The organism is Porphyromonas sp. COT-108 OH2963, assembly GCF_000768895.1.
In the GTDB taxonomy this organism is placed as follows: domain Bacteria; phylum Bacteroidota; class Bacteroidia; order Bacteroidales; family Porphyromonadaceae; genus Porphyromonas_A; species Porphyromonas_A canoris.
Map to the genome: position 1 here is coordinate 1 of NZ_JRAP01000009.1, position 57,671 is coordinate 57,671.

General features: G+C 42.2%; 35 protein-coding genes, 6 tRNA genes, 1 rRNA gene and 1 CRISPR repeat array (1 of these 43 running past the window's edge). Of the genes, 23 read left to right on the forward strand and 19 right to left on the reverse strand.

The window, feature by feature from the left end; translation table 11 throughout:
• Nucleotides 1-879 precede the first annotated feature (879 nt).
• Both HQ39_RS05815 and HQ39_RS05825 read right to left on the reverse strand, forming a co-directional pair.
• Nucleotides 880-1,302, reverse strand: a complete 423-nt coding sequence (locus tag HQ39_RS05815) for a DNA/RNA non-specific endonuclease (RefSeq protein ID WP_081965399.1) — start codon at nucleotides 1,300-1,302, stop codon at nucleotides 880-882.
• 583 nt (nucleotides 1,303-1,885) lie between these two features.
• On the reverse strand, nucleotides 1,886-2,251 hold the full coding sequence (locus tag HQ39_RS05825; RefSeq protein WP_036864635.1) for an MmcQ/YjbR family DNA-binding protein: 366 nt from the start codon (nucleotides 2,249-2,251) through the stop codon (nucleotides 1,886-1,888).
• Between the two features lie 359 nt (nucleotides 2,252-2,610).
• Here HQ39_RS05825 and pflB point away from each other — a divergent pair, with 359 nt between their 5' ends.
• Both pflB and pflA read left to right on the forward strand, forming a co-directional pair.
• Nucleotides 2,611-4,830 carry a formate C-acetyltransferase gene (pflB, locus tag HQ39_RS05830; RefSeq protein ID WP_036847465.1) on the forward strand — a complete coding sequence of 740 codons (2,220 nt, stop codon included), beginning with the start codon at nucleotides 2,611-2,613 and terminating at the stop codon, nucleotides 4,828-4,830.
• 17 nt (nucleotides 4,831-4,847) lie between these two features.
• Nucleotides 4,848-5,573, forward strand: a complete 726-nt coding sequence (gene pflA, locus HQ39_RS05835; protein ID WP_036864637.1) for a pyruvate formate-lyase-activating protein — start codon at nucleotides 4,848-4,850, stop codon at nucleotides 5,571-5,573.
• A gap of 489 nt (nucleotides 5,574-6,062) precedes the next feature.
• Here pflA and HQ39_RS05840 read toward each other — a convergent pair whose 3' ends face one another.
• From HQ39_RS05840 to HQ39_RS05870, 7 genes are read right to left on the reverse strand one after another with little or no spacing between them, the layout of a single operon-like run.
• Complete coding sequence (locus HQ39_RS05840; protein WP_036864638.1) at nucleotides 6,063-6,635, reverse strand: electron transport complex protein RnfA; 573 nt, start codon at nucleotides 6,633-6,635, stop codon at nucleotides 6,063-6,065.
• A 34-nt stretch (nucleotides 6,636-6,669) separates the two neighbouring features.
• Nucleotides 6,670-7,269, reverse strand: coding sequence for an RnfABCDGE type electron transport complex subunit E (locus HQ39_RS05845; protein WP_036789178.1), 600 nt, complete (start codon nucleotides 7,267-7,269; stop codon nucleotides 6,670-6,672).
• Nucleotides 7,270-7,275: 6 nt separating this feature from the next.
• Complete coding sequence (locus tag HQ39_RS05850) at nucleotides 7,276-7,902, reverse strand: RnfABCDGE type electron transport complex subunit G (RefSeq protein ID WP_036864639.1); 627 nt, start codon at nucleotides 7,900-7,902, stop codon at nucleotides 7,276-7,278.
• Nucleotides 7,899-8,891 (reverse strand): RnfABCDGE type electron transport complex subunit D, encoded by a 993-nt coding sequence (locus HQ39_RS05855; protein WP_036864642.1) that lies wholly within the window; start codon nucleotides 8,889-8,891, stop codon nucleotides 7,899-7,901. Before HQ39_RS05855 ends, HQ39_RS05850 begins: the two co-directional genes overlap by 4 nt.
• A gap of 21 nt (nucleotides 8,892-8,912) precedes the next feature.
• A complete protein-coding gene (rsxC, locus tag HQ39_RS05860) occupies nucleotides 8,913-10,247 on the reverse strand; it encodes an electron transport complex subunit RsxC (RefSeq protein WP_036789172.1) in 1,335 nt (444 codons plus the stop codon).
• Nucleotides 10,248-10,271: 24 nt separating this feature from the next.
• Nucleotides 10,272-11,135 carry a Fe-S cluster domain-containing protein gene (locus HQ39_RS05865; RefSeq protein WP_036789170.1) on the reverse strand — a complete coding sequence of 288 codons (864 nt, stop codon included), beginning with the start codon at nucleotides 11,133-11,135 and terminating at the stop codon, nucleotides 10,272-10,274.
• A 3-nt stretch (nucleotides 11,136-11,138) separates the two neighbouring features.
• On the reverse strand, nucleotides 11,139-11,561 hold the full coding sequence (locus HQ39_RS05870) for a SoxR reducing system RseC family protein (protein ID WP_052079492.1): 423 nt from the start codon (nucleotides 11,559-11,561) through the stop codon (nucleotides 11,139-11,141).
• 802 nt (nucleotides 11,562-12,363) lie between these two features.
• On the opposite strand from HQ39_RS05870, the gene HQ39_RS05880 reads away from it, so the two are divergent.
• Nucleotides 12,364-13,002, forward strand: a complete 639-nt coding sequence (locus tag HQ39_RS05880; RefSeq protein ID WP_036864649.1) for a porin family protein — start codon at nucleotides 12,364-12,366, stop codon at nucleotides 13,000-13,002.
• A gap of 219 nt (nucleotides 13,003-13,221) precedes the next feature.
• Nucleotides 13,222-13,965: a hypothetical protein gene (locus tag HQ39_RS05885; RefSeq protein ID WP_036864652.1), complete on the forward strand. Its 744-nt coding sequence runs from the start codon at nucleotides 13,222-13,224 to the stop codon at nucleotides 13,963-13,965.
• Nucleotides 13,966-14,156: 191 nt separating this feature from the next.
• Here HQ39_RS05885 and HQ39_RS05890 read toward each other — a convergent pair whose 3' ends face one another.
• Nucleotides 14,157-15,764, reverse strand: a complete 1,608-nt coding sequence (locus HQ39_RS05890) for a ribonuclease E/G (RefSeq protein WP_036789163.1) — start codon at nucleotides 15,762-15,764, stop codon at nucleotides 14,157-14,159.
• 364 nt (nucleotides 15,765-16,128) lie between these two features.
• Nucleotides 16,129-16,434 carry an HU family DNA-binding protein gene (locus HQ39_RS05895; protein ID WP_255359386.1) on the reverse strand — a complete coding sequence of 102 codons (306 nt, stop codon included), beginning with the start codon at nucleotides 16,432-16,434 and terminating at the stop codon, nucleotides 16,129-16,131.
• Between the two features lie 450 nt (nucleotides 16,435-16,884).
• On the opposite strand from HQ39_RS05895, the gene HQ39_RS05900 reads away from it, so the two are divergent.
• The 3 genes from HQ39_RS05900 (at nucleotide 16,885) to HQ39_RS05910 (ending at nucleotide 20,646) form a co-directional block, all read left to right on the forward strand.
• Nucleotides 16,885-19,515: a TonB-dependent receptor gene (locus tag HQ39_RS05900; RefSeq protein WP_036864654.1), complete on the forward strand. Its 2,631-nt coding sequence runs from the start codon at nucleotides 16,885-16,887 to the stop codon at nucleotides 19,513-19,515.
• 296 nt (nucleotides 19,516-19,811) lie between these two features.
• Nucleotides 19,812-20,534, forward strand: coding sequence for a DNA alkylation repair protein (locus tag HQ39_RS05905; RefSeq protein WP_036864655.1), 723 nt, complete (start codon nucleotides 19,812-19,814; stop codon nucleotides 20,532-20,534).
• A 37-nt stretch (nucleotides 20,535-20,571) separates the two neighbouring features.
• Nucleotides 20,572-20,646 (forward strand) — tRNA-Val (locus tag HQ39_RS05910).
• Nucleotides 20,647-20,838: 192 nt separating this feature from the next.
• Here the strand turns inward: HQ39_RS05910 and HQ39_RS05915 are convergent.
• The 3 genes from HQ39_RS05915 to HQ39_RS05925 all read right to left on the reverse strand — a co-directional run bounded on the left by HQ39_RS05915 (nucleotide 20,839) and on the right by HQ39_RS05925 (nucleotide 24,621).
• A tRNA-Asp gene (locus HQ39_RS05915) sits at nucleotides 20,839-20,912 on the reverse strand.
• Nucleotides 20,913-21,105: 193 nt separating this feature from the next.
• Nucleotides 21,106-22,974: a membrane protein insertase YidC gene (gene yidC, locus HQ39_RS05920; RefSeq protein WP_036864658.1), complete on the reverse strand. Its 1,869-nt coding sequence runs from the start codon at nucleotides 22,972-22,974 to the stop codon at nucleotides 21,106-21,108.
• A 36-nt stretch (nucleotides 22,975-23,010) separates the two neighbouring features.
• Nucleotides 23,011-24,621, reverse strand: a complete 1,611-nt coding sequence (locus HQ39_RS05925) for a CTP synthase (RefSeq protein WP_036847444.1) — start codon at nucleotides 24,619-24,621, stop codon at nucleotides 23,011-23,013.
• Between the two features lie 259 nt (nucleotides 24,622-24,880).
• Between HQ39_RS05925 and HQ39_RS05930 the strand changes: the two genes are divergently transcribed.
• The 6 genes from HQ39_RS05930 to HQ39_RS05955 all read left to right on the forward strand — a co-directional run bounded on the left by HQ39_RS05930 (nucleotide 24,881) and on the right by HQ39_RS05955 (nucleotide 40,778).
• A tRNA-Arg gene (locus tag HQ39_RS05930) sits at nucleotides 24,881-24,954 on the forward strand.
• Between the two features lie 87 nt (nucleotides 24,955-25,041).
• Nucleotides 25,042-25,114: transfer RNA gene (locus HQ39_RS05935), tRNA-Lys, on the forward strand.
• Nucleotides 25,115-25,370: 256 nt separating this feature from the next.
• Nucleotides 25,371-26,902, forward strand: a 16S ribosomal RNA gene (locus HQ39_RS05940).
• A gap of 183 nt (nucleotides 26,903-27,085) precedes the next feature.
• Nucleotides 27,086-27,159: transfer RNA gene (locus tag HQ39_RS05945), tRNA-Ile, on the forward strand.
• Nucleotides 27,160-27,216: 57 nt separating this feature from the next.
• A tRNA-Ala gene (locus tag HQ39_RS05950) sits at nucleotides 27,217-27,290 on the forward strand.
• A gap of 419 nt (nucleotides 27,291-27,709) precedes the next feature.
• Nucleotides 27,710-39,931: a CRISPR direct-repeat array (repeat unit 30 nt; unit sequence CTATCAATCGTACCTTAGTGGAATTAAAAC).
• A 568-nt stretch (nucleotides 39,932-40,499) separates the two neighbouring features.
• Nucleotides 40,500-40,778: a helix-turn-helix domain-containing protein gene (locus tag HQ39_RS05955; RefSeq protein ID WP_052079494.1), complete on the forward strand. Its 279-nt coding sequence runs from the start codon at nucleotides 40,500-40,502 to the stop codon at nucleotides 40,776-40,778.
• A 170-nt stretch (nucleotides 40,779-40,948) separates the two neighbouring features.
• Here the strand turns inward: HQ39_RS05955 and HQ39_RS05960 are convergent, their stop codons facing one another.
• From HQ39_RS05960 to HQ39_RS05975, 4 genes are read right to left on the reverse strand one after another with little or no spacing between them, the layout of a single operon-like run.
• Complete coding sequence (locus tag HQ39_RS05960) at nucleotides 40,949-41,494, reverse strand: hypothetical protein (protein ID WP_052079495.1); 546 nt, start codon at nucleotides 41,492-41,494, stop codon at nucleotides 40,949-40,951.
• 5 nt (nucleotides 41,495-41,499) lie between these two features.
• Nucleotides 41,500-41,985, reverse strand: coding sequence for a hypothetical protein (locus HQ39_RS05965; RefSeq protein WP_036864660.1), 486 nt, complete (start codon nucleotides 41,983-41,985; stop codon nucleotides 41,500-41,502).
• Between the two features lie 12 nt (nucleotides 41,986-41,997).
• Nucleotides 41,998-42,465, reverse strand: coding sequence for a hypothetical protein (locus tag HQ39_RS05970; RefSeq protein WP_036864662.1), 468 nt, complete (start codon nucleotides 42,463-42,465; stop codon nucleotides 41,998-42,000).
• Nucleotides 42,466-42,471: 6 nt separating this feature from the next.
• Nucleotides 42,472-42,774, reverse strand: a complete 303-nt coding sequence (locus tag HQ39_RS05975; protein ID WP_036790464.1) for a hypothetical protein — start codon at nucleotides 42,772-42,774, stop codon at nucleotides 42,472-42,474.
• 105 nt (nucleotides 42,775-42,879) lie between these two features.
• Here HQ39_RS05975 and HQ39_RS05980 point away from each other — a divergent pair, with 105 nt between their 5' ends.
• The 3 genes from HQ39_RS05980 to HQ39_RS05990 are packed head-to-tail and all read left to right on the forward strand — an operon-like array spanning nucleotide 42,880 to nucleotide 52,162.
• The gene (locus tag HQ39_RS05980) at nucleotides 42,880-43,395 is read left to right on the forward strand and encodes a hypothetical protein (RefSeq protein ID WP_052079496.1); all 516 of its coding nucleotides are present in this window, start codon (nucleotides 42,880-42,882) and stop codon (nucleotides 43,393-43,395) included.
• Complete coding sequence (locus tag HQ39_RS05985; protein WP_036847371.1) at nucleotides 43,392-44,438, forward strand: hypothetical protein; 1,047 nt, start codon at nucleotides 43,392-43,394, stop codon at nucleotides 44,436-44,438. The genes HQ39_RS05980 and HQ39_RS05985 overlap by 4 nt, the downstream gene beginning before the upstream one ends.
• Nucleotides 44,426-52,162 carry a hypothetical protein gene (locus tag HQ39_RS05990; protein ID WP_036864664.1) on the forward strand — a complete coding sequence of 2,579 codons (7,737 nt, stop codon included), beginning with the start codon at nucleotides 44,426-44,428 and terminating at the stop codon, nucleotides 52,160-52,162. The genes HQ39_RS05985 and HQ39_RS05990 overlap by 13 nt, the downstream gene beginning before the upstream one ends.
• 24 nt (nucleotides 52,163-52,186) lie before the next feature.
• Here the strand turns inward: HQ39_RS05990 and HQ39_RS05995 are convergent, their stop codons facing one another.
• Nucleotides 52,187-52,612 (reverse strand): phage integrase SAM-like domain-containing protein, encoded by a 426-nt coding sequence (locus HQ39_RS05995; protein WP_316931420.1) that lies wholly within the window; start codon nucleotides 52,610-52,612, stop codon nucleotides 52,187-52,189.
• Nucleotides 52,613-52,713: 101 nt separating this feature from the next.
• On the opposite strand from HQ39_RS05995, the gene HQ39_RS09420 reads away from it, so the two are divergent.
• From HQ39_RS09420 to HQ39_RS06025, 7 genes are all read left to right on the forward strand, one after another.
• Nucleotides 52,714-52,869 carry a ThiF family adenylyltransferase gene (locus HQ39_RS09420; RefSeq protein WP_081964543.1) on the forward strand — a complete coding sequence of 52 codons (156 nt, stop codon included), beginning with the start codon at nucleotides 52,714-52,716 and terminating at the stop codon, nucleotides 52,867-52,869.
• Nucleotides 52,870-52,939: 70 nt separating this feature from the next.
• A complete protein-coding gene (locus tag HQ39_RS06000; protein ID WP_052089720.1) occupies nucleotides 52,940-53,302 on the forward strand; it encodes a helix-turn-helix transcriptional regulator in 363 nt (120 codons plus the stop codon).
• A 338-nt stretch (nucleotides 53,303-53,640) separates the two neighbouring features.
• Entirely contained in the window at nucleotides 53,641-54,462 is an 822-nt protein-coding gene (gene panB, locus HQ39_RS06005; protein ID WP_036864666.1) for a 3-methyl-2-oxobutanoate hydroxymethyltransferase, read from the forward strand.
• 20 nt (nucleotides 54,463-54,482) lie between these two features.
• Complete coding sequence (locus tag HQ39_RS06010; protein WP_036790452.1) at nucleotides 54,483-55,139, forward strand: trimeric intracellular cation channel family protein; 657 nt, start codon at nucleotides 54,483-54,485, stop codon at nucleotides 55,137-55,139.
• Nucleotides 55,140-55,269: 130 nt separating this feature from the next.
• Complete coding sequence (locus HQ39_RS06015; protein ID WP_036864669.1) at nucleotides 55,270-56,325, forward strand: asparaginase; 1,056 nt, start codon at nucleotides 55,270-55,272, stop codon at nucleotides 56,323-56,325.
• A 33-nt stretch (nucleotides 56,326-56,358) separates the two neighbouring features.
• On the forward strand, nucleotides 56,359-57,204 hold the full coding sequence (locus tag HQ39_RS06020; RefSeq protein WP_235317647.1) for an MBL fold metallo-hydrolase: 846 nt from the start codon (nucleotides 56,359-56,361) through the stop codon (nucleotides 57,202-57,204).
• A 43-nt stretch (nucleotides 57,205-57,247) separates the two neighbouring features.
• A protein-coding gene (locus HQ39_RS06025) for a DUF3256 family protein (protein ID WP_036864672.1) crosses the window boundary here: on the forward strand, nucleotides 57,248-57,671 show its 5' portion. The gene runs 257 nt beyond the window's last position; only the first 424 of its 681 coding nucleotides appear in the window; it begins with the start codon at nucleotides 57,248-57,250; its stop codon lies beyond the right edge, outside the window.

The following is a 57,671-nucleotide window of genomic DNA, read 5'->3' on the forward strand; positions in this document are numbered from 1 at the left end:
TCACGCCGATGGTACTATGCAAATGGGAGAGTAGGTAGCCGCCACTTAGAGAGAAGGAGAGAGACATGAACCGTAACAGGAACATGGCTCTCTCCTTTGTTTTTATAGGTTTGCCGGTTTGCTTCTTCTTTCTTTTCTACTTCTTCATTTCTTTTTATTCTTTCCCTGTCCTGGATGAAAATAGAGACGAAACACCTTGCGATTATCTCTTTAATTCTTTTCACTCCGTTTCTCCTCTGCATTAAGATACATACTAGCGTCCTTCTTTCTCCTCTTCAACCCTTTTTTGCTCTTTCCACACTTCGTATGAAAATAGAAACGGATTTGCCGCTTTTCTCCTCTTCAATCCTTTTGCTCTTTCCATATTGGTTATTCTCAAATATGAGGTGTATATCCTCCGTCTCTTTTCAACCTCTTTTGCTTTTTTCGTCACTCCGCATAAAAATACAAGTGGAATCTTTCCACTGCTTTCTCTTTGATTTTTTATTCTGTTTCTCCTCCGTATGAAAATAGAGATGGCTTTGCTGTTCTCTCCTTTTCAATCTTTTTTCTTTTTCCATACTTCTAAGGAATATGCAAATAGGAGAGTAAGTAGCCGCCACTTAACGATAAGGAGAGAGACATGAACCGTAACAGGAATGTGGCTCTCTCCTTTGTTTTTACAGGTCTTTTGAGAATTATTTATGGTCAAGTGTATAAGAAATTAAGAGGTATTCCTTAGAATCTTTACAAAAAAGCCAAGCATTGTCAGCTTGTGATGCTGAAATGCTTAGCCTTTCTTGTCTCTAATAAGATTTTGTAATGCTAATTGTCTTCTTTATGACGGCTCAGATAATTCTATTCCAAGAGCTTTTGAAACACCTTAACCATGAACTGGATCTACCTTTCCTTATAACAGTTCTTTATATTTATTGTGTAAGATATATCAAATTCTATTGGCCGTTTAGATTTCTCTTCGTAGAAAACTTTAATTTTGAAATATTTTAAATCTTTTAGGTTGTTGCTTAGGTTATTTTCCAAACTTTTCCATTTTCCACGATTCAAGTCTTTCTTCATCGCTATTTGGTTGATAGCTTCGTTAGGTCCTCCTAAATTTTTAGCAATAATGTGTCCTGATTCATCATCCGTATTGCCATTTTTTCTTATAGATTTCTGAGTCTTTTTATCTACTTCAGCACGATTAGATATTTGATTTTGAAGCTCATCCATATCAATTACCTCAGCATAGAAGGTGCGTCCTAAGTCATCAGTACAGAATTTAATAGACTTATCAACGATGTAAGTAGCATTAGAAAGGCACACATTAAGGAATTGGTTCTGACTACCATCTTTCCCTTTTCTCGAACCAGAATCTGCATAATAATTACCATCTTGCCTATGGTAATTTTAATACGATCAAATTCTTTGTGTTTTATAACCAACTCTTCATTACCATTGCGATATACCTCTACGTCTTCAGGCTTAAAGCTTTTTAGGTAACCGATATTACTTTTACAATTTTCTGAACACTTAATTAGATTACCTACTTTTTTCTGCTCTTCCTTGTTGAGATTCTTATCCATATTTTTGTAGTTATCAATTATTCTTCTGTTGTTTCTTGAGTCTTTTTGGGGCTTTTTGCTACTTGAGAGATTATTCCTTGGCTCCTAAGAGAAGTTATTAGTTTCTTTTTATTAAATATGTTTGTTGTATAGTTTGCATATTTACTATTCATAAAGTAGATTATTTCTCTATGATCTATGTTCTTACCCTGTTATTGGTTCATATAACTCAATTATAAGATGTTGAGAACGGCTTTAGTCTCAAGGCAAATAGTCAAGAAGTTATCCACATCTTTTGTACCAATATTTCTTTTTATTCTTTCCCATAGATGGAAAAGCCTCTTTCAAGAAAAGTTCAGAGTATCTTTCAGGCGTTTCGGGAGCTTATCAAGAATAAGCTGATAGGATGCTCTGATCTGTTCCAGAATGTCGGCATCGCTCATATCTCTATTTATATATATCGTATTCCAGTGCCTTTTATTCATGTGATACCCAGGCACTACGGCATTGTAGTGCATCCGAAGATCTTCAGCCAGATCCGGATCGCACTTCACATTAAAGCGGACACCATCTTCGTTGTTCAAGGGGAGTAGCATAAAGACTTTGTCGAAGAGTTTGAACACGATAACATCAGGACCAAAAGGAAGATCTTCCGTAGTGTAAGGGAGAGATAGTGCAAAGTCTCTCAGTTTTTCTATATCAAGAGCCATTATTAGGTGTATTGGGTTATCACAAAGTTAGCATCTTTGTTTTTGAGTTCAAGAAAGTATGTACTGTTTTTTCTATTCAAGTTTCCCTTTATATATCACTGTTGTGGAAACATAAATTAACTATGATTGTAAGTCTAATTTTTCGAAATAAATCTGTTGATTGCCTGTAAATATTTATATTGGGACTATTATTACTCTATTTTTAATAGATTTCTATCGAAATTACTTGTTTTATTAACTTATATTTTGTTCTTGGTGTTGCCCATCTATCTTTTACCTATTATCTTTGCACTGCATCTTGAGCAGGTATTCAATATGCAAATAACACAACCTCATCTAACAAATTAAAAGAAAAAGACATGGACTTCAAGAAAGGCTTATGGAATGACGAAATAAATGTTCGTGATTTCGTAGTAAGAAATGTAACTCCCTATAACGGAGACGCTTCTTTTCTTCAACCTGCATCGGAGAGAACAAAGAAAATCTGGAGCATCTGTACTGCTGCTCTGAAAGAAGAGCGAGACAACAACGGTGTACGCTCGATAGATCCTAAGACTATTTCGACCATTACATCTCATGCACCCGGATACATCGACAGAGAAAACGAGGTGATAGTAGGTCTTCAGACAGATGAACTGCTTCGCAGAGCCATCAAGCCTTTTGGTGGAATCGGTGTCGTGGACAAAGCATGCGAGGAGAACGGTGTACATTTGGACGAAAAAGTAAAAGAGATTTTCCACTCTTATCGCAAGACACACAATGATGGAGTATTCGATGTTTATACTCCGGAGATTCGTCTGTATCGTTCACTTGGTTTCCTTACCGGTTTGCCGGACAACTATGCACGTGGTCGCGTGATAGGAGACTACCGTCGTTTGGCTCTCTATGGTGCGGATCGCCTGATCGAAGCTAAGCAAGAAGATCTTAACTCTCTGCTTGGATTTATGTCCGAAGAACGAGTTCGATTGAGAGAAGAAGTCAGCGAACAGATCAAGGCTCTTAAGGATATCAAAGTGATGGCACAGTCTTACGGCTTCGATGTTTCCCGTCCTGCCACATCGGCACAAGAGGCTGTTCAGTGGGTTTACTTCGCTTACCTTGCGGCAGTGAAAGAGCAAGACGGAGCTGCCATGTCTTTGGGAAATGTTTCTTCTTTCTTGGATATATATATAGAATACGATCTTACTCACGGCAAGATTGATGAAGTTTTTGCACAGGAGCTTATAGACCAGTTTGTGATAAAGCTGCGTATGGTGCGTCAGTTGCGCATGAACTCCTACAACGAAATCTTCGCAGGAGACCCTACATGGGTTACAGAGTCTATCGGAGGACGCTTGCAGGACGGAAGACACAAGGTAACGAAGACCAGCTTCCGCTTCTTGCAGACGCTTTATAACCTTGGACCTTCTCCCGAACCCAATATGACAGTCCTTTGGGCACAAGATCTTCCGCAAGGTTTCAAGGATTTCTGTGCACAGGTATCCATAGACACATCCTCCATTCAGTATGAAAATGACGACTTGATGCGCGGTGTAAGAAAGTCCGACGACTATGGTATCGCATGCTGTGTATCATTCCAGGAGATTGGTAAGCAGATTCAGTTTTTCGGTGCAAGAACCAATCTTGCCAAAGCACTTCTGTTGGCTCTGAACGGAGGACGTTGCGAGTTTACCGGAGAAGTGGTCGTAAAGGATATTCCTCCACTCAAGAGCGATGTTTTGGACTTTGACGAAGTGATAGCGAACTACAAGAAAGTCCTTGTGGAAGTAGCACGCGTGTACAACGATGCCATGAACATCATCCACTATATGCACGACAAGTACTACTACGAAAAAGCACAGATGGCTCTTGTGGATACCAATCCTGCCATCAATCTTGCGTATGGAGCAGCCGGTCTATCTATCGTAGCAGATTCTCTTTCTGCCATCAAGCATGCCAAAGTAACGGCTTTGAGAAATGCAGACGGTCTTACGGAAGAGTTCAAGATAGAGGGTGAGTTCCCATGCTATGGTAATGACGATGACCGCGTGGACTCTTTGGCAATAGAGGTTACCCGCTACTTCAGCGATCTTCTAAAGGCTCTTCCTGTTTACAAGAATGCCGAGCCTACACTCTCTATCCTCACCATCACTTCCAATGTGATGTATGGAAAGAAGACCGGTGCCACTCCCGACGGACGTGCCAAAGGCGTTGCATTTGCTCCGGGAGCCAATCCGATGCACGGTCGTGATGAGAATGGAGCTATCGCTTCTCTCTCTTCCGTGTCGAAGATCGACTATTCCGACTCTCTTGACGGCGTAAGTAATACGTTCAGCATCGTACCTCACTCTTTGGGTTCAAACAAAGAGGAGCAAGTGGAAAATCTTGTAAGCATGATGGACGGATACTTCTCCAAGATGGCTCACCACTTGAATGTGAATGTCTTGAACCGTGCCATGCTGGAAGATGCAATGGAGCATCCGGAAAACTATCCTCAGCTGACCATCCGTGTTTCCGGATATGCCGTAAACTTTATTAAGCTCAGCAGAGAACATCAGTTGGAAGTTATCTCTCGTAGCTTCCACAAGAGAATGAGATAATCATTTACTTCGCAGTTATGCTAAGAATACACTCATTTGAATCAATGGGTACTTTCGACGGGCCGGGACTCCGGCTCGTCGTCTTTATGCAAGGATGCAATTTCAAGTGTGCCTATTGTGCCAATCCCGACACCATCCCTTTCACCAAAGGACGCAACATTGAAGAGAATGAAGTGGTGCGTCGTGCCATAAGCGAAAAGGCATTTTTCGGGAAAAAAGGAGGTGTTACGTTCAGTGGCGGCGAGCCCATGTTGCAGGCTCGTCTTCTTATTCCCATCATGAGACAGCTCAAAGAGAACGGCATCCATATCTGTGTGGATACCAACGGAAGCATCATGAACGAAGATGTCAAGGAGGTGTACAATCTCATAGATATGGTACTGTTGGATGTGAAGCAGGCAAACAATGAAAAGCATCACGAGCTCACGGAACACTCTTGCGACCAGGTTTGGAAGACGGCAAAGTATCTCGAAGAGATCAATATGCCTGTACGCCTCAGATGTGTGATGGTTCCCGGCTTCAACGACTCGGAAGAGGACATCCGGCTGTTGTGCGAAAAGTATTCCTCTCTCAAGAATATTGATCGGGTCGAGATACTTCCTTATCACACTTATGGCGTCCACAAGTACGAAACCATGGGATGGGAGTACAGACTCAAGGGTGTTAAGGAGCATACACCGGAGCAGATAGATCATTTTACATCGCTGTTCCGAGAGTATTTTCCAAACGTCTGGACGCAGTAGCAGCACCTGTTTCGTGTCGGCAGCACACTTATTCCGTGAGAAAGAGGGATGATCTTCGGATTTATCCTCTTCACTACACCTCTTGCTTACCGGATTTGCGGTGGCATCCATGGGTGTTCGGGATCTCCTTTTCGAGTGTTTGAATATTTCTGTAAAGCAGTTTAATAGTTTCTCCAAACAGGGTTATATCTTTCTTTTAGCCTGTTCGGAGGCGCAAATCAAGCCCCGATTTGTAGAGAACAAGGCTTGAATGGTACGAATCGAAGCGTGAATCTTGCCATTCAGGCCTTGATTTTATGATTTATCCGTGTTAAAAGAGTTCTGTTTTCGTGTTCAGAGCAGTTTTTGTCCCTGTTAAACAGAATTGATTTCCATCCTAAAAAGAGAGTGTGTCAGTAGTGGGAACATCCGGGTAAAAAATAAGGAACGCCTCCTAAGTCAATTTATTCAAACTCAGGAGGCGTTCCCTTTATATTGTTCAGGCTCTTGCTATACCAATCCGCCGAATCCCATGAAAGAGAGAGCAAGGATACCGGCAACGATGAGAGCGATGGGGATACCCTTGAGGGCTTTTGGCACATCTGTCTGAGCGAGCTGCTCACGAATGACAGAGAATATTATCAGTGCAATGGTATAACCTATCGCCGTAGAGATGGCAAAGGTAAGGCTGCGGAGCAGGTCGTAATCTTTTTGTACGATGATAATGGCAGTACCGAGTATCATACAGTTTGTGGTGATCAGAGGTAAGAATACTCCCAATGCCTGATAAAGGGCAGGGGAGATCTTTTTGAGAATGATCTCTACCATCTGAACCAGAGCTGCAATGACAAGGATGAACGATATTGTCATCATATAACCCAGATCGTATGGTAGCAAAATAAAGTGATTGATCGCCATCGTAACCAGTGTAGCTATCGTAACCACAAAGGTTACCGCAGCTCCCATACCCAGTGCAGTGGAGAGCTTTTGAGATACACCCAAAAACGGACATATTCCGAGAAATTGGGAGAACACGATGTTGTTCACCAATATGGCTGAAACGAATATGATGAAGTATTCCATACTGTTTTGTTTTTATCTGTTGAAAGATTGTGTGTTATGCCTTAGACTTGTTGCGAAGGGTATTGATGATGGCAATCAGATAGCCCAAGGCGATGAATGCTCCGGGAGCAAGAACGAATACCAACGCTCCATACTCTTCTCCCAAGCCCGGAACTTTGTAGCCGAATGCGTGCCAAGTGCCGAGAAGTTCGCGCACAAGACCGAGCAGTGTAAGCGCGACAGTAAATCCAAGACCCATGGCAAGACCATCCACGATAGAGGATAGCGTGCCATTCTTAGCCGCAAAAGCCTCCGCTCTACCAAGCACAAGACAGTTTACCACAATGAGAGGAATGAATAGACCCAAGCTTTCGTACAGAGCCGGAAGAAAGGCTTCCATGGAAAACTGAACGAGGGTAACAAACGTTGCGATGACAACGATGAAAGCCGGGATACGAACTTTGTCCGGAATGAGATTCTTGATAAGAGAGATCACCAGATTGGAGCAGATGAGTACGAACATAGTCGCCATTCCCATACTGAACCCATTCATGGCAGAAGAGGTCGTTCCCAACGTGGGACACATACCCAAAAGGAGGACGAAGATAGGGTTCTCGTCCACGATTCCGTTCTTTAATGACTTTAATATATTCATGGCTATTTATTCTTGTTCACTTTCTGTTGATGGTGATGGAGCACTGTTTCTGCTTGCAACGAACTCTTTCTGTGCAATATGTGCACGGGCTGCGGCATCAAGGAATGCACGGCTGGAGATGGTGGCGGCAGTTATGGCATCTACGTCTCCCTGGTCTTGTTTCACTTTCAGATCGCCGTTGTTGAGGTTTCTTCCCAGTACGGACTGGTTGCCTTTCTCTGTTTTGAACCAGTCTGTCATCTTTGTACCGAGACCGGGAGTCTCTTGCATGGATAGCACGGAGTAGTTGATGATGTTTCCTTCCAAGTCGAAACCAAACAGAATAGAAACGTCTCCGCTGAATCCTTTATGTGTAACGGATTGTACGGCAGTGGCTACAAGAGCTCCGTCTTTCGTTGCAGGAAAAACCGACAAGCTGTCTGTTTCTACGAGAATCTTTACTTGTTCTTGATAGGGTGAGTTGTCAAACTCCGGTGTTACTTCGCCTATCGCACGCTCCAAAGCTGCCACTTTGGACTGCGCAATGATATCTTTGGTGCCATTGTAAACGAAAGACAACAAGGCCGAAGCTACCACACAGATGATGGTAAGAGATAAGAACATATTGGGCAATGTGGATCCTAACTTCTTCATTTCGCTACTTTACCTCCAAAGTGTTTAGGTTTAACATACAGGTTGATAATGGGTGTGATACCATTCATAATGAGAATGGCAAAAGACATACCTTCCGGGAATGAACCGAAGACACGGATAAGCATCGTGATGAGACCTATGCAGACACCATAGATGAGCATCCCGTTCTTGGTCATAGGAGATGAAACGTAGTCTGTAGCCATGAATATCGCTCCGAGTAGCATACCTCCCGTTAGAAGGTGTACATCAGGAGTAGGATAGACGGTAGGGTCGTACAAGTACAATGCTCCGGCAAAGATGGCAACGGTACCGAGTATCGCTACCGGGATATGCCATGTGATGATCTTCTTTACAAGCATATAGACGAGACCCAAAAGGAGTGCAATGGCACTCACTTCCCCAAGAGAACCTCCCATTTGACCCAAAAGAAGGTCGAAGGTGTTGGGGATCATGTCCAGGCTGTTGCCCTGTATGCCCATCTTTACACCTTTCAGTATTCCGAGCGGAGTGGCTCCGGACTCTACATCAATGTATTGAGTCCATTGGAGAGGCTTGGGCCAAGAGGTCATCTGTACAGGGAAAGAGATCAGAAGTACCACGCGTCCGAGAAGTGCGGGATTGAATATATTGCATCCCAAACCTCCAAAAGACATCTTCCCGATACCTATGGCAATGAATGCACCCACGAGGATAATCCACACGGGAAGGTTTGAAGGGAGATTCAGAGCGAGCAACAAGCCGGTAAGAATGGCACTGCCATCGGTGATGGTAAGCTCGTCACGACGCAAGAGATACTTATTGATAAGATATTCGGTGGCTACACATCCCAAAACGGATGCTATGGTAACGACGACCGCACCCAGTCCGAAGAAATAAAATGAGGCAAGAAGAGCAGGTATGAGAGCTATGATAACCCCATACATATTCTTCTCTATACTGTCTCCACTGTGTATGTGAGGAGAGGGAGATACCAGAAACTTATTATCCATTAGTCTGATTGTGTTTAGTCTTTAAGATTTACGGGAGCGGATGATGCCCATCACTTTCTGCTTGCCTAAGCGTATTTCATCGAGAAGAGGGCGGTTTGCCGGACAGGTGAAGCTACAAGAGCCACACTCTATACAGTCCACTATATTATTCTTTTCGGCTTCGTCCCAGTTTTTGAACGTTACATCACGCATCAAGAACGCAGGATTCAATCCCATCGGACACACTCCGACACACTTCGTACAGCGAATACAGTTTCGCATAGGCTTACGTTTGGTGTCCGCTTTAGGCAGTAAGAGCACACCGCTTGTACCTTTGGTCACCGGCGAAGAGGTTTGAGCCAATGCTTTACCCATCATCGGTCCACCGCTTACAATCTTTCCGGTGCCGGCAGGAATCTCTCCAACGTGGGAGATAAGAGAAGATAGCGGTGTGCCGATCCTGACCATCAGGTTGGACGGACGAGCCAGTCGTTTCCCAGTAATCGTTACAACCCGTTCCACGAGAGGTTTGTTTTTTTGAACAGCCTCGTAAACGGCAAATGCTGTCCCCACATTCTGAACCACGGCACCCTCCGAGATCGGGAGCTGTCCGCTCTTGACGGCTCTCTTTGTTACGGCATCTATGAGCTGTTTCTCTCCTCCTTGCGGATATTTTACCTTTAGAGGTTGTATCGTGATGCCTTTATATTCCGATGCTTTCTGTGTAAGGAGAGCTATCGCATCCTTTTTATTGTTTTCTATGCCTATCACTGCACGATCCACTCCGATGGCTTTCATCAGTATGGAGGTACCCACAAGCACTTCGTCTGCATACTCCAACATGAGACGATGGTCGGATGTAAGGTACGGCTCGCACTCTACCGCATTGATGATCAATATCTCTGCTTTGCTGTCTTTAGGAGGCATAAGCTTGACATGAGAGGGGAATGTGGCACCTCCCAAACCCACTATACCTGCCGCTGCAACCTTATCTATGATCTCTTTTGATGAGAGATTGCACTCCTTTATAAGCGTAGAAGAGCGATCGATACTCTCTTCCCAAGTATCTTCGTTATCGCATTCTATGTATATCGCAGGCTTTTTATATCCGGAAGCATCCACTATATCGTCGATCTTCACAACCTTTCCGGATACTGAGGAGTGTATGTTTGCGGAGATGAAACCGGCACTTTTACCTATGAGTGTACCCACTTTTACGCTATCTCCACGCTTTACTACCGCTTCAGCCGGAGCACCAATATGCTGTCCGAGAGGTATGGTTACCGTACTTGTGGTATGGAATACTTCGATAGGCGCATCCGCACTAAGCTTAGCTTCAGGAGGGTGTATCCCTCCTATTCTGAATGTCTTGAGCATATCTTTTGCTTTATTCTAAAAGTCTTATACTTGTTCTGTCTTGGCTGCCGGACTCTCTGTCTCTTCTACTTTTGGCTTAGGAGGAGGAAATCCGATCTCGTGTATCGCTTTGGTCGGACAGACCGAAACGCACTTGCGACAGAGACGACACTTCGTATGATCTATGTATGATAGATTGTTTGCAATGGTAATGGCTTCAAACTTGCACTCCTTAAAGCACAGAGAACAGCCGATACAAGCGTTGGCGCAAGCCTTCTTCGCAACGCCGCCTTTATCTTTATTGACACAGGAAACAAATACGCGTCTGTTCTTAGGCCCTTTTTTGCGGAGTTCTATGATGAACTTCGGGCAGGCTTTTACGCAAGCACCACAAGCGGTACACTTATCCTGATCTACTTCAGGCAGTTTCGTTTCCGGATTGATGGATATGGCACCGAAGTCGCACACTCTGACGCAGTCTCCGAGACCATGACAGCCGTAAGAGCAGTTGGTCTCACCGGAGTAGAGAGCTGTGGCTACCGCGCAAGAAGATACGCCATCGAAAGTGTTTGTCCTTGGTCTGGCATCGCAGTTCCCATTACAGCGAACCACTGCAACCAATGGTTCGGACTGAACAGCCGCAAGCCCCAAAATATCTGCCACTTTTGCCATAGTTTCCGCACCGCCAACCGGGCAGAATAATCCTTCCAAAGAAGAAGCTTTGGCACAAGCAGAGGCAAATCCTCCACAACCGGGAAATCCGCATCCTCCGCAGTTTGCACCCGGCAATGCCTCTTGGACTTCACCTATGCGCGGATCTTCTTCTACATGAAACTTCTTTGATACAGCATAAAGCAATGCCGCACCCGAAGCCCCTAAGGCTCCTAAAAATGTAATAGTAAGAAACATATCTTATTCTAACTTTTTCAAAGTGTATTGATACTTCTTGGTGAAATAAGCGTTGCACAACTTAAGGATGACAAAGTACACTACCAATGCCCCCAATGCCGTAGCGTAGCTCACAGACTCTGATACCAAAAAGAAGTGATTGGCTATGAAAACAATCCCGACCAGCAGTACCAGAGGAAAGACAAATGCAAAAAGTATGGCATGATAAACGTTGAACAGTGGTTCGAGGCTGACTTTGTCTCCGGGTTTATAGCTTTCCGCATGGGGTGTCTGCACAGAAATGTCTATATGTCCTACATCGGAGGCAAGGCAAGCCCCTTTGGCATGACACTCTTTGCAGGCGCTGTTGCGCTCCATACGCACATATACCGTATTGCCTAATGCTCGAGATACTATTCCGCTCTTACATGTACTGGCTTTTGTCATTGTGGTAGATTAAGTAATAGTAATGCAAAACAAAAGTAAGTTTTTTTACTTAAATAGCCAATCCTCAAGATCACTATTTAGCAATAGGATTACCTTATCCTTATGTTTTATCTTGCAAGTAAATGTAGCTTGTCTATGTTAGTGTAAATTTCCCTACAAATGGGGAGGTCTATTCCGAGGGACAAAGGTAGTAAAAGGAAAATTAAATAAAAGCATCTTGATACATTTTTGGCAAGACAATCTTCTTTTTTTCTCTTTTCGTGCCGCGAAGATCCGGAATAAGAGGATACTTTTTTTCTTGTCGAGAATATAAAAGAGTCTGAACCCGTTCATAAAATGAGCTGAACGTTGAAGAAAAACAGATTGAACGTGTACAGAGTTATAAATCAAATCTTTATTTGTACACTTCAAGGCTTGATTTGTAGCAGTCGGCTCCCGGTTTTCAGAAATCAAACCTTGCTTTATCTTCTTTAATCTGTTCAGGTCAAGTATTGAAAGTGATAAGAGCAACTTTTTTCCGTATTAAAACCTCTTTGCAAATGCTTCGTGGTGTGAGGTGGAAGGATTATGCCCAAGACCGCTAAACAGATTCGGCAAAACTCTATAAACAGATGTCGGAGCATCCGGCAACTTGCCAAAATCCCAACATTTATCATGCCTAACTTCTATCTGTCTTTATTCTTGGATTGCCTTCTCCTGTTATTTTTGCTTATATTTGCGAGGGAGGCATGTGGTTTTTGTGTCTCTCATACATGGTAATCGAGTGAAAACCTTGACAGTAGTAACACTAAAAAATGAAATTATGAAAAAGATTTTAACCTTAGCTTTTATGCTTTTCTGTATGACTGCCGTTGCTCAAAATCGTCCGACATTTATTGTCCAAGCCGGATATCAGGGAGCCAATCTTACCGATGCAATAGATGTAAAGATGCTCCATGGATTTCGTGCAGGAGTTACCGTAGACTACGCATTTATAACCTTACCCACTTATGAACTTTCTTTGCAAACCGGTCTCAACTATTCGATGAAAGGGTATTGGGAAGAGACACACATTACAACCGTGGGAAAGGTCAAATCTACCAACAGACTTCACTATTTGGATTTGCCTGTTCTTATCAATAGCAGATTCAAACTTTCTGATACTTTCAATGCTTTTGTCAATGTCGGTCCGTATATTGCTTATGGATTGTCCGGGAAGTATACTGTGGAGACTAAGAAGGGAGATAAAAAGACAGATGAAGGTAATCTCTTTAAGGGAAGTGGTGATGAAAAGTCTAAACTGCATCCTTTTGACTTTGGTGCTCAAGTAGGTGTCGGTGTCGAAATGAATCGTATCATGCTTGGTGTCGGAACTCAATATGGGCTTGCTAAACTTCTCAGAGACAGCGGCCGAAGTGCCAAGAATATAAGCTTCTATGCCTCTGTTGGATACAGATTTTGACGAAGCATAGGTGCTGATAGGTATAAAAGATAGATATTGAGGCAGAGAGCGGAAGGTCGGTCCGTCTCTCTGCCTTATTTTTTATCTTGTCGGTACATAAACGAAACAGCCTTTACACTCATGTTTCTAATGTCTATCCATGAGGAAAAGAGCTCTTTGTTTCTTCTTTCCGACTACTTTTTTTACATTTGTGCCGCATAATTGAAAAACAATAGCAGAATGAAAAGGAAAAACGTATTCGGAATCTTACTCATGCTCTCTTGTATGGCTGCATTTGTGAGCTGTTCTCAAGAGACAGATACTGATGATAGAGGATTTATGAGTCAGGCAACAGTGGCGAAAAGTAAAGAGGGTAAGTATCTGTGTTATCTCGATGGCGGAGGTATCGTTACCTCCAAAAGTGCTGTCTTGGACGGCATAGAGAGAGGATACTTTGCTTTTATGTATAAGGAGTATCAGCGCAAGACGTCGGGGAAGAAAGAGCTGTTTATAGACGATGCCGTTGTTGCCGGGTTTAAGAAATACAGAGTGGCTTACCCTTTGACCATCAAAGAGGCAAAAGAAAGAGGTATCACAGATCCGGAAAACAGCGAAGAGAATGCGGAGTTTTTGCTATCCGGTGTGTGTCGTGGCTTCTTTGATGTGGTAGTCGGTACTTCTGTTCGGAACAGATCTACGGGGGAAGTTGCAGGCACGAAGGTATATCTTGTCTACGATCCGGGCAATCAAACTCCCAATACGTTGATGTTCAAACTTTATCGTAATCCCGGAGTATCAAAGACATGGACCGCTAAAGAGATCGTTAAGGAAACAGTTTCTTACGATATTTCATCCTTATATTCGCTTCAAAACTGGGCGGATTCGGTTACCATTATCGTGGATGGAGGTGAAGAAATTCAGCCTTTTAAGATCAGCCGGAACGACTTTATCAAACCGGACATAAACATAGATCTGAACAATTAGAGGCAGATTGCACTTCTCTTTGTGCCGGACAGGGGAGAGGACAGATCGCTTTCCCAAAATGGTAGAAGCCGGACAGAAACCGGCTTAAGAGCTCAAGGAGCAGCCGGTCATCATCACAACAGCCTAAACAAAAAAGGTTAGCCATCACTCTTGGAGGCTAACCTTTTCTGTTGTTTTAGGTTTGACAAGAATCAAGCATCGCTCTCTTTCTCCTTGACATCTATTTCAAGGAAATGAGAGAGGTCGTTCTTTTCATTGTCTATGTATGAAGCTTCTACAATACCGAGAGACTGGTTGGGAACAATGGTAAGCCCTTTGCCGTACTTCTTTCTCCATTTGGCTTGTATGGAACCGAATGAGAGGAATCCTTTGGTCAGGTATGCCGCTACGAATGGATGCACGTGTACATCGAGTTTATTGACATTCTCTTGCTTCATGAGCACTTCTATGTTGGACTCTACTTCTTCAACAAAGAACAGTGTGGACTGTATCTTGCCTCGTCCTCCACAAGTAGGACAATCTTCTTTGGTGGATACCGTAGTTGATGGGCGTACACGCTGACGAGTGATCTGCATCAAACCGAACTTGCTGAGGGGCAGTATGCTGTGCTTAGCCCTGTCGGAAGCCATCACTTCGTTCATGTACTCGAATAGCTTTTGCCTGTTGGCTGCTACTCCCATATCTATAAAGTCCACCACAATGATGCCTCCAAGATCTCTTAAACGGAGTTGCCTTGCAATCTCTTCCGCTGCGGAGAGGTTTACATCTATGGCTGTATCCTCCTGATCTTTGCTTCCTCTTGCCCGGTTTCCGCTATTGACATCTATCACGTGCATGGCTTCGGTCTGCTCTATAATAAGGTATGCACCGCTTTTATAGGTAACCGTCCTGCCGAATAGGTTTTTGATCTGTTTCGTGATACCGAAATGGTCGAATATCGGAGCTTTCTCTCCGTAATATTCTACAATGCTTCCGCGTCCCGGATCTATGAGTTCAATGTACTCTTTTGTCGCATCCAGCACATTCTTGTCATTGATATAGATGTGCTTGTAATTGGAGTTGTAGGTGTCTCGAAGCAGGCTCAGGAGTCTGCTTGTTTCTTCGTGGAGAAGCAGGTTTTTAGGCTTTTTTGCCAATGTTTCTGCTGTGTCCTCCCACTTTTTGATGAGAGATCGCAACTCGTAGTCGAGCTCTGCCACTCGTACTCCTTCGGCAGATGTCCGTACTATTACGCTTACATTCTTGGGCTTGATGCTCACCACGAGCTGTCTCAATCTTGCCCGTTCTTCTGCGGAGCGTATCTTCTGAGATACGGAAACCTTGTCTTGGAATGGGATCAGAACCAAATATCTTCCTGCGAAAGAGAGTTCGCCCGACAGTCTTGGACCTTTGGTGGAGATGGCTTCCTTGGTAATCTGTACCATCACTTGGTCTCCTGCTTTCAGAATGTCGGCTATGGCCCCATCTTTGCTGATGTCCTTTTCCAGCTTCATCTTCTTCCAAGATGGCTGGTCCCCACTCTTCCCTTTGTTTTTCTCTACGTCTTTGAGAAAAGATTGTACCGAAAGGTACGATGCTCCAAGGTCTCTATAGTGTAGAAAAGCTTCTTTCGGGTGGCCTACATCCACAAAGGCCGCATTGAGTCCGGGCATTATCTTTTTGATCTTGCCCAGATAAATGTCCCCCACGGCGAAAGCTACATTTTGTTTCTCTCGCTGAAGTTCTACCAGCTTGTCGTTTTCTACAACGGCGATAGATACTTCCTTGGGTTGTACGTCAATGATGATGTCGCTTTTCACACGGAAAGTTTTGTTTGTCTTTTCTTTTCTACTTGGATTGGTGTGGTAACAAAAAGAACAAACGCATTATCTGAAGGTTTACTTTAGATTGATGCGTTTGTTCTACCTTATGCTACCTTAGTTAGATGTGCTACTCTAAATTGAAAAGCCGTTAAGCTGCAATCTTGAGGTAGCGAACAGAAGCTCACATCTAAAGATGGCTTATTTACGCTTTTTATGTCTGTTCTTTCTTAGTCTTTTTTTTCTTTTATGAGTGGCCATTTTATGCCTTTTTCTCTTTTTTCCACTTGGCATGGTAGTAATGTTTTTTATGTTAAACTTTATCTTGTAGTAGTCTTACTTTGATCTAACAATGAGGAAAGCCTTATTGTTTGATTTTTGAAGTGAAAGTCTTAGATGGCTTGAATGCAGGGATCTTTCTCTCCGGAATTTGGATCGTAACGTTCTTGGAAATATCTCTTGCCGTCTTGCTGGCACGAGTCTTCACGATGAAGCTACCAAACCCTCTCAAATAAACGTTCTCATCAGAAGCAAGAGCATCTTTTATAACTTCCATGAACTTCTCTACCGTATCCAATACGAGATGCTTTTCCAAGCCTGTATCTTTGGCTATCTTATTTACAACTTCAGCTTTAGTCATAGCTTTTTTCTGTGTATTATGTACTGTTATTAAAATATTTAGCGAGGGTCAAATGCCAACGGAATGCTATAAAAGAAGCCTTGAGGCTGAATAGCTGTTTCCGAAAGCGTGGTGCAAAGATACTCTTTTTTCTTAATAGTTAGCACCTTACTGCTACATTTTTTACTTCTAAACCTCTCTTCCTGTTCGGATAGGACGCTTTCCCTTGGTGCTGTTTCTTACCTTATTATATAGGGTCATGCGGAATGTTTTCGGAGGTGTAAGAATTTTCTTTGGGTATCGGATGGTCATGCGAAAGAGGGTGAACTTACCTATTTTGCTATTTTAACAAGACTATTTTCGGGGCAGAACCTGCTCTGTGAGCTGTTTTTGAGGTTAAAAATACCTACTTGTGGGTAACATTCTGAAAGGATCAAATGGCTACCTTTGTTCCCGTTTAGTAGAAAAATACATATCAACAATAACTAATCATAAGTAATAATGAAAAAGAGTACATGTCTATCTCTGTTGGGCTTGTTCTGCAGTGCCACTTTTGGTGTAGGACAGATCTATGCGACTCCCGACATTGAAGTAGAACAGCAAGCCAGAGTAACCGATGCGAACATTGTGGGACACGTGTTGGACTCAAAGACCGGAGACCATATCGCCGGAATCAGTATCAGGATTAAAGGAACACCTTTCGGTGCTTACACGGATGCTTCGGGACACTACCGAATAGTGAATATAAAGCCCGGCAGATACACCATTGTGATGCAGGGTACAGGATACCTCACTCAGGAGAGAGTGTTAGACATCGTTCCGAAAAAGACTGTCGAGGTAAACTTTACAGCTGTGGAGGATGTGTTGAGATTGGATGAAGTGGTTGTAACAGCCAATCGTCAGGCAACTCTCCGTAAGTATGCTCCTACGCTTGTGAGTGTCATCGGTGAGGCTCATTTGAAACAGAGCAATGCAGTGAATCTTGCACAAGGATTGTCTTTCCAACCCGGCTTGAGAGTAGAAAATAATTGTCAGAATTGCGGCTTCAATCAGGTTCGTATCAATGGTCTTGATGGACACTTCTCTCAGATTCTTATAGACAGCCGTCCTGTCTTCTCTTCACTTGCAGGCGTTTACGGATTGGAACACATTCCGGTGAACATGATTGATCGCGTGGAGGTTGTAAGAGGAGGCGGCTCTGCGTTGTATGGTTCTTCTGCCATTGCGGGTGTTATCAACATCATCACCAAGAACCCTACAAGCAACAGCTTCTCTTTCTCCAATAATCTGACATTCACAGGCGGCAAGACTCCCGACAACACTCTTGGTGTGAATGCGGCGCTTGTAAGCCCTGACGCACGTATGGGGGCGGTGGTGTTTGCACAGAGCAGAGACCGCTCCGCTTGGGATGCCAATGGGGACGGATACTCCGAAATGGGTAAGATCAACGGCAAGGCACTTGGTACGAGAGCATTCTTCAATATCTCTCCGACACAGAACCTCACAGCCGAAGCTCATACCATATATGAATATCGCCGTGGGGGAGATCATCTGGATCTCCCGGACCACTTGGCTTCCGTATCGGAACGCACCGAACACTACATCAACAGCGGAAACATCAAGTATGACCTCTTCTCGGAAGATACCAATCATCACCTGCAAGCCTATGCTTCCGGACAGATGATCAACCGCAACAGCTACTACGGAGGTATCGGCGATGGCGCCCTCGGATCTTTGGGCAAACCGACAGATCCTGCCAACTACGGCATCAACTACGGTTACACAAAGGGACGCACCTATATGGGAGGATTGCAGTATGAGTACAACATGGACAGGCTCCTGTTCATGCCGGCACAGTTCCTTTTGGGAACAGAGTACGTCTACGACAGCCTTTACGACATCATGCCTATCCGCAACTGGACTTTGGCAGAAGACGGCAAGACCAGCCTCTATCCTCCGCTCAATCAGGTGATACACAACTTCAGCCAGATAGGTCAGCTGGAATTCAAGAACGATATGTGGACCATTCTTCTTGGAGCTCGTCTCGACCAAAACAGCGCCATCCGCACCGCAGACGGAAAGAGTGTCAAGCCTATTCTATCGCCTCGTGCCACACTTCGTTTCAACCCGAACAGCAGTATCAACCTCCGCGCCTCTTACGCCAAAGGGTTCCGTGCACCTCAAGTGTTCGATGAAGACTTGCACGTAGGAGTGGTTCAGGGAGAGGTACAAAAGATCGTGAACATCCCCAATCTGAAACCGGAGTACAGCCACAGCTTCAGCTTGAGCTCCGACATGTACTTCAACACCGAAAGCGTCCGCACCAACATCTTGGTAGAAGGGTTCTATACCCGACTCATCGGAGCATTCAACACCGAGTACGTCAAGAGCGAAAACGGCTTCAAGATCTACAACCGCATCAACGGCTCCAATGCAACAGTATATGGTCTCAACCTCGAAGGAAAGCTCGTGTGGAACATCCTCTCCGTTCAGGCAGGACTTACACTCGCAAAGAGCCAATGGGACGTGGCACAAGCCACAGGAGCAGAACGCTCGCTCCTTGCCGGAGAAGATTCGGACAACCCGAAGAACATAGACACAGCCAAGGAGTTTGGACCCAAGACCCTCGATGGCTTTGCCTCCAAGATAGAAGACGGCAACCGCGTATATGACGAAACCGTGGAGATCCTCTCCAAAGACTTCATGCGCACACCTAACGTCTACGGATACTTCACCGTGAACATCAATCCGGTAAAACCTCTCAACCTCTCTCTCACTGCCAACTATACGGGAACCATGAAAGTGCCTCACGCCATCGAAGTGGGACGTATGTCTGCCGTGAAAGACATCGAACTCGTAAAGAGCGGACTCAGACCCGACACTCGTGAAGAAGAAAACGCACCGATGTGGGGCGTCGTAGAGCAGACACCGCAGTTCTTCGACCTCGGAGCAAAAATCTCTTACGACTTGCGCTTCTTCTCCGCATCAACCCTCCAGCTCTATGCCGGAGTAAACAATCTTCTGAACTCGTTCCAGAAAGATTTCGACTCTTACGGATTCCGCGACAGCGGTTACATCTACGGACCGACACAACCATTCTCCATCTACTGCGGAGCAGTCATAAAGTTCTAACAGAGGAGAAAACATACAGACAAAAAGACGGGCAGTGTCGGAGCGAATGCTCCGGCACTGCTTTTTTGTACCTGCATCCCACTCATCTCTCCCTTCCCCGGTTTCTTATGATTCTTTTCGAATTTTTGCTGGATAGCTAATTAGTATTTTCAGAGTTGGTAATTATCGTTTTTCGGATTGGTAATTGTCGTTTCGACTCAAAATCTGTGCAGTGGTTCCGGTATTAGTTATTACTTTTGGATAGAATTCATTTAGAAAGAGGTGTGTTGATATTTGTTTATTGTCTATTTATCGTGATGAAAGGAATTAAGGAGCGTCTTTTGGAAGCATCGGAAGAGAGTATTCGGAGTTTTTCGGTCAAGCTTAAAGTTTCGGATAATCCGGAAACCGTCATTGGAGTACGTACCCCGGTGTTGAGAAAACTGGCAGGGTCTCTTAAGGATGAGTATCCTTCTTTTGGCGCATTGCATGAAGAGCTGGAAAAGCTCTTGCCTCTGTATTTTGAAGCGAAAATGGTGTATGTCTTTGCTGCCGCGAAGATGTGCCGGTCGGAAGAGGAATGGCTGCTGTTCTTCAAAACAATCTTGGCACATCTGGACGGATGGGCTGTGTGCGATGCTGTGCTGTCGGATGTGGGAAAGGTATTGAAGAGAGATGTCGTGAGGAAGGCGTTCGAGTCCTGCTTCTCGCTTCGTGAGGGGTTGCCGCTGTATGGGATAAGGGTGTTTCTGACAATCAGAATGTATTATCACAAGCACGGATTGGAGAGTTTGGACGATATATTGGCAGATATCAATGCGACAAAACCATTCTGGAATTATCTTACCATACGTCAGGCGGTCTCTTGGGCACTTGCAACAATTAGCATCGGGGAGTTTGAAGGGATATTGAGCAAGTGGTATATGCCGATATTGAGGAATGGTGATCGGACGGAGGAGGAAGATCTGACCATAAAGCTCTACAAGCAAAAGATGAAGGAGTCGAGACGGATACCAAGAGAATGGTGTGAGAGGCTTTAGTTTGGCAGACAGAGGGATTTTTGTAACTTTGGCATGCGAATCCTTAGCTCAGTTGGTTTAGAGCGCTGCCTTGACAGGGCAGAGGTCGCCAGTTCGAGCCTGGCAGGGTTCACTCAGTATAGCTTGACAATATAAAGGCTGAAAGTTTCCGGGTCCAAGAGAGATATATTCTTTCTTGGATTCGTTTTGTTTTATGTCTGTATGTATAATCTTTTGAGAGGAAGGTATGGAAAGGAAGAAACTTTCTCTGTGTGAGATTTCTTTGCTATAAAAAAGGATGATAGCTCAAGCTATCATCCTTTTGCGGTATGGACGGGACTCGAACCCGCGACCCCCTGCGTGACAGGCAGGTATTCTAACCAACTGAACTACCACACCGATCCGCAAACTATTTCTCTCGTTTGCGTTGCAAAGGTATGATAAATATTTTACTCGTGCAACACTTATCGCTAATTTTTCTTTGGATTTTATTCATCTCATAAGCTCTGAAGTTATGAGGTAAAGAAAAATCTCGCTTTGAAGCTGTATCAAAGCGAGATCCTTGAAACTATTTTTGTTTATTACGCCTCGTTTATTTGCGAGCCTTTTGTTTTTGAAGCTCCATTTGTTGTTTTTGAAGCTCTTCCATGCGTTGCATCCATTTGCTCTTCTTTATAGGCTTCTTCTTGTTTTCTTCCATCTTGGCAAGAAGTTTTTTTTCATTTACAAAAAGACGGAAAAGATAGGTTTGAAGTATGGTGATGAGCATGGACATCAGATAGTAGTAGGAGAGACCGGCAGCACTTTGGTTAAGGAAGAAGAAGAACATGATGGACATGAGGTATGGCAGCATCTTCATCCCCGGCATGGTGGTTTGTCCTGTACTTTGCTGACTGATATTCATATAAACAATCTGAACTATTGTCATCAATAGACAGAAAAGGCTGATATGATTCCCGATGAAGTCTGAGATAAGCGGAATATGAGTGCTCCATGAGATGATATCATCGTATGTAGAGAGGTCTTTAGCCCAGAGGAAACTTTCTCCACGGAGATTGATACTTGTAGGGAAGTATTGGTACATCGCTACAAGGAAAGGCATTTGAAGCAACATTGGAAGGCATCCTCCCAGAGTGCTAGCTCCTGCGCTCTTATAGAGATTCATTGTGGCTTGCTGACGCTTCATCATGTTGTCATCGCCCGGGTACTTAGCATTGATCTCTTCCACTTGAGGTCTGAGTACTCTCATCTTGGCTTGAGACATGTAAGATTTGAGCGTAAATGGACTCAAGAGCAGTTTAATGATAAGCGTGAGCAATAGAATGATGATTCCGTAATTGCCTGTTATGGTTTCAAGGAAGTTGAATATAGGAATGATGAGCCAGATGTTGATGAATCTGAACCAATCTCCCATGTCTATGATTTGGGTAATCTCGTTATCATTGCCCCAAGCTTTATCTACCTCTTTGAGGAGGTCATAGTTGTGTGGACCGATGAAAAGGTTTAGTTTTTGACCTTTATCCGATACCGGAATAGTAAAGTTGGCTGTGAGTTTTTTTAGCATGTTGCTCTCACCCAGTATCTGACTTTTAAGAGATACTTGTTCTATGTGTGTTGGGGAGTAGAGAAGAGTAGAGAAGAACATGTCTCGGAATGCAATCCATTGAACTTTCCCATTTATTTCTTCCGTAACATCTTTACCTGTATTGAGCTTTTCAGTATCTTCTCCGCTCTTTTTGTAAGCCAAGCCACTGTATCTTTGTTCATTCTTTCCACTTTTTTCGTTTTGATAGACAGGGAGTGTCCATGAAGCATCAAGATATGGTGTATTAGAAGCCAATACGGAAGAGAGATGATTGTACTTTATGTCTATATCCAACAGATATTTATTTTGTAGGGTATAGATAATCTCCATGCCTATTCCGGAAGTGGCTTCCAAGCTGAATGAAACTTTATTTGGAGCTATCTGAGAACCCTTGAAGTAAAGATCCTTGGTTTCTATGATTCTGTTGCTTGCTGTAACAAGGGTATAGTTAAAAGAAGCATCTTCTGCCTTTATGAGCTCGATCGGGTTGCCATCATACTTATTGTACTTTTTAAGAAGAGCATTCGTGATCTGCGCTCCCTTGTTGGTCAATGAAATAGATATGGAGTCGTTTTCAAGTTTGAACTCTTCTGCACTACCTTGAGACGCTGTAGCAAACTCTCCATATTTATTGCTTGCCAAGAGAGATAGAATGCTATCTTTTTGTGTGCTGGAAAGAGAGTCGGGTAGAGAAACCAAAGATTGTTGGGAATGTGCCAGGCTATCCTCTGTGTGTTTTTTCTCCGAAAGGGCGGCTATTGAGTCTTGAGCACGATTATACGCTTCAATCTCTGCTTCAGATGGTCTTCCTACATATATAAATGCAATGAAGGCTATTCCAATAAGAATGAAGCCAATGAGTGTTTTTTTATCCATTAAATATCTGTTGTTTTTTTCTTTTCTATATGCCGATTACTTGCTGTTGCTGTTTATGCAGGCTTTCATGAATGCCATGAAAAGGGGATTTGGATTTATTACTGTACTTTGATATTCCGGATGGAACTGCACTCCTACAAACCACTTGTGATTGGCTATCTCAACCACTTCTACCAAGTTGGTGTGAGGATTAACTCCGGTAATACTAAGTCCCGCCTCTTCAAATTCTTTTTGATATTTGCTATTGAACTCAAAACGATGGCGGTGTCTTTCTGAAATGTTTTCTTTCCCGTATGCTTCAAAAACTTTGGAGCCCGGAGTAAGCTTGCACTCATAAGATCCAAGTCTCATAGTGCCTCCATAGTTGTGAAGATTCTTCTGCTCATCCATAATGTCTATTACAGGATGAGTGGTCGATGGATTTACTTCCGTGCTGTTGGCATCTGTATATCCCAATACATTGCGAGCAAACTCTATTACCATACACTGCATTCCAAGACAGATGCCAAGCGTCGGTACATTTTGTTGGCGAGCATACTTCAATGCTATCAATTTTCCATCTATTCCCCTTGAGCCAAAGCCCGGAGCGATGATGATACCATCCAAGTGAGCAAGTTCTGTTACAACGTTATCTTCTGTCAGAATTTCAGAAGAGATATATTCTAATTTCAATAGCTTGTGGTTGTATATCGCTGCTTGCTGGAGGCTTTCGTCAATCGATTTATAGGCGTCTTGTAACTCCACATATTTTCCTATCAATCCGATATGAATAGTTTCGCTGGCTGTTTTTGTTAGCTGTAGGAATTCCCTCCATGGCTTCATCTCAGGAGTCTCTCCCGGTTCAAGTCCAAAGTAGTTCAGTACATACTTGTCCATCCCTTGCTCTTGCAGAACGAGAGGAACTTCGTATATGGTAGAAACGTCGGCTGATTGGAATACAGCCTCTTTAGGTACATTGCAGAAAAGAGCAACCTTGCTACGAAGCTCCATGCTTAGGTCATGTTCTGTGCGAAGAACCAAAACATCCGGCTGGATACCGAGCTCTTGAAGTTGTTTTACCGAGTGTTGTGTCGGCTTGGTTTTAAGCTCTCCGGCGGCTGCTATATACGGAACATAGGTTAGGTGAATACACATGCAATTGCGTCCCAGCTCCCACTTGAGCTGTCTTACACTTTCTATAAAAGGTAAAGACTCTATATCGCCAACAGTTCCGCCTATCTCAGTAATTACAATATCGTATTCATTGTTAGAGCCTAAGAGTTTGACATTGCGCTTGATCTCATCCGTTATATGCGGGATCACTTGTACCGTTTTCCCCAAGTAGTCTCCTCGTCTCTCCTTTTTTATGACATTTTGGTAGATTCTTCCTGTCGTAATATTATTGGCACGAGTGGTGGGTATGTTTAGAAAACGTTCATAGTGTCCAAGATCAAGATCGGCTTCGTGTCCATCCGTAGTGACATAGCATTCGCCATGCTCGTATGGGTTCAGAGTTCCCGGATCTATATTGATATAAGGATCGAATTTTTGAATGGTCACCCTCAGTCCTCTGGCTTGAATTAGTTTTGCCAGAGATGCAGCTACGATCCCTTTTCCAAGAGAAGAGACCACGCCACCCGTAACAAATATATACTTAGTGTCTGCCACAATGATCAGTTTTTAGGAGTTAACTTATGAGTAGATTACGGAGTACAAATGTAACCATTTTTTACCGAAAATAGCCTTTGGCATATAAACAGTGTTATCTGTACAGTTTTATCTCTTTGTCGGATTTGAATAACTGTGTTTTGATTTTTTTTGTGGTACCTACATTATTATATGTCGTTCTCTATTTTGTTTGTTACTTGCTTGAAATATCTCGTATATGTTTGAGATATTTCCTATCTTTGCTGACGGAAAAATAAAAGACCTCGTAGCTCAGCTGAATAGAGCATTGGATTCCGGTTCCAAAGGTCGTGGGTTTGAATCCCGCCGGGGTCACTAAATTTTTTCTTCAAGTTTTTCTGTTCTCCTGTTGCGAGTTTCAAAACTATTATTTAACTTTGCATCGCAATTGAGAAAAGGAATGACTCCGTAGCTCAGCTGGTAGAGCAAATGACTCTTAATCATTGGGTCGAGAGTTCGAATCTCTCCGGGGTCACGAAAGGTCGCCTATGAGTGAATAGGCGACCTTCTTTTTTTTGATTTCGGGTTTTGTAGAATAAATTTTCTCTGGGTGTTGTTTAATCGAAATATTGTTGTAACTTTGCACCCACGAACGGGGAATGCCTGTTTGTAACTGAGTAGAGATCATAGATATATTGGACAATATACAACAAGTAGTACAAGGGACACTCCATTATAAAGTGGATATAGTGACCCTGTCAATTACCTGATTATAAAATAGAAACAAAATGACAAAGAAGAGTTTGATCCTGGCTCAGGATGAACGCTAGCGATAGGCTTAACACATGCAAGTCGAGGGGCAGCATAGAGTCAGCTTGCTGATTTGGATGGCGACCGGCGGATGGGTGCGTAACGCGTATGCAACTTACCTGTCAGAGGGGGATAACCCGGAGAAATTCGGACTAATACCGCATATACTTGAGATGCTGCATGGTATTTCAAGGAAATATTTATAGCTGACAGATAGGCATGCGTTCCATTAGCTGGTAGGTGAGGTAACGGCTCACCTAGGCGACGATGGATAGGGGAACTGAGAGGTTAAACCCCCACACTGGTACTGAGACACGGACCAGACTCCTACGGGAGGCAGCAGTGAGGAATATTGGTCAATGGGCGAGAGCCTGAACCAGCCAATTCGCGTGAAGGATGACTGCCCTATGGGTTGTAAACTTCTTTAGTAGGGGATTAAAGTTTGCCTTGCGAGGCAATTTGCAAGTACCCTAAGAATAAGTATCGGCTAACTCCGTGCCAGCAGCCGCGGTAATACGGAGGATACGAGCGTTATCCGGATTTATTGGGTTTAAAGGGTGCGTAGGTTGCTTTTTAAGTCAGTGGTGAAAAGCTGTGGCTCAACCATAGTCTTGCCGTTGAAACTGAGGAGCTTGAGTGTAGATGCTGTAGGCGGAACGCGTAGTGTAGCGGTGAAATGCATAGATATTACGCAGAACTCCGATTGCGAAGGCAGCTTACAAAGTTACAACTGACACTGAAGCACGAGAGCGTGGGTATCAAACAGGATTAGATACCCTGGTAGTCCACGCCGTAAACGATGATTACTAAGAGTATGCGATATAATGTATGTTCTACAGCGAAAGCGTTAAGTAATCCACCTGGGGAGTACGTCGGCAACGATGAAACTCAAAGGAATTGACGGGGGCCCGCACAAGCGGAGGAACATGTGGTTTAATTCGATGATACGCGAGGAACCTTACCCGGGATTGAAATGTGCATGACGTAGACTGGAGACAGTTTATACCCTTCGGGGCATGTATGTAGGTGCTGCATGGTTGTCGTCAGCTCGTGCCGTGAGGTGTCGGCTTAAGTGCCATAACGAGCGCAACCCACATTGTCAGTTACTAACAGGTAGAGCTGAGGACTCTGGCGAGACTGCCGGCGTAAGCCGTGAGGAAGGTGTGGATGACGTCAAATCAGCACGGCCCTTACATCCGGGGCGACACACGTGTTACAATGGTGAGGACAGAGGGCAGCTACCTGGCGACAGGGTGCGAATCTCCAAACCTCATCTCAGTTCGGATCGGAGTCTGCAACTCGACTCTGTGAAGCTGGATTCGCTAGTAATCGCGCATCAGCCATGGCGCGGTGAATACGTTCCCGGGCCTTGTACACACCGCCCGTCAAGCCATGGAAGTCGGGAGTACCTGAAGTACGTCACCGCGAGGATCGTACTAGGGTAATACCGGTAACTGGGGCTAAGTCGTAACAAGGTAGCCGTACCGGAAGGTGCGGCTGGAACACCTCCTTTCTGGAGCGAAGTATTCGTGTCTGTTGTTTATATAAATGACAGACAGCTATTACTTGGGTATGAAGGGTAATGTACCCTGTCTGCTTGTTGAGAATGTATTCAATAGTATAATATATCATTCGATCCGGAAGAGAGGGGTCGAAATGAGTGGCGTGAGTCTGTACGGAGTACGATCTGCTATCCAGTCCTATAGCTCAGTTGGTTAGAGCGCTACACTGATAATGTAGAGGTCGGCAGTTCAAATCTGCCTGGGACTACGAAAGAACTTCAACCGGCGGGATTGGAGGGACAACAACAAGACAACAAACTCTTAAGGGGGATTAGCTCAGCTGGCTAGAGCACCTGCCTTGCACGCAGGGGGTCGACGGTTCGAATCCGTCATTCTCCACAAAAAAGAAGAGAGTCGTAATGTTATCTGGCATTGCGACTCTCTTTTTATACCCTCTTTCTACTCCTAAACTCATTAAGTTTCTGTTTAAGCATTTAATTTTATTATCTTAGGAAAGGATATTCAAATACGAGCCCACATACCCAATTCTTGATTCCCTTTATTAAGTGTCTGAAAATAAATCAGATAGTTGGAATAAAACTCTCCCTTTGTCGTCTGTCTCTACATTTGACCTGCATTTATTTCCCAAATTCTCTCAGAAATAATTCCATAAAATCTGATTATCAAATTATTAGAGTTGTTGTCGAACTCCCACTCTTTTTCTATTATTATAGAACGACAACTTTTCCCTAAAATTTATCCCCTCTTTCTCTTCTCTATCCCTTTGTTTGCATCACTTTTTTCATGTAATTTTACGGCTATCAATCGTACCTTAGTGGAATTAAAACATAGAAACGGAGTCCGTTCTTTGTCAGCAGATTTACACTATCAATCGTACCTTAGTGGAATTAAAACGCGATTGGCTATCAGTTTCTTCAAGATGAGGCTAATGCTATCAATCGTACCTTAGTGGAATTAAAACAAGGATGATTATACTGATTTTGCAAATGAAACATTCCTATCAATCGTACCTTAGTGGAATTAAAACTTGGTTGGATGTTGTTCCAGGCGACAAAATTAGGTGTCTATCAATCGTACCTTAGTGGAATTAAAACGACTATAAAGATGTTTTTGAGCCTAAAGATTTCAAGCTATCAATCGTACCTTAGTGGAATTAAAACCTTGGTAATCAAGCTGGAAAGAGTTTATCTGTAATCCTATCAATCGTACCTTAGTGGAATTAAAACAATGCAGAAGGGTTTGTTAACATTGACCTATCTCTTCTATCAATCGTACCTTAGTGGAATTAAAACCTTACGCTTAGAGACGATGAAGTGCGTCTCACAACGCTATCAATCGTACCTTAGTGGAATTAAAACGCTTGTTGATGGTATCAGACTCCGCACTGCTGGGGTCTATCAATCGTACCTTAGTGGAATTAAAACATTATATTGATAGAGTGTAAACACTGGAAGCAAGATCTATCAATCGTACCTTAGTGGAATTAAAACTACTCATGACATAGAAAATACTTGAGTTCTCCATATCCTATCAATCGTACCTTAGTGGAATTAAAACTGCTGTAACGTTACGAGAGTCTTCGACGGCAGTGCGCTATCAATCGTACCTTAGTGGAATTAAAACGGAGAATAACAGGCAAAGAGTGGAGAGAGCTTAAGGCCTATCAATCGTACCTTAGTGGAATTAAAACGTGTCCTCGTTGCGATCTCCGGATCCGTCCTTGGTGCTATCAATCGTACCTTAGTGGAATTAAAACGAGAAAGAAGAACTTCCGGTTCATGAGCAGGATACCTATCAATCGTACCTTAGTGGAATTAAAACCTTCACGTTGCGCCCCAGCTCCTGCACCCTCTTAGCCTATCAATCGTACCTTAGTGGAATTAAAACAAACGATGGGCGACGGCGCGGATTCGGTTCTCGAACCTATCAATCGTACCTTAGTGGAATTAAAACAGAATGCTTTCTGATACGAGTTTTGATGCTTCGTTCACTATCAATCGTACCTTAGTGGAATTAAAACTGAGTACACAGCGGAATGGATTCCTCAAATATCTAACTATCAATCGTACCTTAGTGGAATTAAAACATGGGAAGAACGATAACCGGAGAGCTTATTAGTGAACTATCAATCGTACCTTAGTGGAATTAAAACAGTCTATCATACCGCTTGAGTCGGTTGCCGGCTATTCTATCAATCGTACCTTAGTGGAATTAAAACCGGCTAAGGACGCAACGCTTAAGGCGTTTGACAACCTATCAATCGTACCTTAGTGGAATTAAAACATCCGACAACGAGCGGTATCACGTTCATGCGAGGAGCTATCAATCGTACCTTAGTGGAATTAAAACGACATACACAAATACAAAACAAGAGAGGAGAGCTGACTATCAATCGTACCTTAGTGGAATTAAAACAATATATATGTGCAATATTCTCTACAACTTGTTTGTCTATCAATCGTACCTTAGTGGAATTAAAACGACATACTCCATATGATAACCATCATGTTCACTTTTCTATCAATCGTACCTTAGTGGAATTAAAACGGTTCAAGATATGTTGATAAGTTTAATCTTATTTTTCTATCAATCGTACCTTAGTGGAATTAAAACAACGCAGACCGCGCAGCACTCAAGGCAGAGATAGACTATCAATCGTACCTTAGTGGAATTAAAACTAGCTTCGTCCAGCCCGTAGCCGTCCACGACGACCGCTATCAATCGTACCTTAGTGGAATTAAAACAGACATTGCTGCTATCGGATAACGAAAAGCAAATAATCCTATCAATCGTACCTTAGTGGAATTAAAACTGTCTCTTGAGATCGAGAAGGACAAGAACTCCTCTACTATCAATCGTACCTTAGTGGAATTAAAACGCACAAAGAGCTTTGAGCTCAATCCTAAAATTTTGCTATCAATCGTACCTTAGTGGAATTAAAACAAGCTCCGGGCGACTTGGGACGGGTGTTCGAGGGTCTCCTATCAATCGTACCTTAGTGGAATTAAAACCCTGAAAAGCAAGAGAACACTTTGCCTTTGTTCGTTCTATCAATCGTACCTTAGTGGAATTAAAACTATCTCCGCAACACAGACCCGCTCGCGTTGTAGCGTACTATCAATCGTACCTTAGTGGAATTAAAACTAGAACTGGAACAGCCCGCGAGCGCGGTCGTCCTCGCTATCAATCGTACCTTAGTGGAATTAAAACTATCCGTTAGCCATTTTATGGATTCGATACCCACCCTATCAATCGTACCTTAGTGGAATTAAAACGTAAAATACAAAGATGTGTACACAAGACGGTAATCTTCTATCAATCGTACCTTAGTGGAATTAAAACAGAGTCAGCAAGAGATGCAGACGCTATTTAATTTCCCTATCAATCGTACCTTAGTGGAATTAAAACGTTGCGACCAACTGCTGCATCTCTCTTTTGACTTCTGCTATCAATCGTACCTTAGTGGAATTAAAACATATAGAAACTTTAACACTCAAGCGCCACAAATATCTATCAATCGTACCTTAGTGGAATTAAAACCTTATCAATTCTGCGTCAACAATAATTATTACGAGACCTATCAATCGTACCTTAGTGGAATTAAAACATACAGAAATTATGATGTTGGGTTATCGTGATACACCTATCAATCGTACCTTAGTGGAATTAAAACTCAGTTCACCGTTTCTTGATTCTTCAAGCTCTTTTACTATCAATCGTACCTTAGTGGAATTAAAACCCGAGATGGCTAAGCCGTTCGGGAAAAGACCTGCAACTATCAATCGTACCTTAGTGGAATTAAAACCCTTAAGAACCACCTCAAATAGGATATATACTTAGCTATCAATCGTACCTTAGTGGAATTAAAACTCTCAAAGGATTTTCTCATAGCTTCATTTGTTGTGGCTATCAATCGTACCTTAGTGGAATTAAAACCACCCTGCTGAGGTGGGGGTATTGGGCAATTATGCTCTATCAATCGTACCTTAGTGGAATTAAAACTGAAATCATAATCTGAGGGGAAAGAAGATGCCTTAATTCTATCAATCGTACCTTAGTGGAATTAAAACTGTAAGGGGGGAGAAATGAAATATACATCCTCTCTCCTATCAATCGTACCTTAGTGGAATTAAAACCCAGTAGCCGTCTAAAGGCTCTTCCACCTTGAACCACTATCAATCGTACCTTAGTGGAATTAAAACATACTTTGGAGAGTTTTCCCAAGACCCGGTTCATCGCTATCAATCGTACCTTAGTGGAATTAAAACTGCAAGTATCTTGTCTCCGTGATAGCTGTTGCCCCCTATCAATCGTACCTTAGTGGAATTAAAACTCGTATGAATGCGTACGAGTCTTGAAGTAGTCTTTCCCTATCAATCGTACCTTAGTGGAATTAAAACGAATATAAACATCGTAGTGATCGTTTGCTTTGCTTTCTATCAATCGTACCTTAGTGGAATTAAAACATGAAGAGTTATCAAGTCGAAAATGTTCAGTTGAATACTATCAATCGTACCTTAGTGGAATTAAAACACCATACCATGTACAACGGACGATCACAGCAAAAACTCTATCAATCGTACCTTAGTGGAATTAAAACAGAAAGTTGAGGGACATACACTCGACTCTATGCTGACTATCAATCGTACCTTAGTGGAATTAAAACTATTAAAATTAAACGTTGTTTGTGTTGTTTGATTATCCTATCAATCGTACCTTAGTGGAATTAAAACGTTGTTACAAGAGAATAGCGACTCTTTACAACCACTCTATCAATCGTACCTTAGTGGAATTAAAACGCTATCGAGCCTCTATGGCACGATGCGGTTCTGGGCCTATCAATCGTACCTTAGTGGAATTAAAACCCTTCAGCAGCAATCGGGTCTGCGAAATAGATCTGCTCTATCAATCGTACCTTAGTGGAATTAAAACACTTTAATTATATCTAAATCCTTATCAGGATTATACTATCAATCGTACCTTAGTGGAATTAAAACCTAAGGTACGATTGATAGGGGGATGCGATAGTCGTTCTATCAATCGTACCTTAGTGGAATTAAAACCCCCTCTGTCGCGAGCTTCAACAATTCTGTCTGTTCTATCAATCGTACCTTAGTGGAATTAAAACTTCTCTACGAGAGAGATAGCGGCAGCCAGATTGATCACTATCAATCGTACCTTAGTGGAATTAAAACTCTCCTTCTCCGCCCCTATGACGATCGACATAGGGCCTATCAATCGTACCTTAGTGGAATTAAAACTTTCTTTTTTATTGTTTCAGGGTTACGGCAGTCTTCGCTATCAATCGTACCTTAGTGGAATTAAAACGCTGGGGGTGCTTGACGATATGCGTCCCATCCCACTCTATCAATCGTACCTTAGTGGAATTAAAACCTCAGGGCGCTTGTCTGATAGTGGTACGAGGGTTGGCTATCAATCGTACCTTAGTGGAATTAAAACCGCTCGTAGTCTCGTCGCCCGGCAACGTCTCAGCAAGCCTATCAATCGTACCTTAGTGGAATTAAAACCGAGATGTGGCATAATAATGAGTTGCCCGTTTTCGCTCTATCAATCGTACCTTAGTGGAATTAAAACTAGGGGAGGAGAAGGAGAGAGTCAGCACACTCGCAGACTATCAATCGTACCTTAGTGGAATTAAAACTGAAAGCTGAATTCGGGAGTCTCGTTATCTGCAAGCTATCAATCGTACCTTAGTGGAATTAAAACATCTGATGCAGAGGTGCAAACCCCTAACGGGCGCGTTCTATCAATCGTACCTTAGTGGAATTAAAACATACACGTCTCGGACGTTACCGCTTCCCATTTCCCCTATCAATCGTACCTTAGTGGAATTAAAACGTGATAAACGGAATTCAGTAGGAATTTTGTTTATATCTATCAATCGTACCTTAGTGGAATTAAAACAAAGTCCGTCTGTTTCTGCATCGACGGACAGGGTTCTATCAATCGTACCTTAGTGGAATTAAAACTTCCCGAAGCATTGAACTATAACGACTATCGCATCCCCCTATCAATCGTACCTTAGTGGAATTAAAACTTATGTATGCCTTTTTAAGCACTTCTTCGCTAACCCCTATCAATCGTACCTTAGTGGAATTAAAACATGCTCATTGCTTTATCTCTTTCTTTGCTCTCTTACTATCAATCGTACCTTAGTGGAATTAAAACTGAATTTGAACAAGTCCGTTTGGGTTCAAGACGACTCTATCAATCGTACCTTAGTGGAATTAAAACACACACCCCTCCCTTTCGTTGTGTATCAGCGCAGCCTATCAATCGTACCTTAGTGGAATTAAAACTGACTCGCTGGACAGAGCTAACGCAGGAGGCAGGGCTATCAATCGTACCTTAGTGGAATTAAAACAAATACAGATACCCGATAAATGTGGTTAGCTCTGCAACTATCAATCGTACCTTAGTGGAATTAAAACTCTGTCCCAGTAGAGCGTCTTAAAGATGTCTTCCCACTCTATCAATCGTACCTTAGTGGAATTAAAACCCCTTATTGTATAACTGCATATGGTACACCTATCTATCCTATCAATCGTACCTTAGTGGAATTAAAACATCGAGTGGGATATTTTATAGCGATACCGCTGTTGGCTATCAATCGTACCTTAGTGGAATTAAAACCTCTTATGCACCACTGCACGGTGGAGGAGATAACCCTATCAATCGTACCTTAGTGGAATTAAAACGATCACCCTGTCCCCCTCGGAGGTTACGTTCTGCTCTATCAATCGTACCTTAGTGGAATTAAAACCTCACTCGGAGGCAAGTGCTCGTCCCACCATGGGCTATCAATCGTACCTTAGTGGAATTAAAACAGATAAAATACCTTTTGGAAATATCGCAGATTACGACTATCAATCGTACCTTAGTGGAATTAAAACCCACGCGGATGGATCGAATGCTTTTATTGCCTGTATACTATCAATCGTACCTTAGTGGAATTAAAACTGATAGGTGTAAATTGTAGGTGTCATTTTGTTGTGCTCTATCAATCGTACCTTAGTGGAATTAAAACGAATTTGTATATACAGAAATAATTAACTCATAAACCTATCAATCGTACCTTAGTGGAATTAAAACTCCTTTGTGATTTCGCAAAGCTATCAGGACAGTTGCTATCAATCGTACCTTAGTGGAATTAAAACGCATCAAGTATCAAGGTAGAGCAAGTAAGAACAGCCTATCAATCGTACCTTAGTGGAATTAAAACCAGAACCACCTGCAGAACTTAGACCTCGACCGCGAGACTATCAATCGTACCTTAGTGGAATTAAAACCGCGGATATTGGGGAAGCATCGTGGGACCATAAACAACTATCAATCGTACCTTAGTGGAATTAAAACCTCCACAGACCCCGCCTCGCTCAAACTGTGTAACGCCTCTATCAATCGTACCTTAGTGGAATTAAAACCCATTCTCTATTATAACTAAGATTGTACGGTTTTCTATCAATCGTACCTTAGTGGAATTAAAACCAACTGCAAGGGGCTTCGGACGCTATTTGTCGGGGCACTATCAATCGTACCTTAGTGGAATTAAAACAAACTTAAATCTTATATCGTACTCCCGCAGTAGGCTATCAATCGTACCTTAGTGGAATTAAAACTTTCTCCGCTATTGAGCCTTGCAAGTATCTTGTCTCTATCAATCGTACCTTAGTGGAATTAAAACGTAGCCGTCCACGACGACCGAGATAAGAGGCGTGGGATCTATCAATCGTACCTTAGTGGAATTAAAACAAAATTTGCAACAGGGGGTATAGTAGGGGGCAGCAGCCTATCAATCGTACCTTAGTGGAATTAAAACCTCGCGACACTTGAAAGGCTCTGTGTATCGTACTCATCTATCAATCGTACCTTAGTGGAATTAAAACACCTTAAAGGGCGCATCGTCGGGGTTTGGCGCACCAATCTATCAATCGTACCTTAGTGGAATTAAAACACTATGGATGTCATAGTAGACAAACACTACAATGGCCTATCAATCGTACCTTAGTGGAATTAAAACTCGCATTAAATTTTTGTCTTGTGCAAAAGTCTGAAACTATCAATCGTACCTTAGTGGAATTAAAACATGAACATTCCAAAACATCTGATGACGGTTTTTAACGCTATCAATCGTACCTTAGTGGAATTAAAACTACAAAACAAAAAACACCACCGCAATGCCAAATGTCTATCAATCGTACCTTAGTGGAATTAAAACTTGTTTGAGGTGTATAAAGCATTGCTGCTTCTTGTTAGCTATCAATCGTACCTTAGTGGAATTAAAACCACGTGGTTCGTAGATGGGTTGGTTTCTGGCATCTATCTATCAATCGTACCTTAGTGGAATTAAAACGAGCTTTCGCAAGGGAGCTGAAGATGCTCTTCACGTTCTATCAATCGTACCTTAGTGGAATTAAAACGGAGAGGTCAAGAAATGGTGCGAGCATTATGATGCTCTATCAATCGTACCTTAGTGGAATTAAAACGAATTGACCCCTATCACGATCGAGGAGATGGTGGACGCTATCAATCGTACCTTAGTGGAATTAAAACGCTTTCCTTTCAGTCCAAGATATGCTCTGAGAGCATCTATCAATCGTACCTTAGTGGAATTAAAACGCGCATCTCCGTGAATATTTCTCCTTCCGAAATCGGGCTATCAATCGTACCTTAGTGGAATTAAAACCACAGAGGAGGAGATAGACCAAATATGGGCGGAAGCCCTATCAATCGTACCTTAGTGGAATTAAAACGCTTCGGACGGAAATTTCACGGATGCTTATATCCGTAGCTATCAATCGTACCTTAGTGGAATTAAAACCATCAAGGAAGCGCAAGGTTTGCGTGTAGAAGAAACTATCAATCGTACCTTAGTGGAATTAAAACGCGATAGCTCTCGCGTAAGGATCCTCCACGCCCCACGCTATCAATCGTACCTTAGTGGAATTAAAACGTCGCCTGTCGAGATAGACTGGAAAAAGGCATCTACGCTATCAATCGTACCTTAGTGGAATTAAAACAGGACTGACCCGCTGAGCGTTGTATCTCAAAGCGCTGCTATCAATCGTACCTTAGTGGAATTAAAACAACGCAGACAACATATATAACAAACATGAAGACGAAGCTATCAATCGTACCTTAGTGGAATTAAAACTATGTGTTTATGCTCTCGTCGTGCAGTACGACGCTCTTCTATCAATCGTACCTTAGTGGAATTAAAACATGCATCAAGACGACCGTCTCTGATTGCTGCGTCTGTCTATCAATCGTACCTTAGTGGAATTAAAACCACAAAATTGCCCCTTCGTTGCAAATATCTCGCTTGTCTATCAATCGTACCTTAGTGGAATTAAAACAACAGAAAAAAGAGTGGGCGAAGCTCCTTTTTACGACTATCAATCGTACCTTAGTGGAATTAAAACGTTTTTTGTGACTGAAGGGATACCCGAAGCGTTCGGGCTATCAATCGTACCTTAGTGGAATTAAAACCTATTGCGCAAAACGAAGCCTCTCTCACCGTCCACTTCTATCAATCGTACCTTAGTGGAATTAAAACCGAGATTCAAGAAGGGGCAGAAGATAGCTGTTCAGCACTATCAATCGTACCTTAGTGGAATTAAAACGAGTCGTCAACGACTACGGTATACAGAGGACACTTGGCTATCAATCGTACCTTAGTGGAATTAAAACTTGCAAGTATCAAGCACATAAACCTTCCCCCACTCCTATCAATCGTACCTTAGTGGAATTAAAACGGGACGGGTGTTCGAGGGGCTCTCGCAGAGCGTCGACACTATCAATCGTACCTTAGTGGAATTAAAACCCTGTACGGGGAGGTCGAGATAGCCGCCGTGGTGGCTATCAATCGTACCTTAGTGGAATTAAAACTTGTGATGCTGTCTGCTTGCGGTGAGACAGAGCTGGCTATCAATCGTACCTTAGTGGAATTAAAACTTTTGAGTGTGGATGTTACGGTGCATGTTTCAGCGAAACTATCAATCGTACCTTAGTGGAATTAAAACTCTGTTCGACATTATCAGTTGTTTTTGAAACGTCTTCCTATCAATCGTACCTTAGTGGAATTAAAACCTTTCAATTCTTAAGTGGATTGGAGTTTTGTATGAAGCTATCAATCGTACCTTAGTGGAATTAAAACTTTGGTTATAATGAGAGGTATGCTGAACTTAAGTCTCTATCAATCGTACCTTAGTGGAATTAAAACAAAATAATGAAAAAGACCAAAAACGAAATATTCAACCTATCAATCGTACCTTAGTGGAATTAAAACTATACTCCCCAGCTTATATTCTGTTTTGCAATGGACCCTATCAATCGTACCTTAGTGGAATTAAAACAAGGCACGAATAAGATTATCACGTTTATAGATAGAACTATCAATCGTACCTTAGTGGAATTAAAACACCTGCGAGGATGCCTGTCTCGAACTTGATTGTAGCCTATCAATCGTACCTTAGTGGAATTAAAACTTTTGAACTCGCTGCAGATTCGAGACAGAGCGGAATCTATCAATCGTACCTTAGTGGAATTAAAACTCCCAGGTCGCCGGGGGCTTTGGCAAGGGAGCTGACTATCAATCGTACCTTAGTGGAATTAAAACCGTCTACAAAGCGCATCCAGATCGGATATTATACGATCCTATCAATCGTACCTTAGTGGAATTAAAACTCTTCTTCTGCGTCAGACCAAAGATGCCTCCTGCGACTATCAATCGTACCTTAGTGGAATTAAAACAAGTCCGTCTGTTTCAGCGTCGACGGACAAGATTACTATCAATCGTACCTTAGTGGAATTAAAACCTTTTGTTTTTATCTTGTTGATATTCACCCCCATCCTCTATCAATCGTACCTTAGTGGAATTAAAACGGGGTGCTCGATAGGAAGCACCGTACCGACGTATCCTATCAATCGTACCTTAGTGGAATTAAAACCCCGAAAAATTTAAGGATGAGTTATTTAAGCGTGTCTATCAATCGTACCTTAGTGGAATTAAAACAAGAGATGAGAAAAAGTAGAGGACTCAGGAATAACAACTATCAATCGTACCTTAGTGGAATTAAAACGTTGGAGGTCCCCTTCGCAAAGGACATCATCACCTTGCTATCAATCGTACCTTAGTGGAATTAAAACGGGCGAACGAACGGACAAATAGTGTTCGACTACAAACTATCAATCGTACCTTAGTGGAATTAAAACAAGGCGTGCAGGACAACCAGCGTCCTGCAGCCGACGCTATCAATCGTACCTTAGTGGAATTAAAACAGTCTAATGGAACTTACGAAGTGTCTAAAGGCTTCCTACTATCAATCGTACCTTAGTGGAATTAAAACATGTAATTTCCCGCGAAAAGGTCGTTAGTGTACGACACTATCAATCGTACCTTAGTGGAATTAAAACTTGATGAACTCGATATTTCCCTTCAAGCCGGTAGAGACTATCAATCGTACCTTAGTGGAATTAAAACTGCTATCTCCGTCTATTGATACAACAACAGAGGATTCTATCAATCGTACCTTAGTGGAATTAAAACGCGATTGGCTACCAGTTTATTCAAGATGAGTCTAACTATCAATCGTACCTTAGTGGAATTAAAACAATTATTCGCGTCCGCAGCGAAGACTTGCATCTTGCTCTATCAATCGTACCTTAGTGGAATTAAAACCGTTGCCGTCCGCATCTGTAAAGATGAGATTGGCGTCTATCAATCGTACCTTAGTGGAATTAAAACACTTTATAACGGGCACAATCACTCTCACTGATGACTCTATCAATCGTACCTTAGTGGAATTAAAACCCTCGAAAACAAACTCATCCTGATAGACCCAACAGCTATCAATCGTACCTTAGTGGAATTAAAACAATAGTTGCCCGGTACGCCTCGCATCACTTCTCCCACTATCAATCGTACCTTAGTGGAATTAAAACTCCGGAATGTTCCGTTTTCGCCTCTCGTCATTATTGCTATCAATCGTACCTTAGTGGAATTAAAACACGGTCACAAAGTGGACGGTGAGAGAGGCTTCTTTCTCTATCAATCGTACCTTAGTGGAATTAAAACACAATGCAGAGTCTGTCTATTCCGCTCTGTCTCGCCTATCAATCGTACCTTAGTGGAATTAAAACTCCTTTATATATGTCGTTTTGACTTGAACATAGAAACTATCAATCGTACCTTAGTGGAATTAAAACTACCCATACCAGGAAGAGGGGATAAATAAAGCCTCTATCAATCGTACCTTAGTGGAATTAAAACACCCTCTTGGGAATCAAGCAGGGAAATCGTTGTCGGTCTATCAATCGTACCTTAGTGGAATTAAAACGCGATTGGTTACCAGTTCATTCAAGATGAGTCTAATGCTATCAATCGTACCTTAGTGGAATTAAAACGAAGAGCTTACTCGCAATGTTTATTTTTTTACTCCTCTATCAATCGTACCTTAGTGGAATTAAAACGCACAATCACTCTCACTGATGACTATTCGATTGACCCTATCAATCGTACCTTAGTGGAATTAAAACTTGGTACCAGCTTGAATCTTCTTTCGTTATGCACGCTATCAATCGTACCTTAGTGGAATTAAAACTAGCAAACCGGCTAAAAGAGAACAATCAGATCAAGTCTATCAATCGTACCTTAGTGGAATTAAAACATTTTCTCAAACCTTGGTATGCAGGAAGTCTCTAATCTATCAATCGTACCTTAGTGGAATTAAAACCAAGACAATCATTTGTTTCATTTGCAGTCTATTTTCTATCAATCGTACCTTAGTGGAATTAAAACCAAACGATGACGAGGCTATTTTGCACGCTATGCAGGCTATCAATCGTACCTTAGTGGAATTAAAACGAATATCCTCCTTTTTATGTCGCTTTCGAGGATATATCTATCAATCGTACCTTAGTGGAATTAAAACATTACATGCGATAATACTCTCAGGTCTTGGTGTAAACTATCAATCGTACCTTAGTGGAATTAAAACGCTCTACTAAAAATAGAGCGTTATCATAATATACGACTATCAATCGTACCTTAGTATCTTCGCTGTTGTTTGTTAGCGTATTTGCTTTGATTGTTTCAAGCTTCTCTTCTACTCGACAAACTAATGTATTCTCTTCATCTTCTACTTCGACATAGAAGATATTGTAGTCTTGTATCTTGTTCAAAAAGCGTTCATATTCTTCTCGTTGCTCTTCTGTTAGACTTGCGTCGAAATCTTGTTCAAATTCTTCGTTAAAAAGAAATCTGAAGAAATTATGATCTGATTGAGCTTCAAGTTCTATGTACTCTCTGAAAGAAATTTCGTGAGTATTTACTTGTTGTTCGTAACTCTCTCTCAGAACTTCAATCTTGCTGCTGTTAATAGTTATCATTGCTGTAATTGTTTTTAGGTTTATACTTGAGTTTTATCTTTGCACTGCAAAGGTAATGATAAAAATATTACAAACAAACAAAAAGTAATGTTTAACATATACTTTAACTTTATTTAGTAATACAAATAACATTACGATTGAATTATATAGTAATTTTGTGGTATCAGTATTAGGAGGATGGATAATATCGAAACATTACTAAGAGAGAGAGGTCTGACGAAAACCGCGCTTGCGGAATTGTTGGGCATCAAGAAGCAAAACTTAAACAACCTGATGAAAAACCCGACTCTGGAGACAATCAAGAAATTTGCATCCGTGTTGGAGGTTCAGCCGTACGATTTATTCAAAAAAAAAGAGACTCAAATATATGGGTATCTCGAACTCGACGGAGAAGTGAGAAAGGTGTCTTCTATTTCAGATCTCGAAAACATACTGAAGACGGCTAAGAAGGTTTAATATCTTTATATTTGCCACAATCGAACTTTGAGGGGAATTAAAACAACGGGCTATGGAGACCGCTCGTGCGACCTTTTAACTCTATCAATCGTACCTTAGTGGAGAAAAAACAGGGGCGAAAGTACAACGCTCTCGCCCCTGTTCTATAATAGCCCGATCTGGAAGTTGTGTCAGAAAGGTCTCTTCGGTATTCTTGCCTTGCCTGTTGCGCCTGTCAGGGCGGTTTTAATCTTCTTCTTGAGGTCTTCTACCTTTATCGTCCACTCCGGCTTGAGGTGTGCATAAGTGATGCTTATCCAGTCTTCTACAGCTCTGCATACAAGATACTCATGTATAAGTGTTTGCAGTAGATTTGCTGTTGTAATGGAGAATTTGTCATGCACGTTCATTGTTACATGATAAGACTCCGGAACATGGAACTCATTAGTGTATTCGCTCTTGTCGTCCACTTCATCTTTTGTTATTCTGTAAAGTAGCTCGACAACTTCATCAAAAGCAAGATTCAAGACCCTTGTAACTCTGTCGATGTTTCCATCTTGAGCAACATCTATAGTCATGTGTCTTGCGTTTTCTATCTCTTCGCTGATTACCTGCCCCTGAACATAGCAATAATTAGAGATGTCGTACAACAGAGCCTCACGACCGAAGCAGTATTGCAGCTTCTTCTTCCCTGCCTGTATCTCTAAATCACGGGGTATGTATATATGATAGCTCATTGTTATTATGACCTCACGGGTCTTTTTCTCTGATGTATAGATCTGATAAGGTTGTATACGTTCTCTTGAGACTTCGCGAGATACGTTGCAGAACCTTCTCTGTTTGTAATGTCAAACCAATCTGCTATTGATTTGTTAACTATGTACTGATGCGCCTCTGTTGCGATTGTGTTGGCAGAGGCGGAGTTGTAATTTTCAGGCATAGAGAGAGCCAGAGTGATATTGCTACTTGAAGAAATCAGGTTGTTTGAAGCAGTTGAGCTGCTATCTTCAATGTATTCAGATAGTATTGATCTGAGTTTGTTATAGTGATCTCCGATACTTCTAAGTATTTGATTTAGTTCTTCTTCGTCATTGTTTGCCTGCATATATGCAGCCTTGTCATGATTCCCATCGTCTCTCTTCGATCTACCTGTCAAAAATGTTTTGTTCTGTATGTCGTAGATCATCTCTGAGATATGTAGTGTAATCGTTAGATTTTTTCGTGCCATCTTATTTCTGTTTTATATTGATACTCGTTTTGGCTTTGCTCTGTAATATATGAGAGCCTTAATTTCTTTGAGTTGCCCAAGTGCTTGTTGTACGTAAGAAGAAGCAACATTCTCTCCTTTTGTCATTGTGAGCCATCTGCTTGATATAGAGTTGATAAAGTAAGAATGTATAGATGTCTCTATGCTGCTTCTTAGGTTTGTGTCGAAGCTCGACGGCATAGCAAGTGTAAGTGTATAGTCGCTTGAAAGATCCACTTTTGATGTTACCTTTTGAGTGCTAACTGCTTTTATGTACTCTTTAACCACCTGAGTGATCTCATCGCAAGTGCTGACCCAAAATGTCTCAAGCATCAGCCTGTCTGCATCAGATGTAAATACTTTTTCGTATGTGCTTTCGTCGTTCTTCGCTATATAAGACGTCGTCTTCGAGACCTCTTCATAGACAGACGTCTTTTTTATTGTTATGCTTATCTCTTTCATTATTCGTTATTCGTTGTTGTCTGCTTTCGATAGTTCAACGAGTTTGTCTTCTATTGTTTTAACCTTGATAGTTTGATCTTCAAACTGCACACTTTGCAACCTGGGTGCGCAGTATGGAAGAATTGCGACAAACGTTCTGCAATAATTTACTTCATCAAGAGCGTTCATTCTCTGTATAAATGTTTCCATGTTATTATCAACAAAGTCCTTGATCATAAGACGAACCTCTCTTGTGATAACATTTTCAGATCCTTTTTGTCTCCCTCCTCTTCTGACGCCTTTTTGTTTCGTCTCTTTGCTATTATCCATCTCTCGATTAAATACTTACGAGTTTAATATCTGCAACACTTCTACAAATATCGTATCGTACTTTCGCTCTTAGATTACAGATATTAAATTCTTATATATAAGTATATGTTACCAATCGCAATTGGAGCCGGAATGTCCGTTCTTGGAAGTGTCCTCGGCGGCGTCCTTCAGGCAAATGAGATGAGAAAAGCGCAACAAGATCTTGAAAGCAGAAAGCAAGCGAATAAAGATCTGTTCGATAGAAGGTACAATGAGGATGCAACTCAGAGAGCATCTGCTCTCAGAATGATCAACATGGCTTCTGACGCTATCCGCAACAGATCTAACAGGTCGGCAGGGGCTCAGGCTGTAACGGGCGCAACGAATGAAGCAATAGCGCTTGAGAAGGAGACCGCCAACAAGGCTATGACAGATGTCGTTTCTGACATTGTGGCGCAAAACGATTATAGAAAAGATGCGCTTGAAAGAGCCTTCTTAAATAGAGATGAGGCGTTCAATGCTCAGGTCGCTCAGATGAAACTCCAGAGAGCGCAAGGTGTTGCTGATGCTGTGAGAGGTGTCATGAGCGCCGGTGCTTCTTTTGCTGCCAATCCGCTCTTGTCGAAAGGAGGAAAGCAATGAGAACGATAGACGCAATAAGCAAAAGAAGAACATCGGTCCGGCAGGATTCCGGCACTGAACCCAAGCAAGGAACTGCGATCTCAGCCCCGACACTTCAACCCATATCTACTGCTCCGGCTATTCTGCCAAAGGTGGAATCTGATGTTGTTGTGAAAGCTCCAAACACAAAGATGTCCTACCAGGATGCTATAGATATATTAAATCAAAACCACGAAAAGAAGGAAGAAGAGATTGCAAAAAGAGAGGGCAGGAATATGCTGCTTGCTTCAATAGGCGATGGCATATCTGCTCTATCTAATCTATTCTTTGCATCTAAAGGAGCATATAGTACATACGATCCTCGTAATAGCCTCTCCGGAGCTCTACAACAGAGATATGATAAATTGAAAGCTGAAAGGGATAGAAATAGAGATGCCTATATCAACTATTCTTTGAGAGCTCGCCACTTCGACGATCAGAGAGCAGATCAGGATAGACGCTACAATCTTGCTACACAAAGAGAAAAACGAGATGCACAAGAGCAAGACGAGAGAATGAAAAGGGACAGAGAAAACCAAATAAACAGGGCTGCCCTTGATTATTACAAGATAAACGCAGCCAAATCGGATGCTGGCAGAAAGGAAGTGGAGGCTGCTTATCAGAAAGATCTGTCGCAGAGTCAAATAGACAGAAACAGGGCGGCAGCGTCAAGCAGCAGGGCTTCTGCCGCTAATAGCCTGGCAAGTGCGGAGAAACACAAAAAGGGTAAGACGATATCTATCCCGATAGACGGAGAGATTGTTGATATTGAGGCAGGTAGGATCAATTCTGCGACAATCGGGAAAGGTTTTGCAGACTTAGGTCTCAGCGATGAAAGAGAGGTCAGGTCTACACGAGAGAATCCATATCAGGGCAAGACGACCACCGTATCTCGAAGAAAACTTACAGACGACGAAAAGCTTGTACACATTATAAATGAAGCAAACAATGGAAATGAGAGGGCGAGAGAGTTTGTGTACAAACTCGCCGGGAAAACAAAACCTAAAGCAACATGGAGATGGTGAAAGCGCAAGATAAAGAACTGAAAAGAATATATCAAACACTGTCGAAGAATTTCGATGGCATAGGATCTGAAGATGAGTTCAAGAAGAGAATGCAAGATGAGGGTAGCCGAAGGAAAGTCTTCGACTACCTTAAAAGCATAGACGGTAGTCTGAAAGACTTCGACACATTCTCTGATAGAATTGTTGTCCGTCCCAATCTCAATATGAGAGTATCTAACGAGTATGGGGAGGAGGAATTTCTGCCAAGGCGAGGAAGTAAAACAACCATACAAGATAATTCAAAAGACGGGTCCCCTTCTCAGAGAAACAGCACTCCCATAAGACGATTTGATGAAGGTTTTATGCAGGGAGGTAAGGCGCTTATACAAGGTGGGAAAGCTCTTGCGGGAGAAACTGCGAATCTATTTACAGGATCGAGCCGTGATGCCTCTGAGGCTATCAAGGTTTTGAATGATTTTGATGCTCTTGGAATAGACATAGATAGCTACGAGAAATCTTTGGGTGCCAAATTAAAGTATAGAGACTATCTGTACAGCAAAGCGCGCAGGGAGTGGGGGGATATGTCTAAAAAAGATAGAGGCTTTATATCTGAGGCTTTGTGGCGCATCAGCAACCCGGAGCCACAGAGATACCAATATAACAAGGAGGATAATAAGGGAGCCATTAAAGCTCTAAGAAAGGCAATAGAAGAGTCCGGAGGAGATAAGAAGAAAGCTGTCGAACTGCTATCCAAGTGGTCTAAAGACAAAACATGGGGGGATGAGATTATATCAGAGGCGGGCAAAGAACTTTCAGAGCAGAGACCGGTAGAGGGCGCTGCTTGGTTTGGCAATCTCCTTCCTCAGATGGTGCCAAATATAGCAGCTGTTGCAAGTTCATTACATCCTGCCACGAGACCTCTCGCAAGACCTCTTGCGCAGATAGGGATGAGCGGGATGACTGCATCTGCGACAGGACAAGCAATGGCGGAGGCCAGACAATATAGCGAGCAGGAAGGAAAGAAAATAAGCGATGGAGATATTTGGAAGTCCGGTATCACATCCGGAGCCATTGAGTATGCAACGGAGAAGATCCCTCTTGATTATTTCTTTGGATGGCTAAAGAAGCCCGGAGTCAAAAACAGCATAGGGAATGCTGTAGGGAAGGTTGTTGAGGATAATCCCATAGCACGGCAAGAGATGTCTAAGCTTGCAGAAAAAGCAAGCAGAGAGCTTGGAGCGGATGCTTTTGGGAGGAAAACATTACTGCAACTCGCTAAAGATTCAAGCGTTGAGGGTGCGAGTGAATTCGCTGCTGAATACCTTGGAGCATTTGTTCCTGTGATATATCAAAACCCGGAAGATTATCCTACGCTTAGCGAGGCACTACGCAATGGATTCGAGGGAGCAAAAGCAGGTCTTTTCATGGGCGGGGTTATTGGTGGACCTAATAGGATCGCATCCAATTATGTCAACAAAAAGAGACGGCAAGCACAGGGAGCGGTCTATGTAGTAGAGTCTAAAGATGGGAATATATCGGAAGTCTTAGGACTTGACAAGAATAATAATTTGATTGTTCAAGATTTTGATGGCAACCAGTCTTCTCTGTTACAGAGCGATATTGCAGAATATACCTCTATCCCTTTTGAGCAATTCAGCAAAGGATTTTCCGATCAGGTAAATAATATTGCAGAGAAGAGCAGAGAAGAGGGGTATAGCATAGAAGATCCTACTCAGAAAAATCAAGCAAAGATGCTCTATGATAAGAGCAGAGAAGTAGTAGAGTCTATTTGGGGAGGAGATCCGGATGAGGAGCTGTTGAAATATGGCAATACACCTGCAGAGCAATTGCACTCCTTGAGTGAATCCGGAACAGATGAGGAGACCATACAGACAGTATCTGACTATATCAATGCTCGATCTGCCTACGAAGGCATGATTGATAAGGTCATAGAAAGTGTAGACCTGAAGATCTCCCAAGACAGAGAGACAATACAGTCTAACGCCAATAAAGATGGCAACGTATATACAACTAAGATACACGGAAGAGATGAGACTGAGTACTATATCGTTGGTGGGGACATTCATCTACTCGAAGACGGCAGCGGAGATGTAGATAAAGAAAGCAGTAGCGGAAGCGTTGTTGTTAAAGATTCATCAACAGGAGCGCTTGAGATGGTCTCTATAGATCAGCTTTCAGGCGTACAATCTACGCCCATTGAAGATCTCCTTTCAGAGCTTGAAACAACTGTTCGACAGAATGAAATGCAAAGGCTTGCGGGAGAGATAGATGGAGATCTGCCTTTCAATTCCGGAGATGTGTATGAGATAGATGGACCGGATGGCAGTACAAGTTCTGTGCAAATTCTTCAAAGCAATCCGGATGGATCTGTTGTTGTTTCTGATGGACACAATCAAGAGGTTGCCAAACGAGAGGATGTGCAGGCGCTTGTTGATCTGAAGAAGAGAAACGACCTATTCGGAAGAGCAAAAGACGAGGGCAATGAATCCCGGATGCAATACGAGCCGGGGAATGTTGTACGGCTCGGTGATGGAATTGAGGGGGAAGTCGTTCGTGGAGAAGATGCGGATGGCAATATACTTGTAAGAGTAGAGAAAGATGGGCAAGAGTCGGTCATTCAGCACCCATCAAAAGACATCGGAACGACTGATGTAAAAGATTCTGCCAATGATGTTTATATCCCTGATAAGATCGAAAATGAATCTGACTCAGAAGAACAAAATAAGATAAAGCCTCCTGTTGATAAAAATGGAAATATAGATTATGACTCCATTGGTGATGCGCAGATGTACGCAGATGCTCTTGTGTCTGAATTTCCGGACGACGTATCTCTGCAGTCCGAGATTATCAATGATGAGGTGGATAGGATTCAAGCGCAGATAGATCATATTTCTTCTCCTGAACAATCGAAAGGGAAAAGGAGGATTGAGATAGAGAGAGAAAAGAAAGCCTTGAAGGAGAGACTCCGAATGCTCAAACAAGCAGAGGAACTTCTTAATCCTAAAGATATTCAAGAGGATGAGACATCTGTTAGTGTTGCAGAAAATATAGATGCCTCGGAAGACAAACAGCAAGGCGATAATGAATTAGAGGATGAAGTTCCTGTTTCTTCTTTTATAGAAGAGATGAGGGAGAGCATAGATACCAATCCCTCCGAGGCGCAGAAAGAAGCCGGCAACTATAAGAAGGGACATGTCAAGGTGGATGGATTTTCTATTACAATAGAGAACCCTAAGAATAGTGAGAGAAGCGGAAAAGACAAAGATGGAGTGGCATGGAGCGTAACCATGCGAAATGACTATGGATATATACTTGGAACCAAGGGCAAAGATGGAGACCATATAGACATATTCTTGTCCGACTCGCCGGAGGAGGGGTCTGTCTTTGTTGTAGACCAAATAAAAGAAGACGGCTCTTTTGATGAACACAAGGTAATGTATGGCTTCTCCGGTATAGAGGAAGCCAAGGCAGCATACTTATCCAACTATTCACCCGGATGGAAAGGTCTTGGCAATATAACAGAAGTTTCTAAAGAGAATTTTAAGAAGTGGATAAAGTCATCCAAAAGAAAGACCAAGCCGTTTGCGGAGTACTCTTCTATGAACAGGGAGGAGAAAAATCCGGACTATCTAAACGAGTTGGAAGAGTTCAGAAAACAGACGGACACGAGCGGACGGACGAAGATAGACGAGGCAGCATACGATTCTGAAGAGTTGTACGCTCCTTTATTGGTTGATGGGATGCCGTCAAAATTGGCTGTATTAACGGCGGTATCAGACAATATAACAGACCCGGCTATTCAGATTGCCGTCTATGACTATTCTGACGAAATAGATGAAAAGACAAATGAGGGATGGCAGAAATGGGCAGACCTTTCAGATGAGTATAATAGTGGAACCAAAGCCCCCGACAAGGCAATAGAACGAGGAGATACAGGCTCATTGGGCTTTAGAACGGTAGATGCTGCTTTGGAGTTTGCAGATTGGTTTGAAAAGAAAAAGGCTGGCAGCATCCTGTTTAGAGAGGGTCAGACGAATGTTTATTCCGACGAGGAGCGGAGCATAATATCTAAAGCAAAGGACGAGGGGATATTTATGCTTGCTCCCAATGGCAATCCTACAAATCTCAATGAAAATCAGTGGGTGCAAGTTCGTACCAAAGCTTTCAAAGATTGGTTTGGAGATTGGGAAAAGGTTGCGAGGGTTGAGAAACTTAGGAAGTCTGAGCCCGTTATCTTGCAGGGCAACGAGCACGAGGGCAAATATGAGCTAAACAGAGATAGTGCTAAGGCTTGGATAAAGGATAATCTGAGAGGAGAATACACTATTTCTGACACAGGGGAAACTGTTGCAATAGGTCGAAAGGGTGTGAATAAGGCAACCTCTCACAGCATGGGCAATGAGGCTCATTTGAAAAGTCTTGTCGCAGTTCCGCAGTTATTGGAGAAATCTATTTTTATTGCAGAAGAAAAAGCAGAGAAAAAGGGGGCTCAATACCCAATTTATCGCTATTATATAACAGGTATTCAAATTGGCGGAGAGGATTATACTGCAAAACTAACTATAGGGGTAGACGAGAATGGGCGCAAATACTACGACCACGCTCTAACAGAGATAGAAAAAGGAAAGCTACTTGACCAATTAAACGGACAAGTAGCTTTAGAGAAAGGCTTTATATCAATGGGGGCAGAGCCTGATCCATCTGTTGCCTTATCTCGTGTCAAAGATACAAAACTTGTTTCTCTTTTGCAAACCAACGCCTCAAAGGTTGTCGACGAAAATGGAGAGCCAATGGTGGTGTATCATGGAACATTATCGAAAAGTCTGACAGAGTTCAGCAAAGATTTTATAGGCAGTCGTTATAGCTTTGATGATAAAGGGTTCTTCTTTATCAGTAGCAAGAAAATCGCGGAAGATTATGCGACATCAGAGTTTGATTCTTCTAAAAAGGGAGAAGTTGTTGATGCCTATGTGGAGCTGAAGACTCCACTAATAATCGATGATAATTGGTGCAGGAAAAACGGACTTGGCAAAAACATATTCAAAGATTATGATGTAATAGGTTTTTGGGATAGTTACCAATCTTTAATTATAGAAGAGTCTGAAAACAATGATGGTGTGATCATTTATGATGGGAAGTCCTCTATGGTTGTTGCTTTTGAACCTAACCAAATCAAGTCTGCCTCAGAGAATGTCGGCACATTCTATTCTGAAAATCCAAGCATACTATTCAGAGAAAGCGATACACCGCTAAGAGAATCTGAAGAAGAGATCTTTGCAAGAGGTCAATTATCTGATGATATACCTGAAGACTTCGCCTCTGTACACTTTGCCTACGAACCCGGACTTAGACACATATATGCGAACCCGGAGGCGTACGACAAGTTGGAGGCGATGTATAAAGAGAATGGCGGATATTTGGAAGAAGGGTGGGAATATGAGTTCTCGTCTGAAGATTTTACCCTGAAGAAAGGGTATGTGTGCTGCAAATCCTCAAATGAGTATGAGTATCCTGCTATGATACCGGGAGCCGGTGATGACAGCTATTGCGTATTCTTCGAGGGTGAAGAGGTCGCAAGGATATATGATGGTGTCGTGGCAAAGGTTGGCAAACTGCTTGATGTCTGGAAAAGGCAAAAGGGAGGGAGCTACGAAAAGATGGGTGTGCAAAAATCTGACTATTCGCAAGGCGGCAACCTTAAACAGATCAATGAGCGATTTAATGATGATTTATTCAATTTGACGGAAGAGAACGCCGGTAGAGTAATCTTATCGCTTGGAACTCCCAATGCAGTACTGAAGAGCGTTGGAATAAAGGACATGCCAATCCGTCTATATGGTGGTAAGGTGATAAAGAAAGCTAAGAAGCACGGCTATAAAGCAATCGATTTAAGGGACCTTCCTCAAGCTATGTCTGATCCGATTTTTATTTTCAAAGGAAGTCAGGAGAACAGTTTTGCGATCCTAACGGAATTGACCATTGGGAATAATAGTATTCTCATAAGCTTGTCTATAGGTAAGGGAGGTGCCGATGTTGATTTTAACATAGTTTCATCCATATATGGCAAGGAGAATAATAGTGTTCTTTCTTGGCTCACAAACGACAGAGCTTTGTATATAAACAAGAAGAAAGCTCTTGATTATATTGCCAGCGCTTCCGCTCCAATTGCGGATGCTAAACATAATAACCAAGAGCTTATCTCTGCCACAAAGGTAATAAAAGAATTTGAAAACCCAAGCACAGGAGATAAGGATGTTAGGCTTAGAGATGCAGATGGTGCGAATAAGGGCATCGGTAACGGCACTGAGCGAATCGAACAAGCGGTAAAAGATCTTGCCGAAAAGCTCGGAGAAAATATACGAATCGTCAAAGATGTAAGAGAGATCAAGAGCCTCAACAAAGGGACGGAGATTCGCATGCAACGATCAAAAGGATGGTATGATTTGTCTTCAGGGGAAGTCGTACTACTGCTTGAAAACGCGACAAGCGAGGCAGATGCAAGGGCTACTGTTTTTCATGAGGTGGTTGGTCATAAAGGTTTGAGAGAGTTGTTCGGTGATGATTTTGATGCTTTCCTTGATAGGGTTTATAGTCAAGTCTCTGTCAAATCAAGAGAGCGCATCAACGAGAAAGCAAAGGAAAAAGGATGGGACTTCCGCATGGCAACAGAGGAATATATGGCAGAACTCGCAGAAAGAGGTTTCTCCGATAATGAGGAGCATTCTTTTTGGAGGAAAGTGAAAAGCTTGTTCATGAAACTTTTGGACAAGGCGAGTGTTAAACTTGGATTCTCTTTGACGGACGACGATCTCAGGTATATCCTGTGGAGGAGTTATAAGAAGATGACCGATAAGAGCTTGCTTGCGGAGGCAGATAATGTCTCTATGAAAAACAAACTCGGCATAGGTGCTTTCAGAGAAAAAGGTAGAATACCGGAAAATAATTACCGAGACGAAGAGAAACCTGTAACCGGAGTGGCGAGAGAGTATTACGAAGAGAAAGTAAAAGGTTTCGGATATAAGATGATGGAGGGATATGTGGATCATTCAAGGGGTCTGTTGAAGTTTCAAGAGGCTCTTGAGAAAGAGCATGGCAAGCCAATCGAGGCTCACGAAAACGCCTATCTCGGTCTTAACAGGTTGAGTAGCGTTAATACTTTTGATATGGAGGATTACATGCTTAACTATTTCAAACCTCTCATGAAAAGCGTTGCCGATGTTTCCGATAAGAGCAAAAGCGGATACAATGATCTGTGCAATTACCTCATTGCAAAGCATGGTCTTGAGCGCAATGAATATATGGCAGAAAAGAAAGCTGTAGAGGCATTGTTCAAGGGTAAAGATGTAGATTCGGAGTTGGCAAGAAAAACAAAAGAGAGCTTCTTGAATGAGAAGGAGGCTCTAAAGAAGAGGCTTGAAGACAGAGAGATTTCTACGGCAGAGTTCAGAAGAGATCTTGAAGACTTGAGGCATAGATACCTCCCAAGGTATAGGAGATATAGAGCTATGGACCACTCAGGATTGTCGGCCTTAACCGGCGACCCTGTGAATTTTGAGTCGTTATCCAAAGAACTTGTTTCGGAGTACGAGAAGGGACGAGAGTCGGAAATACAAGGATTATGGGATAAGATTAGGTCTGCGACAGGCGAGACTCTGAAGAAAGCATATCATAGCGGCCTGATCAGTCGTCAGCAGTATGAGCATATAAGTGGGATGTATCAGTAAGTTATTATTATCCACATTACTGTCCTAGAGGGCGACCAAATCGGAATACCTCGACCCTGTCTCACAAGCAAACACAAATAGGTTTCGGATAATTACAGACAGCCCTTTAAGATCAAGGTTGTACAAACGCTCTATCTCATCATCGGACGAAGCAACCGTTGTAACCTCCTCAATGCCCATCTTGTAGTCCGAGTAGTCTCTGCGGGCATCATATCCATCACGCTTGAGGCGATTTAAGGTTGAGATGATTGCTTGTATTATTTTGACGACCGTGTTGTGTCTAAGCTCATAGTTCTGCCGCACAAAATAAAAGAATGCTTTGACCAGCAGATAGCTGAAATCACTATTATTCACCTCCGTACCTATATAGGCTTCGAGGTATTTGGCGGTGTTGCGCAGCGTGCTTTTCATGCTCGCTGCGCACCTTCTTTGCGAGGAGGAGATATTCAAATAAGCATATCTGTCAGAAAATCAAAATAATAAGTCTTCATAAATAGGAAAGGGATTACGACTTGTCAACGAGCGAACTTCTTTCATTAATGATGATTACTATGTGCCGATATAATAGAAATAGAATCTATGTTTCAGATCAGCAACAGACAACGATTAAATCTTTCAAGGTTCTACTTGCAGGGTGTGGCATAGGAAGTAATATAGCCGAGGCTCTACTGCGCCTCGGCTTTGAGACAATTACGCTAGTTGATTGAGATATTGTTCAAGAGAGTAATCTAAAGCGCCCAAATTATATGCTTTAGCTTTTTTAGTATATAAAATTGTATGCCCGTATATATAAAGAGTTATATTTACGTAGTAAAACAAGAGGAGATGAGAATAAAGGATGTCTTAAAAGAAAAAGGTATGACCTATCAGATTCTTGCAGATGCAATGGAGGTGTCTTTGCAATCTGTCAAGAGGATGCTTAACGCAGAATCCATTACAACCACAACAGCCGAGAGAATAGCCAAAGCAGTCGGGGTGCCTGTGTGGGAGCTTTTTGTTAAAAGGGAGGAAGTTATAGGAGAAGATCTGATGGCACTTGTCTCCCATAAAGGGAACTACTATAAAGCGGAAACAATATCGGAGCTTGAAAATATAGTAGAGTCAATAAAAAGCGATAACGGGCTTGTAGAAAGCCTTTAATATCTCTATATTTGCGACAAATCAAATCTTGAGAAGAATCAAAATTCCTGTTAGTTGATCTCTTTGTTGATTTGTCCTTTGATTTATCAATCGTACCTTAGTGGCAAAATATAAAGGATATTGGCTATATATGTTGTTCTATCAATTGTACATTAATGATTTGAAAGAATAGAGAGAATTAATCTCTAATTACTTGACAGCATAATGTTATCCTTGAGGAAAGATGATATTTGATTTTTTGCACAGATAAGTCAGGTCAAGAAAAATTTTATGGATTTTCTTTTCTACCTTTGTACTCTTCTAATTACAAGGATTTTGAACAAAAGATAAAGGGAAATATGAGCAATTATCTCAGTAGTGATAGAAAAAAAGTAACAACTCACAGACTGCTGGAAATGAAACAGAGGGGAGAGAAGATAAGCATGCTTACAGCTTATGACTTCTCTTTCGGTGGATTGATAGATGAGTCGGGCATGGATGTTATTCTTGTTGGGGATTCTGCCTCTAATGTCATGGCTGGGAATGTTACTACTCTTCCTATTACATTGGATCAGATGATTTATCATGGTAAGAGTGTGATGAAAGCTGTAAAGCGTGCTCTCGTTGTTGTAGATCTTCCGTTTGGCTCTTATCAAGGAAATTCAAAGGAGGCATTGCACTCTGCTATACGTGTGATGAAAGAGACGCATGCCGATGCTATTAAGATGGAAGGCGGTTCAGAGATTACCGAGTCTGTTCAGAGAATTTTGTCGGCGGGTATTCCAATAATGGGACACCTGGGACTTACTCCTCAGAGCATAAATAAATTTGGCACGTATGCTGTTCGAGCAAGAGAAGAAGCCGAAGCCGAAAAGCTTCTTGCTGATGCGAAACTTTTGGAAGAATTGGGATGCTTTGCTCTTGTGTTGGAAAAGATTCCGGCACAACTTGCCAAACAAGTTGCAGAGAGTGTAATGATCCCCGTTATTGGCATTGGAGCAGGTGCCGGAGTAGATGGACAAGTACTTGTTATGCACGATATGCTGGGAATATCTCAAGGGTTTTCACCAAGATTCCTTCGTCGCTATGCCAAACTTAATGAAGTTATTCATGAAGCATTGAAAGCTTATATTAAAGATGTGAAAAGCGGAAACTTCCCTAATGAGAATGAGCAGTATTAACTGTCTATAGAAGTAGATTGATGGTAGATTTTATTACGATTTGTGACTATCTAGGCACATTTGCTTTTGCTATATCCGGTATCCGATTGGCTTCTGCGAAGAAGTTTGACTGGTTTGGTGCCTATGTTGTAGGTTTTGTTACTGCGGTGGGTGGTGGTACCGTTCGAGATCTTTTTTTGGGTGTAACACCTTTCTGGATGATACAAGAGTCATATCTTATTATCTCTTTTGTGGCTTTGCTTTTTACCGCAATTTTCAAAAAATATCTGGTCCGTATGCAGAATACGGTTTTTCTTTTTGATGCCATAGGGCTGGGATTATTTGTTGTGGTTGGTGTTGATAAAACATTGGATTTGGGTTTCCCATATTGGGTTGCCATTATCATGGGAACTATCACCGGCTTTTTTGGTGGAATGACTCGTGATATCCTTATAAATGAGATCCCTCTCGTTTTTAGAAAGGATATTTATGCTCTCGCATGTGTCTTAGGTGGGCTTATTTATACAATTTTGGTGAGTATAGGTGTGAACTTAGGGCTTACCCAGTTGTTGTCTGCTCTTAGCGTAATTGTGTGTCGTGTTCTTTGTGCTTGGTTTAACATCAGCCTTCCTGTACTAAAAGGGGCAGAAGAACAGGAGCAGAACAAAGACCATCCGGATAAAACACCTTTTATATAATGCTGTATAGAAGCCAATTCTGATCACTCAAGAGTTGAAATAAAGTTGTATCTTTGTTTCCTATCATTCGGGAGGATAACTTCCGATAAGTGTTTTGCTTTTGAGTCTCTAAAGAAAAAAGAATAAAAAGATGCAAGTTGGTTTCAATAAACCATCAGTATTGCTTATTTATACAGGTGGAACTATCGGTATGATAGAGAATAGTGAAACTGGGCTTTTAGAAGCTTTTGACTTTCACTACTTGGAGGCACAGGTCCCGGAGTTAAAGCGTTTTGGATATAATATTTCATCCGTCTCTTTTGATCCTCCATTGGATTCTTCTTCAATGGAGCAATTCTCATGGATAGAAATAGCCAAAGTTATAGAGAAGAACTATGACATTTATGATGGCTTTGTAGTATTGCATGGAACAGACACGATGGCTTATACTGCATCTGCTCTTTCTTTTATGTTGGATGATTTGGCTAAGCCTGTGATATTGACAGGGTCTCAGCTGCCAATCGGGAAGTTGAGGACTGATGGTAAGGAAAATCTTATAACATCAATAGAAATAGCTGCTGCTAAAAGGGATAATGGATTGCCTTATATTCAGGAAGTTTGTGTCTTTTTTGAAAACAAATTGATGCGAGGAAATCGAACAACCAAAATTTCAACGGATCATTTTAATGCTTTTGACACACCGAATTTTCCTCCTCTTGCTGATGTCGGAATAAATATACACTATTCAAAGGCAGTAAGAAGTGCAAGTTTATTGCCATTGAATGCACCATTAAAGATTTCAACATCAATGGATGCCAATGTTGTTGCACTAAAGCTTTTCCCAGGAATAACTCCCATTGTAATCGATCAAATACTGAGCATCCCAAACCTTAAGGGTGTTGTCATGGAAACTTTTGGCAGTGGTAATGCTCCTACTCATGAGTGGTTCTTATCGGCCTTACGTAATGCGATAGAAACGCGAGATATTGTCATTGTAAATGTTACCCAATGTATTATGGGGGCTGTTGAAATGCATCGCTATAAAACGGGAAATGAACTTTTAGAAGCAGGGGTTATAAGTGGAACAGATCTCACCTTTGAAGCTGCTCTATGTAAGTTAATGTATCTCTTGGGTAAAGGACTCCCTATGGGTGCGGTTAGGAAACTTATGCAGGAGCCATTAAAAGGGGAAATAAGTTTGGATTGACGAAGCAAACTTAGGAGAGATAATAGCATTAAGGTGAAACAATCAGCTGACTATATTACATTTTTTAGCATAGGAAGTGGCAGCAGTGGAAATTGTTACTTCTTCTCGTATTTTGGAACATCTTTACTCATAGATGCCGGGCTTAGAGGACGAACGATCGCAGATGCTTTGAAAGACAAGGGCATAGATCCGACCTCTCTATCCGGAATCTTGGTGACACACGATCATGCTGATCATGTGCGCGGAGTAGGAAGTATTGCTACGAGATATCATATGCCTATTTATGCTACAAGAAAAGTAATGCATGCTCTAATCACAAGTAGATATATCCAAGAAGATATTACAGGGTATTTGAAACCGATTGATCTGAATAAGGCCTTGGAAATAGGGTCTATTAAGGTTCATGCTATTCCCATCCCACACGATAGCACGGACAATATTGGCTATATGATAGAGACTCCCGTAGGAGTGTTTACTTTGATGACGGACATAGGAGATGTTACACCGGAAGTTGAGGGTGCTATAAGACAAAGTAACTTCCTTGTGTTTGAAAGCAACTATGACGAAGAGATGTTGAAAGGAGGCAAATATCCTCAATTCTTAAAGGAGCGTATCACCTGTGGTACAGGACACCTTAGCAATACGAAAAGTGCTGAATGCCTTGCTTGTAATTATCACTTGGATATGACTTTTATAGCTCTCTGTCATTTAAGCAAAGATAATAATCATCCGGATCTTGCATACAAGTTTGTAGAGCATCGCTTGTTTAGAGAAGGAATAAGAGTGGGTAAAGATTTAGAACTAATGGTGCTCAAGAGGAGCATTCCTTCCGAAAAGCTTTTCTTGCGTCGTGGAGAACTTCCCATTAGAATCTTATGACCCAAAAAGATATAGTACCTTTGTTTTTAGTTAATGTGAGAAAATGAAGCATTTCCAAGAGTATATAGTTTTTCTGTTGGGTATCCTTGCTCTGATCTTTTGCGGTGGTGGTTTATCGGCTCAAACTGTTGCAGAAGTTTTTATTGACGCTCCGGAATCCGCTTTCCCCGTGCTTTCCTTGAATAACAAGAAAGATCTAATAGATCGTTATGAAGCAAGGAAGGAGAAAGAAGAAGTAGATTTGGAGGTAGAAAATGAATTTAATGGCAAAAGTAGACTCCTTTATCTGAGTGATGTGAGAATGGTTGTTGTACTGGATAAGCACTCTAAGATAGAGCTTTGTATGCTTACGGTAAAGGGGCAAAAAGATCCTTTGATTGCTGTTATCAGAACATCTTTAATCTCTCCTGAGCATTCGGTTTTGTCTTTTTATGATGTGTCTTGGAAGAAAAAAGATAAAACTCTTC

Bases quoted from the DNA above. Each gene is read 5' to 3' on its own strand.
- rsxC (WP_036789172.1), bottom strand. From the start codon at position 10,247: ATGCTCAAGACATTCAGAATAGGAGGGATACACCCTCCTGAAGCTAAG.
- pflB (WP_036847465.1), top strand. From the start codon at position 2,611: ATGGACTTCAAGAAAGGCTTATGGAATGACGAAATAAATGTTCGTGAT.
- HQ39_RS09420 (WP_081964543.1), top strand. From the start codon at position 52,714: ATGTGCCGATATAATAGAAATAGAATCTATGTTTCAGATCAGCAACAG.
- HQ39_RS05850 (WP_036864639.1), bottom strand. From the start codon at position 7,902: ATGAAGAAGTTAGGATCCACATTGCCCAATATGTTCTTATCTCTTACC.
- pflA (WP_036864637.1), top strand. From the start codon at position 4,848: ATGCTAAGAATACACTCATTTGAATCAATGGGTACTTTCGACGGGCCG.
- HQ39_RS05880 (WP_036864649.1), top strand. From the start codon at position 12,364: ATGAAAAAGATTTTAACCTTAGCTTTTATGCTTTTCTGTATGACTGCC.
- HQ39_RS05900 (WP_036864654.1), top strand. From the start codon at position 16,885: ATGAAAAAGAGTACATGTCTATCTCTGTTGGGCTTGTTCTGCAGTGCC.
- HQ39_RS06015 (WP_036864669.1), top strand. From the start codon at position 55,270: ATGCAAGTTGGTTTCAATAAACCATCAGTATTGCTTATTTATACAGGT.
- HQ39_RS05840 (WP_036864638.1), bottom strand. From the start codon at position 6,635: ATGGAATACTTCATCATATTCGTTTCAGCCATATTGGTGAACAACATC.
- HQ39_RS05990 (WP_036864664.1), top strand. From the start codon at position 44,426: ATGGAGATGGTGAAAGCGCAAGATAAAGAACTGAAAAGAATATATCAA.
- panB (WP_036864666.1), top strand. From the start codon at position 53,641: ATGAGCAATTATCTCAGTAGTGATAGAAAAAAAGTAACAACTCACAGA.
- HQ39_RS05885 (WP_036864652.1), top strand. From the start codon at position 13,222: ATGAAAAGGAAAAACGTATTCGGAATCTTACTCATGCTCTCTTGTATG.
- HQ39_RS05960 (WP_052079495.1), bottom strand. From the start codon at position 41,494: ATGAGCTATCATATATACATACCCCGTGATTTAGAGATACAGGCAGGG.
- HQ39_RS06010 (WP_036790452.1), top strand. From the start codon at position 54,483: ATGGTAGATTTTATTACGATTTGTGACTATCTAGGCACATTTGCTTTT.
- HQ39_RS05970 (WP_036864662.1), bottom strand. From the start codon at position 42,465: ATGAAAGAGATAAGCATAACAATAAAAAAGACGTCTGTCTATGAAGAG.
- HQ39_RS05955 (WP_052079494.1), top strand. From the start codon at position 40,500: ATGGATAATATCGAAACATTACTAAGAGAGAGAGGTCTGACGAAAACC.
- HQ39_RS05870 (WP_052079492.1), bottom strand. From the start codon at position 11,561: ATGACAAAAGCCAGTACATGTAAGAGCGGAATAGTATCTCGAGCATTA.
- HQ39_RS05865 (WP_036789170.1), bottom strand. From the start codon at position 11,135: ATGTTTCTTACTATTACATTTTTAGGAGCCTTAGGGGCTTCGGGTGCG.
- HQ39_RS05825 (WP_036864635.1), bottom strand. From the start codon at position 2,251: ATGGCTCTTGATATAGAAAAACTGAGAGACTTTGCACTATCTCTCCCT.
- HQ39_RS06000 (WP_052089720.1), top strand. From the start codon at position 52,940: ATGCCCGTATATATAAAGAGTTATATTTACGTAGTAAAACAAGAGGAG.
- HQ39_RS05985 (WP_036847371.1), top strand. From the start codon at position 43,392: ATGAGAACGATAGACGCAATAAGCAAAAGAAGAACATCGGTCCGGCAG.
- HQ39_RS05975 (WP_036790464.1), bottom strand. From the start codon at position 42,774: ATGGATAATAGCAAAGAGACGAAACAAAAAGGCGTCAGAAGAGGAGGG.
- HQ39_RS05855 (WP_036864642.1), bottom strand. From the start codon at position 8,891: ATGGATAATAAGTTTCTGGTATCTCCCTCTCCTCACATACACAGTGGA.
- yidC (WP_036864658.1), bottom strand. From the start codon at position 22,974: ATGGATAAAAAAACACTCATTGGCTTCATTCTTATTGGAATAGCCTTC.
- HQ39_RS05845 (WP_036789178.1), bottom strand. From the start codon at position 7,269: ATGAATATATTAAAGTCATTAAAGAACGGAATCGTGGACGAGAACCCT.
- HQ39_RS05980 (WP_052079496.1), top strand. From the start codon at position 42,880: ATGTTACCAATCGCAATTGGAGCCGGAATGTCCGTTCTTGGAAGTGTC.
- HQ39_RS05905 (WP_036864655.1), top strand. From the start codon at position 19,812: ATGAAAGGAATTAAGGAGCGTCTTTTGGAAGCATCGGAAGAGAGTATT.
- HQ39_RS05965 (WP_036864660.1), bottom strand. From the start codon at position 41,985: ATGGCACGAAAAAATCTAACGATTACACTACATATCTCAGAGATGATC.